The organism is Streptomyces spongiae, from assembly GCF_009377185.1.
Taxonomy (GTDB): Bacteria; Actinomycetota; Actinomycetes; order Streptomycetales; family Streptomycetaceae; genus Streptomyces; species Streptomyces spongiae.
On the sequence record NZ_VJZC01000023.1, the window covers coordinates 1 to 46,398 of the forward strand.

The 46,398-nt window shown below is 69.3% G+C and carries 37 protein-coding genes and 6 pseudogenes; 21 read left to right on the forward strand and 22 right to left on the reverse strand.

Annotated elements, in window-relative coordinates:
- Nucleotides 1–156: 156 nt before the first annotated feature.
- A complete protein-coding gene (locus tag FNH08_RS05980) occupies nucleotides 157–621 on the forward strand; it encodes a hypothetical protein (RefSeq protein WP_322723812.1) in 465 nt (154 codons plus the stop codon).
- Nucleotides 622–1,313: 692 nt separating this feature from the next.
- Here the strand turns inward: FNH08_RS05980 and FNH08_RS05990 are convergent.
- Both FNH08_RS05990 and FNH08_RS05995 read right to left on the reverse strand, forming a co-directional pair.
- A pseudogene (locus tag FNH08_RS05990) lies at nucleotides 1,314–1,742 on the reverse strand (RNHCP domain-containing protein); the annotation flags it as partial.
- A gap of 21 nt (nucleotides 1,743–1,763) precedes the next feature.
- Nucleotides 1,764–2,144, reverse strand: coding sequence for an RNHCP domain-containing protein (locus tag FNH08_RS05995; RefSeq protein ID WP_322723814.1), 381 nt, complete (start codon nucleotides 2,142–2,144; stop codon nucleotides 1,764–1,766).
- A 29-nt stretch (nucleotides 2,145–2,173) separates the two neighbouring features.
- Here FNH08_RS05995 and FNH08_RS06000 point away from each other — a divergent pair, with 29 nt between their 5' ends.
- On the forward strand, nucleotides 2,174–2,503 hold the full coding sequence (locus tag FNH08_RS06000) for a hypothetical protein (RefSeq protein WP_194238389.1): 330 nt from the start codon (nucleotides 2,174–2,176) through the stop codon (nucleotides 2,501–2,503).
- A gap of 138 nt (nucleotides 2,504–2,641) precedes the next feature.
- Here FNH08_RS06000 and FNH08_RS06005 read toward each other — a convergent pair whose 3' ends face one another.
- The 6 genes and pseudogenes from FNH08_RS06005 to FNH08_RS06030 form a co-directional block, all read right to left on the reverse strand.
- The gene (locus FNH08_RS06005) at nucleotides 2,642–3,853 is read right to left on the reverse strand and encodes an FAD-dependent monooxygenase (protein ID WP_152770200.1); all 1,212 of its coding nucleotides are present in this window, start codon (nucleotides 3,851–3,853) and stop codon (nucleotides 2,642–2,644) included.
- Between the two features lie 98 nt (nucleotides 3,854–3,951).
- Nucleotides 3,952–5,489: pseudogene (locus FNH08_RS06010) on the reverse strand (MFS transporter).
- A gap of 5 nt (nucleotides 5,490–5,494) precedes the next feature.
- A complete protein-coding gene (locus tag FNH08_RS06015; protein WP_152770201.1) occupies nucleotides 5,495–6,100 on the reverse strand; it encodes a TetR/AcrR family transcriptional regulator in 606 nt (201 codons plus the stop codon).
- Between the two features lie 117 nt (nucleotides 6,101–6,217).
- Nucleotides 6,218–6,538, reverse strand: coding sequence for a hypothetical protein (locus tag FNH08_RS06020; protein WP_152770202.1), 321 nt, complete (start codon nucleotides 6,536–6,538; stop codon nucleotides 6,218–6,220).
- A gap of 39 nt (nucleotides 6,539–6,577) precedes the next feature.
- Nucleotides 6,578–7,456: an alpha/beta fold hydrolase gene (locus tag FNH08_RS06025; RefSeq protein WP_152770203.1), complete on the reverse strand. Its 879-nt coding sequence runs from the start codon at nucleotides 7,454–7,456 to the stop codon at nucleotides 6,578–6,580.
- A 130-nt stretch (nucleotides 7,457–7,586) separates the two neighbouring features.
- The gene (locus tag FNH08_RS06030) at nucleotides 7,587–7,820 is read right to left on the reverse strand and encodes a hypothetical protein (protein WP_152770204.1); all 234 of its coding nucleotides are present in this window, start codon (nucleotides 7,818–7,820) and stop codon (nucleotides 7,587–7,589) included.
- A 352-nt stretch (nucleotides 7,821–8,172) separates the two neighbouring features.
- On the opposite strand from FNH08_RS06030, the gene FNH08_RS06035 reads away from it, so the two are divergent.
- From FNH08_RS06035 to FNH08_RS06050, 4 genes are all read left to right on the forward strand, one after another.
- Nucleotides 8,173–9,672, forward strand: a complete 1,500-nt coding sequence (locus FNH08_RS06035) for an MFS transporter (RefSeq protein WP_322723817.1) — start codon at nucleotides 8,173–8,175, stop codon at nucleotides 9,670–9,672.
- 305 nt (nucleotides 9,673–9,977) lie between these two features.
- On the forward strand, nucleotides 9,978–10,547 hold the full coding sequence (locus FNH08_RS06040) for a TetR/AcrR family transcriptional regulator (protein ID WP_152770206.1): 570 nt from the start codon (nucleotides 9,978–9,980) through the stop codon (nucleotides 10,545–10,547).
- A gap of 632 nt (nucleotides 10,548–11,179) precedes the next feature.
- Nucleotides 11,180–11,983: a 4Fe-4S binding protein gene (locus FNH08_RS51610; protein WP_322723819.1), complete on the forward strand. Its 804-nt coding sequence runs from the start codon at nucleotides 11,180–11,182 to the stop codon at nucleotides 11,981–11,983.
- Nucleotides 11,984–12,258: 275 nt separating this feature from the next.
- Entirely contained in the window at nucleotides 12,259–12,828 is a 570-nt protein-coding gene (locus FNH08_RS06050; RefSeq protein ID WP_152770207.1) for a TetR/AcrR family transcriptional regulator, read from the forward strand.
- On the opposite strand, the gene FNH08_RS06055 is transcribed toward FNH08_RS06050, so the two are convergent.
- On the reverse strand, nucleotides 12,756–13,346 hold the full coding sequence (locus tag FNH08_RS06055) for a hypothetical protein (RefSeq protein WP_322723821.1): 591 nt from the start codon (nucleotides 13,344–13,346) through the stop codon (nucleotides 12,756–12,758). The genes FNH08_RS06050 and FNH08_RS06055 overlap by 73 nt on opposite strands.
- A gap of 121 nt (nucleotides 13,347–13,467) precedes the next feature.
- Between FNH08_RS06055 and FNH08_RS06060 the strand changes: the two are divergent.
- Nucleotides 13,468–14,282: pseudogene (locus FNH08_RS06060) on the forward strand (oxidoreductase).
- A gap of 149 nt (nucleotides 14,283–14,431) precedes the next feature.
- Here the strand turns inward: FNH08_RS06060 and FNH08_RS06065 are convergent.
- Both FNH08_RS06065 and FNH08_RS06070 read right to left on the reverse strand, forming a co-directional pair.
- Complete coding sequence (locus tag FNH08_RS06065) at nucleotides 14,432–14,803, reverse strand: DUF1330 domain-containing protein (RefSeq protein WP_152770208.1); 372 nt, start codon at nucleotides 14,801–14,803, stop codon at nucleotides 14,432–14,434.
- Nucleotides 14,804–14,862: 59 nt separating this feature from the next.
- Nucleotides 14,863–15,564: an SDR family oxidoreductase gene (locus FNH08_RS06070; RefSeq protein WP_152770209.1), complete on the reverse strand. Its 702-nt coding sequence runs from the start codon at nucleotides 15,562–15,564 to the stop codon at nucleotides 14,863–14,865.
- A gap of 114 nt (nucleotides 15,565–15,678) precedes the next feature.
- Between FNH08_RS06070 and FNH08_RS06075 the strand changes: the two are divergent.
- Nucleotides 15,679–15,809: pseudogene (locus FNH08_RS06075) on the forward strand (IS5/IS1182 family transposase); the annotation flags it as partial.
- Between the two features lie 345 nt (nucleotides 15,810–16,154).
- Here FNH08_RS06075 and FNH08_RS06080 read toward each other — a convergent pair.
- Complete coding sequence (locus FNH08_RS06080; protein WP_322723822.1) at nucleotides 16,155–18,536, reverse strand: ABC transporter permease; 2,382 nt, start codon at nucleotides 18,534–18,536, stop codon at nucleotides 16,155–16,157.
- Entirely contained in the window at nucleotides 18,533–19,294 is a 762-nt protein-coding gene (locus tag FNH08_RS06085) for an ABC transporter ATP-binding protein (RefSeq protein WP_152770210.1), read from the reverse strand. Before FNH08_RS06085 ends, FNH08_RS06080 begins: the two co-directional genes overlap by 4 nt.
- 110 nt (nucleotides 19,295–19,404) lie before the next feature.
- On the opposite strand from FNH08_RS06085, the gene FNH08_RS06090 reads away from it, so the two are divergent.
- From FNH08_RS06090 to FNH08_RS51615, 4 genes and pseudogenes are all read left to right on the forward strand, one after another.
- Entirely contained in the window at nucleotides 19,405–20,682 is a 1,278-nt protein-coding gene (locus tag FNH08_RS06090; protein WP_322723824.1) for a sensor histidine kinase, read from the forward strand.
- Complete coding sequence (locus FNH08_RS06095) at nucleotides 20,661–21,320, forward strand: response regulator transcription factor (RefSeq protein ID WP_322723825.1); 660 nt, start codon at nucleotides 20,661–20,663, stop codon at nucleotides 21,318–21,320. Before FNH08_RS06090 ends, FNH08_RS06095 begins: the two co-directional genes overlap by 22 nt.
- A gap of 321 nt (nucleotides 21,321–21,641) precedes the next feature.
- Nucleotides 21,642–22,325, forward strand: a pseudogene (locus FNH08_RS06100) (hypothetical protein); the annotation flags it as partial.
- Nucleotides 22,326–22,356: 31 nt separating this feature from the next.
- A complete protein-coding gene (locus FNH08_RS51615; protein ID WP_228033927.1) occupies nucleotides 22,357–22,707 on the forward strand; it encodes a DUF6087 family protein in 351 nt (116 codons plus the stop codon).
- A gap of 239 nt (nucleotides 22,708–22,946) precedes the next feature.
- Here the strand turns inward: FNH08_RS51615 and FNH08_RS06115 are convergent, their stop codons facing one another.
- The gene (locus FNH08_RS06115) at nucleotides 22,947–26,309 is read right to left on the reverse strand and encodes an alpha-L-rhamnosidase-related protein (protein WP_228033928.1); all 3,363 of its coding nucleotides are present in this window, start codon (nucleotides 26,307–26,309) and stop codon (nucleotides 22,947–22,949) included.
- Nucleotides 26,310–26,947: 638 nt separating this feature from the next.
- Between FNH08_RS06115 and FNH08_RS06120 the strand changes: the two genes are divergently transcribed.
- Together FNH08_RS06120 and FNH08_RS06125 are read left to right on the forward strand one after the other, a co-directional pair.
- Nucleotides 26,948–28,378, forward strand: a complete 1,431-nt coding sequence (locus tag FNH08_RS06120; protein ID WP_152770211.1) for a glycoside hydrolase family 43 protein — start codon at nucleotides 26,948–26,950, stop codon at nucleotides 28,376–28,378.
- A 141-nt stretch (nucleotides 28,379–28,519) separates the two neighbouring features.
- A pseudogene (locus FNH08_RS06125) lies at nucleotides 28,520–29,146 on the forward strand (LamG-like jellyroll fold domain-containing protein); the annotation flags it as partial.
- Nucleotides 29,147–29,423: 277 nt separating this feature from the next.
- Here FNH08_RS06125 and FNH08_RS06130 read toward each other — a convergent pair.
- Both FNH08_RS06130 and FNH08_RS06135 read right to left on the reverse strand, forming a co-directional pair.
- Entirely contained in the window at nucleotides 29,424–32,717 is a 3,294-nt protein-coding gene (locus FNH08_RS06130; protein WP_152770213.1) for a S8 family peptidase, read from the reverse strand.
- Nucleotides 32,718–33,432: 715 nt separating this feature from the next.
- Nucleotides 33,433–34,443 (reverse strand): hypothetical protein, encoded by a 1,011-nt coding sequence (locus FNH08_RS06135; RefSeq protein WP_194238392.1) that lies wholly within the window; start codon nucleotides 34,441–34,443, stop codon nucleotides 33,433–33,435.
- A gap of 115 nt (nucleotides 34,444–34,558) precedes the next feature.
- On the opposite strand from FNH08_RS06135, the gene FNH08_RS06140 reads away from it, so the two are divergent.
- Nucleotides 34,559–35,215, forward strand: a complete 657-nt coding sequence (locus tag FNH08_RS06140) for a TetR/AcrR family transcriptional regulator (protein ID WP_322723826.1) — start codon at nucleotides 34,559–34,561, stop codon at nucleotides 35,213–35,215.
- A 324-nt stretch (nucleotides 35,216–35,539) separates the two neighbouring features.
- Here the strand turns inward: FNH08_RS06140 and FNH08_RS06145 are convergent, their stop codons facing one another.
- The 3 genes from FNH08_RS06145 to FNH08_RS06160 form a co-directional block, all read right to left on the reverse strand.
- Nucleotides 35,540–35,983, reverse strand: a complete 444-nt coding sequence (locus tag FNH08_RS06145; RefSeq protein ID WP_322723827.1) for a PIN domain-containing protein — start codon at nucleotides 35,981–35,983, stop codon at nucleotides 35,540–35,542.
- Complete coding sequence (locus FNH08_RS06150) at nucleotides 35,980–36,246, reverse strand: ribbon-helix-helix domain-containing protein (protein WP_152770215.1); 267 nt, start codon at nucleotides 36,244–36,246, stop codon at nucleotides 35,980–35,982. The genes FNH08_RS06145 and FNH08_RS06150 overlap by 4 nt, the downstream gene beginning before the upstream one ends.
- A 681-nt stretch (nucleotides 36,247–36,927) precedes the next feature.
- A complete protein-coding gene (locus FNH08_RS06160) occupies nucleotides 36,928–37,338 on the reverse strand; it encodes a VOC family protein (RefSeq protein ID WP_152770216.1) in 411 nt (136 codons plus the stop codon).
- Nucleotides 37,339–37,776: 438 nt separating this feature from the next.
- On the opposite strand from FNH08_RS06160, the gene FNH08_RS06165 reads away from it, so the two are divergent.
- Nucleotides 37,777–38,610: a PIG-L family deacetylase gene (locus tag FNH08_RS06165; RefSeq protein ID WP_152770217.1), complete on the forward strand. Its 834-nt coding sequence runs from the start codon at nucleotides 37,777–37,779 to the stop codon at nucleotides 38,608–38,610.
- 378 nt (nucleotides 38,611–38,988) lie between these two features.
- Here FNH08_RS06165 and FNH08_RS06170 read toward each other — a convergent pair whose 3' ends face one another.
- Complete coding sequence (locus FNH08_RS06170; protein ID WP_194238390.1) at nucleotides 38,989–39,726, reverse strand: flavodoxin family protein; 738 nt, start codon at nucleotides 39,724–39,726, stop codon at nucleotides 38,989–38,991.
- Nucleotides 39,727–40,329: 603 nt separating this feature from the next.
- Between FNH08_RS06170 and FNH08_RS06175 the strand changes: the two genes are divergently transcribed.
- Nucleotides 40,330–41,949 (forward strand): MFS transporter, encoded by a 1,620-nt coding sequence (locus tag FNH08_RS06175; protein WP_322723833.1) that lies wholly within the window; start codon nucleotides 40,330–40,332, stop codon nucleotides 41,947–41,949.
- A 133-nt stretch (nucleotides 41,950–42,082) separates the two neighbouring features.
- On the opposite strand, the gene FNH08_RS06180 is transcribed toward FNH08_RS06175, so the two are convergent.
- Nucleotides 42,083–43,057 (reverse strand): SGNH/GDSL hydrolase family protein, encoded by a 975-nt coding sequence (locus FNH08_RS06180; protein ID WP_322723829.1) that lies wholly within the window; start codon nucleotides 43,055–43,057, stop codon nucleotides 42,083–42,085.
- Nucleotides 43,058–43,566: 509 nt separating this feature from the next.
- Between FNH08_RS06180 and FNH08_RS06185 the strand changes: the two genes are divergently transcribed.
- The 4 genes from FNH08_RS06185 (at nucleotide 43,567) to FNH08_RS06210 (ending at nucleotide 46,029) form a co-directional block, all read left to right on the forward strand.
- Nucleotides 43,567–43,881, forward strand: coding sequence for a winged helix-turn-helix transcriptional regulator (locus FNH08_RS06185; RefSeq protein ID WP_152770218.1), 315 nt, complete (start codon nucleotides 43,567–43,569; stop codon nucleotides 43,879–43,881).
- A gap of 1 nt (nucleotide 43,882) precedes the next feature.
- Nucleotides 43,883–44,317, forward strand: coding sequence for a PaaI family thioesterase (locus tag FNH08_RS06190; RefSeq protein WP_322723831.1), 435 nt, complete (start codon nucleotides 43,883–43,885; stop codon nucleotides 44,315–44,317).
- Between the two features lie 522 nt (nucleotides 44,318–44,839).
- Nucleotides 44,840–45,790 carry a MerR family transcriptional regulator gene (locus FNH08_RS06205; protein WP_152770219.1) on the forward strand — a complete coding sequence of 317 codons (951 nt, stop codon included), beginning with the start codon at nucleotides 44,840–44,842 and terminating at the stop codon, nucleotides 45,788–45,790.
- 17 nt (nucleotides 45,791–45,807) lie between these two features.
- A complete protein-coding gene (locus FNH08_RS06210; protein WP_322723832.1) occupies nucleotides 45,808–46,029 on the forward strand; it encodes a hypothetical protein in 222 nt (73 codons plus the stop codon).
- A gap of 24 nt (nucleotides 46,030–46,053) precedes the next feature.
- Here FNH08_RS06210 and FNH08_RS51635 read toward each other — a convergent pair.
- Nucleotides 46,054–46,398 (reverse strand): hypothetical protein (locus FNH08_RS51635; protein ID WP_228033929.1); only part of this gene is annotated, 345 nt, incomplete at its 5' end.

Consider the following 46,398-nt stretch of genomic DNA (forward strand, 5'->3'; position numbering starts at 1 on the left):
CCGAGGCCCGCCGCTACATGGGACTCGACCTGCTCGGCAAGGCCCGCCTCCACCCGATCGAGTCAGAAACCGACGAGACCGCCCTGCCCACCGAACTCACCGCATAGCCTCAAACCGAGATCACCGAGTGGCCGTCAATACACCACTCCAGCGGACGTGACCGAGCTGCGAACCGGAGCCGGTGTGGGGCCGTTGCAGTTCGGGATGTCTCCGGCCGAGGTCGCCGACGCACTGCTGGTCTCTGGACCGCGGGAACGGGTTGGCGGTCCGTATGAGCAGGAGGACTTCCCGGATGGGGTGAAGGCGTTCTACGACGCGGGCAGGCTCGCATGCGTCGCGCTGGATGCGGTCACCGGTCCGCAGGTCTTCCTGTCCGGTTTCCCGCTGGCAGGGAGCGATCCAGAGCAGGGCCACCAGTTCCTGCTGGACCACGCTGCGGAGCATGGGAACTGCGTGCTCTACACGCCTGACGAGTCGGTTTCCCTGACCGAGCTCGGGATTCTTCTGCGTTCGCGGCGGGTCGGGGAAGCGCACCTTACACGTCCGCTCTTCGTAAAGGAGGAGTGGCTGGATTCGCAGCACTTCCGAGACCACCTCCCGCTGGAGGACGCCTCAGGCTGAGCGCTCGATCTGGCGAACGGCGCCGACTGAAGCGCTCAAATCACAATGAGATGAGCCGCGGGTCTTGTGGTCGGCGATCTTGGTCAGCAGAGTGCCCAAAGTGCGTGCTGATCTTGTTCCTGACGACCTGTCGGAGCGGGTGGCCCCACTGCTGCCGTCTGCTCCCGAACGGCGCCGTCGCCACCCCGGGCGGCTGCGTGTTCCCGACCGAGCGGCACTCGCCGGCATCCTGGCTCCCACACCCTTGCCGAGTACCGGTATGCCCAGGCCCCGAGCCGAGCCGCTCGCGATCTCCGCCACAGCGGCCCGGCGCTGGGCCGAGGGGAGGACGGTGCGACCACGGCGATGCTGATCGACACCCTGCTCTTCCTCGCCACCGCCGCCGCTCACTGGCACGCCCAACGCCACCACGCCCAGCAGGCCGAGGCCGGGCCCTGTCGCGGTAGATCCGGTATTTACTGCGGCGGAGCATTGGCGGCCCGTCAGCGGCCGGAAGCCCGACAAACCGACCCGGAGGTGGCACGGCTTCTCCTGCCATCCGCGGCACCGCTGGCTCTCGCGAGGGGTCCGGCCCCAAGCATCACGCAGCGCTACGCGTCCGTTGGCCGTAGCTGTACGAGAGCAGGGCCGAGACCGGCGGCGCTCGTCCCGGTGCCCCGCGTCGCGATGTCGCGGACGTGCGGCTCAGGTCCTAGCTGGAGCAGCATGCGGTGGGCGATGCTGGTGTCTCTCAGCGGTTTCATTACGAGGCGCACCAGGGCCAGTGCGTTGTCGTCGCCGGCGATCCGGTTGGCGCTGATCTCGTCACAGGACTGGCACTGGTGGATGATCATCCACTCGCCGTCGGGCCGTACCGACATGCTGAGTGCTTCCATCCGTCCACGGCAGGCGGCGGCCCGGTCGCCGGGGATCCGGCGGTCGACGTGCAGGCTGGCCAGGCAGTTCGGGCAGTGGTTGCGGTGTGCGGTGCCGGGCGCGTCCAAGGACACGTCCAGTTTGCAGCTCACGCACTTGAAATCGTGTCGCCGGTGTCCTCCCTGGCGGTGGAGGACGTCCTTGTGCCGCTGTGGGCGCCGTGTTCTGTGCGTACGCCCGCTGGAGGTGCTCGCTCGTTTCGGCATAAGGGGTCTTCTCCTTCTCGTTCACAGGTCGCCGAATGCTTCGAGCGGGAAGGGTGGTTGTGCCAGCGGCCGTACGGCCATGCGCATCAGGATGAGCTGGTTGTCGTCGGTGCAGATCGGGTTGGAGGTCAGCTCGTTGCAGCGTATGCAACGGTGGATGACCATCCAGTCGCCGGTGCGCAGCACGGCGACGGCGATCGGCGCCATCCGGCTTTGGCATTGGCTGGGGCCGCCCTCGACGTGGTCGAGAACGTGCTGGGAGTGCAGGCACGACGGGCAGTGGTTTCGCCGTGTGCCGTCGCCGGCGACGGCGGACACCGTCAGGCCGCACCACGCGCAGGTGAAAGAACCGGCCAGGACGGTGCTTGGAGAGTCGGAGGGAGTTTTGTCGGTACTGGACACCCGGAGGGCTCCTTGCTGAGAAGTCGGTAATGACGTCACACCGGCCGAGCGGCCTCGACGAAGACGTGCCCTGCGTAGCCGCGCCCGGCCTGAACGCGGAAAGGGCCGATGCGACCGAGATCGCCCGCCGCGTCCGCGATCACCGGGGCATCGGAGACAAGATCGATCACGTGCGCGACACCACGGACGCCGAGGATGCCTTCCGCGTACGCTCCGGGACCGCTCCATGTGCCATGGCCTCCCTGCTTGACCTGGCCATGGGCGCCTTCCGGTTCGCCCGTCACCCGGACATCGCCGCCGCCGGTCTGCGCCGCCGCACCCGCGATGGCAACCGTCCGCTGATCACGCTCGGCATGTGATCGACCAGGCCACCTGGCCTGAACGACGCGGCCCTGCCAGGCAGCCCGTCAGGTTGGAAAAGGCACAGGAGCTTCCGCCCGTCCTCCTCGCGGGCACCAAGGCCCGCGGGGAGGACGGGGGCTGTCGTCGGGCCGTGGTCAGGGTGCGGCGATGTCGATGGACTTGTGCTTGAGCGCGTTGGTCATCACGATCCTCATCACGCGCGCGGTGACCGGGTTGCTGATCAGTTTCTGGTTGATGCTGCGCAGGGCTATGTCGCGTCGGGTCTGGGGGACGAACATCTGCAGACCGACGGTGAGCGCCGTCTTCTGCTCGGTGGTGATGAAGGGCCGCAGGCGCTGCTCCCATTCGCGCAGTGCGCGGGGGAGCTGGCCGGGGTTGCGTTGCAGGACGGTGCCGAGGAGATCGGCGCCGGCCATGCCGGTGGAGGCGCCCATGCCGGAGTAGAGGGTCATGGACCAGGCGGCGTCTCCGACCAGGACGACGCGGTCGGTGTGCCAGGTGGGCATGAGGACCTGGTGGGTGGAGTCGAAGAGGAAGTCATCGGCGTCCTCGAACTGCTGGAAAAGGTGAGCGAGGACGGGGCCGGTGGGCCGGGGGCCGAAGGCGCGGCGCAGGGACTCGACGGGCGGGCGGCGGAACTGGGCGTCCGCGTCGCGGGTGCGGTAATTGAACAGCAGCCCCGGTTGGTGGTTGGCGAAGGGGAAGACCCACGCGGAGCGGCCCGGCTCGGAGAAGGTGAGGCCGTCCTGCTGCCGCAGGCCGGGGACCTGCTCCTTCAGGACGGTGGCGGCGATGATGTGGTTCATCGGCTTCATGTACTGCGAGTCCGGTCCGAAGGCCAGGCGGCGGACGGTGGAGCGCAGCCCGTCGGCTCCCACCACGAGGTCGAAGCGTTCCGTGGTCTCGGTGGTGTCCCCTTCCACGGTGGTGCGCAGCGTGACGTCCACCCCGTCGGCGTGCTCTTCGAGGGCCACCGGGGTCGTGCCGTAGCGGATCTCGGTGCGGGGGGCGACCGTGTCGTGGAAGGCGGCCTCGACGTCGCCCCTGAGGATCACGCGAGGGCTGCCGGGCACGTCGACGAAGCCCGGATTCGGGCGGAGGCGGCCCTCGCGGTCGACGTCGTAGCTCACGGTGGTGGGGTCGTCCCGGCTGCCGATGGCGTCGAGGACGTCCATCCGCTGCGCGGTGGCAAGGCCGGTCCCGAACAGCGCGATGAAGTAGCCGGGGCCGCGGCGTTCGGCGGCACGCTCGACGATCACGGGCTCCCAGCCGATCTCGTGCAGGCGCATGGCTGTGGCCAGGCCGCTGATACCCATGCCTACGATCAGGGCACGTGACTTGGTCATGTGGGTGGTTTCCTTGCTTTCAGGGAGAGGAGGCGGGGCTGCCAACAGGAGATGAATGGAGCAGGCGTCCTCGCTCAGGACGGACAGCTGATGTCCGCTCAGTGATGTTGCTGCTGAGTGATGTCCAGGTCTTTGGGCACCAGGACGAAGACGACAGCAGCGGCGGCCAGCATGGTCAGGCCACCGGCCAGGCCGATCGTGGCGATGGAGTCGGAGAAGGCGTCACGGGCCCGGGCGGCAAGATCGGGTGCACCGGTGCGGGAGGCGATGTCCAGGGCGCTGCTCAGGGATTCCTGCGCGGTGGTGAGCTGGGAGGCGTCCACCTCCTGGCCGCGCTCGACAGCCGAGTCCAGGTGGGGCGGTAGACCACAGCGGCGGCGCTGCCCAGGACGGCCACGCCCAGTACGTTGCCCAGGTCGTAGGAGGTCTCCTCTATCGCGGCGGCGTTGCCCGCCTTGGCCTGCGGTGTGCCGGACATGATGAGGGCCGAGGCGATCGCCAGGGAGCCGGTTCCCGCGCCCAGCAGCGTCAGGGACAGGGCGATCACCGGGTATCCCAGCGTGCCGGGGGTGACGTACAGGGCCAGGAACCCCACCGCGGTCACGGCCAGGCCGCCGGCCAGCACGACGCGCGCCCCGATACGCGGGGCCAGAGCGGGGGCCAGGAACGAGGCGGCTCCCGCTCCTGCGGCGATCGGCAGCAGGTGCACGCCGGCCTGCAGCGGGGAATGGCCCTCGACGAGCTGGAGCCACTGGGCCACCAGCAGCAGCAGCGCGCCCATGGCGAACATCACGGCCAGCGCGGCCACGGTGCCGGCGGAGAACGGCCTGCGCTGGAACAGGCGCACGTCCAGCAGAGGGTCGGGACGGCGCAGGCAGCGCCGGACGAACCAGCTCAGCAGCACGGCGGCGACCAGCAACGCGGCCCAGGCGGCCGGGGCGGCCAGGCCCTCCTTGGCGAAGCGCTTGATCGACCAGACCAGGGCCACCATGCCGGCCACCGACAGCACGGTGGCCGGGACATCCCAGGAGCCGGGGGCCGGATCGCGCGACTCGGGCAGCAACAGCAGTCCGGCGACCAGGGCCGCGGCCATCAGGGGCACGTTGACCAGGAAGGCGGCGCGCCAGGAGAAGTGCTCCAGCAGCAGGCCGCCGACGATGGGCCCCGCGGCCGCGCCGAGGGAGGAGGTCGCCGCCCATACCCCCAGGGCGGTGGCGCGTTCGGCCGGGTCGGGGAAGACCGTGCGGAGCATCGACAGGGTGGTGGGCATGATCATCGCTCCGCCCACGCCCAGCGCGGCCCGCACCGCGATGACCAGGGCCGGGCTGTCGGCGGCCAGGATCAGCAGCGAGGCGCCACCGAAGACGGCGAAGCCGCTCAGCAGCAGCAGCTTGCGGCCCCACCGGTCGGCCAGCGCGCTCATCGCCACCAACAGGCCGGCCAGGACGAGCGAGTAGACATCCACGATCCACAGCTGCTGGATCGCCGAAGGCGCCAGGTCCGCCGTCAGTTCCGGCAGAGCGACGTTGAGGATGGTCATATCCATGACGACCACGAGCAGACTGGCCGACAACACGGCCAAGGCGCCCCACCGCCGCCGGGCGGACACGTTCAGCGGCGCCTGCGCGCCGTCCAGAACGCTCACTGCGGGTCTTCCTTAGTGCTCGTGCTCGGATAGGGCTGCATCAGCGCGGTGACCGCACGATGCAGCGCGGGGAGATCCAGCGGTTCGTCGCGCAGCGCCGCGTGGTGGGACGCTCCGTCACAGAAGACAGCCACCGCACGCGCGGTATGCGCATCCGTATGCGCCGACAAGATCCCCGCCAGCCCGTCGAACCAGTGCAATGCCAGAGGGCGCAGCGCGGGACGCCGCACCGCGGCGATGAACAGCGCCGCATCGGCCTGAACCTGATCGCGCTCGTTGAGATAGGTGTGCAGCGTCTCGGCGAAGGCGGCGGCGAAGTCGGCGGCGGCGTCCAGAGACGCGGCGATCACACGCAACACCTCGTCCATCCACTCGGTCAGCAGGAGCAGCGCAGCCTCGCGCAGCTCTTCCAGGTTGGAGAAGTAGTAAGTGGTAGCCCCCAACGGCACACCGGCCCGGGCAGCCACCCGCCGGTGTGACAGTTCTTCACCGTCGACTTCCAGCAGAAGATCTGCTGCCGCCTTCACCAGTGCTTTGCGACGCCCCTCTGGGTCACGGCGTGCTTGGGACGCAGGGGTGCCACGCTCGATCTTGGCGGCCATGCCGCCACCTCCCGTTCCTGTACGTCAGTACTAGTTCAAGCGTACCAGTACATCTGTACAAGTTAAAAGGTAGGTCAAACACCGACCGGGGCGTCCCGACAGCGTCGCCGATCCGCGTCAGAGATCGAGGTCGGCCAGCCACTGGCCAGCGGTCCGGGGGGGCACACCGAGGAGCTTCCGGGCGGAGCGCTCGGCTGTGATCGAGTGGTCCGGCTGCGTACTGAGGGCTCGGTACCTGTCTGCGATGGCGGCAATGGCTTGCTCGCCCATCGCGGGAGCGAGCGGCGCGAAGAAGGCGTGGGGGTCGGTCGCCTCGTAGGTCACGGTCCGCCCGAGCCGGGTGCTGAACGCCTCGGCCAGGTCCTCTCCGCTGATGGCCGGGTACTGTCCGACGGAGACCACACCGGTGACGTCCGCGACCCGGTCCCGGTCACGCACTACACCCGAACGGGGGTGGCCACGGCGCTCTCGGGACGGTCAGGCCACCGCGTTCAGCAGGTCGGCCAGCACATCAGGCCGTTCCAGGGCGATGAAGTGGCCGGCCTTCGGCACCTGCGTGAACTCGGCGGCGGGCAGCAGCTTCTTGTTGGCCTCCCGGTCCGAGGGCCGGGACCAGTCCTTCTCCCCGTAGACGAGGTGGACGGGCGCCTTGACCTCGGGGTAGCGCGAGCGGGCCGCGATGAGGCTGGGCAGGGCCTGGTACACGGCCCGGGCGACGGTCGGGTAGCCGGGGCGGCTGCCCACCTGGAGGAGTTCGTCCATGTAGTCCTCGCGCAGCGCGCTCTTGTCGCCGAGGCCGCTCTGAAGGATCGTGCGGAGGGCGGGCTTGGGCTCGACCCCGGCGATCACGGGGCCCACGCCGGGCGCGAGGACACCACTGACCACTACACGGGCGAGGAGACTTGAGCGGGCGATTCCGCCGCGGAAGTCGTACGTGTTGACCGCGGCGACGCGTCGTACCCGCTCCGGGAGATCGGCCGCGGCGGTCAGGGCGAGCACCGCGCCCATGGACTCCCCGACCAACGTCACGTCATTCAGGTCGAGTTCGGTCAGCAGCCGCTCAACGCCCGCACGCATCGCGGGCTCGTCGTACGACGCCCCGGGCACGATCTCGGAGTAGCCCATCCCCGGCAGGTCGAGGGCGTACACGGTGTACCGGTCCGCGATCAGCGGGATGAGGTGGCGGAAGTGCTCGGCCTGGGTGCGCACGGTGTGCAGCAGGACCAGGGGGGCGCCGGTGCCCGCCTTGAGGTAGCGCAGCGTTCCCTCGCGGCCGACAGATCCCGCGCGCGGGGCGATGGTGTGGCTGGTGGTCCCCGGAATGCGAATCGTGGGACGTGACTCCTGGCTGGGCATCTCGCCGACTCCTTGTGTGTGAGGGGATTACCAAAACGGTCATGACTCTCACCGGAGAATGAGAAACCGATCGGTCTCCACTAAGGTAAACCGATCGGTTTCCAGGCGCAAGCCCGGCAGGCCCCCGGCTTCACCGGGGCGTTCCGTACCCGTGGACGCCTGGGATGACGAGCTCTCCGCCCGCCTGTCCTGCCTGGTCGATGTCGGCGCCGTCCAAGCCCGGTTGGAGCTTGAGGTCGAGTTTCCCGACCGTGCCGTAGAGCCACTCCGGGACGGCGTCGGGCGCGAGGTGGAGGCGGAGGACTGGAGACAAGGGGACGTCTTCGAGGCCGGAGAGGGTGCCCGTCAGGCTCTCGACGTACATGGTGATGTGATCGCCTCGCAGGCCCCTGCGGCCGGGTCCACGGTCACCACCCCGCCGGAGACGAGGTCGCGCAGTCCGAGGCGGCCTCCCTTCATGGCCAAGAGGCCCGCAAGGCCGGTGGTCGCGGCGGTCGCGCTCGACCTTGAAGGTGCGACACAAGGCGTTGACGCCGAACAACCAGGGGTCGGTCGAGGCAGCGCCGTCGACCTACGCGGACTTCGCCCCTGTCGGGTCACTCCCAGGCCGGATGCGACACGTTCACTTGCAGCGAGGAAACCGATCTGTTTTCCTAAGTGGAAACCGATCGGTTTCCTGCCGACGGTAGGCCCATGCCCAGCGACTGAGGAGAAAAGTGAGTACCACCTTCGACCGCGGAGCGCCCGCTTCCGGGAAAACAGACTCGGGCCGCCGCGGCTCACATGCCGTGCGCTGGTGGGTGCTCGTCGTACTGGGCGTGGCACAGCTCATGGTCACGCTCGATGCGACCGTCGTGAACATCGCGCTGCCCGAAGCGCAACATGACCTCGGTTTCAGTGACGGCAGCCGGCAGTGGGTCATCACGGGGTACGCCTTGGCGTTCGGCAGCCTGCTGCTGCTCGGGGGCCGACTCGGTGACCTGTTCGGTCGACGTACGACCTTCGTGACCGGCCTGATCGGTTTCGCGGCCGCATCCGTCGTCGGCGGCGCGGCCGGCAGCTTCGACATACTTGTGGCGGCACGTGTGGCCCAGGGGTTGTTCGCCGCACTGCTCGCGCCCGCGGCGCTCTCGCTGCTCAGCGTGACCTTCACCGACCCGGCCGAAAGGCCGAAAGCCTTCGGCATCTTCAGTGCGTTGTCCGGTGCGGGTGCCGCGGTCGGACTCCTGCTCGGCGGCATGCTCACCGAATGGGCGTCGTGGCGCTGGGTGATGTACGTGAACGTCATTTTCGCGGGCGTCGCACTGGTCGGCGCATTGCTGTTGCTGGCCAAGCCCGCGGTCACCGAGCGGCCCAAGATCGACATTCCTGGCACCGTCGTGGTGAGCGCCGCGCTGTTCGGCATCGTCTACGGGTTCGCGCACGTCGAATCCACCAGTTGGACCGACCCGGTCGCCCTCGGCTCCATGATCAGCGGCGTGGTGCTGCTCGCGGTATTCGCCTGGCTGGAGCTCAGGGTCGCGCATCCGCTGCTGCCGCTGCGCGTCGTGCTGGACCGGACCCGAGGTGGTTCGTTCCTGGCCGTGTTCGTCCTGGGCATGGGGATGTTCTCGATCTTCCTGTTCCTGACCTACTACCTGGAGGCCAGCATCGGCTACTCGCCGATCGAGGCCGGTCTGTCCTTCCTGCCGATGGTCGGGGGCATCGTCGCCTCGTCGACCACGGTGCCTTCGCTGCTGTTGCCCAAGGTCGGCCCGAAGGTCGTGGTCAGCGCCGGCTTCCTGGTCTCCGCGTCCGGCATGGCCCTGCTGACCCGGCTCACGCTGGACAGCGGCTACGTCGCCGACATCATGCCGGGCATGATCCTGTTGGGTCTCGGTATCGGTGCGGTGATGACCACCTCGTTCCAGGGTGCGACCGCAGGCGTGCACCACGAGGACGCGGGCGTCGCCTCGGCACTGATCAACACCAGCCAGCAGGTGGGCGGCTCGATCAGCACGGCGCTGCTGACCACCGTTGCCTCATCGGCCGCGACCGACTATCTGTCCTCGCACAAGCCGAGCGCACTGACGGCGGCACAGGCGGGGGTCGAGAGCTATACGGCCACCCTGGCGTGGGGCGCCGGGATCTTCGTGGTCGGTGCGGTGCTCACGGCGTCCCTGATGCCGAATTCAGCTCTGGCACCGTCGGAGGGCGAGCCTGTGATCGCCCACTGAGCCTGAATCCACCGTGGTGAGAGATGTCCTGCGCTGATTGGTGCCCTCCAGGCACACATCAGCGCAGGACAGGGGCATCTCCGAGACGGTCCCGTGCGTTCCGTCCTCAGCAAACCCGTCATCGCCGGTCGAGGGCACGCACGATGGGGGCCGAGCTTCCGAGGCCGGTGAGACACACCGACCATTCTGGAGACCACGGCGGCGGCGCCGGACTGACTCGGCCGTGGGCGGCGCCGTAGCGCACCCCGGCCGACATCGTAAACCGATCGGTTTCCCATGGGCCGGAATCGAGTTAACCTCGCAATATGACCACCGAAGCAATGCCAAGCTCCCGAGAGCGACTGCTGGAGGCGGCGGCCACGCTCACCTACCGAGACGGCGTCAACATCGGCGTCGACACGCTGTGCAAGGCGGCGGGGGTGTCCAAGCGCTCCATGTACAAGCTGTTCGAGAGCAAAGGCGAACTGCTGGCGGCGAGCCTGGAGGAACGCGCCTCCGCCTATGTGACGGCGCTCCTTCCCGCGACGGACGACAACCGTCCACCCCGCGAGCGGATCCTGCATGTCTTCGAACAGGCGGAGGCGCAGGCGGGTGCACCCGACTTCCAGGGCTGCCGGTACCTCGTCGTACAGATCGAGCTCAAGGACCCGAGCCACCCCGCGAGCCGGGTGGCCGCTCGGGTCAAGGAGAACCTGACAGGCTTCTTCCGCGCCGAGGCCGAACAGGGCGGGGCGAACGACCCGGACCTGCTGGCCCGTCAGCTGATCCTGGTCTTCGACGGCGCCAGCGCCCGTGCGGGAATCAAAGCCGACACGCCGGCCGGTCTCATCGCTCCCACCGTGACCGCACTGCTCGATGCGGCGGACATGCGCTGACGCATCGTGTGACGAGCAGTTGCGGCGAGCGATGCACTCGGCAAGCCGCAACCGCCCCCGGTGACCGAGCAACCCCCATGGGGCCCACGCCCCTTGCCAGCCGAGGGCCGGCACCCCGGTCCGACTCGCGGGCTGTGCCCTGATCGCCTGACGATTGATCGCCGACGCCCGCGAGGAACCTGATCGACAGTCCGCAGGAGAGGCTCGCCGCTTGGGCTTGCACGCGAAAACCGATCGGTTTACGGTGGTGAAACTGATCGGTTTCTCGCCCGTGGCGGCGAGCCTTGTACCCGCACCCCCAGGAGCATGGATGACTGCCGCGCGTGGCACCGAGGGGCAACCCACCCGTCCCCCGCTTCCGGCGAAGCTGGCGGCCCACCCGTCGGTACGGGCCGTACTCGCCCGGCGCAGGGCCGGTGACGTGGGCCGCCCGCCCGCGGTGATCGACGCGGCCTGGCTGCGCGAGCTGTGCCTGGCGGCCGGGGCGGACGACGTCGCCGCGGTCAGCCTGGACCACCCGGACCTGGCCGGCGAGCGCGAGCACGCGCTGTCCGCGTTGCCCGGCACCCGCACCCTGATCGCGATGGCGGTCCGGATGAACCGCGACAACTGCCGCCCCCCCCGCCCGCAGCGTGGCCAACCAGGAGTTCCACCAGACCGACGAACAGGCCAACCACGCCGCGCGCAGCGTCACCCAGTCCCTACAGGACGCCGGCTACCGCGCGCTCAATCCCTCCGTCGGCTTTCCCCAGGAGATGGACCGCTTCCCCAGCGAACGAATCTGGGTGGTGGCGCACAAGACGGTCGCCGTGGCCGCCGGGCTCGGCGTGATGGGCCTGCACCGCAACGTCATCCACCCGAAGTTCGGCAGCTTCGTCCTCCTGGTCACCGTCCTGGTGGACGCGGAGGTGAGCGAGTACGGGCAGGCGCTGAACTACAACCCCTGCATCGACTGCAAGTTGTGCGTCGCCGCCTGCCCGGTCGGCGCCATCGCCAAGGACGGCTCCTTCGACGCGCTGGCCTGCACCACCCACAACTACCGAGAGTTCATGAGCGGGTTCACCGACTGGGCGCAGACGGTGGCCGACAGCGAGGACGCGGCCGACTACCGCTCCCGGGTCAGCGATTCCGAGAGCGCCTCCATGTGGCAGAGCCTGAGCTCTCCGCCCGGCTACAAGTCCGGCTACTGCCTCGCTGTCTGCCCCGCCGGCGAGGACGTCCTCGGCCCGTACCTGGACGACCGCAAGAGCTTCATGGACACCGTCCTGCGACCGCTCCAGGACAAGAAGGAAACCCTGTACGTCCTGCCGGACTCCCACGCACAGGAGTACGCCCGGCGCCGCTTCCCCCACAAGCCCGTCAAGGAAGTCACCGGTGGCTGGCATCCCCCGGCGAGGCGTTCCGCGTCCACCGACCGAGAGACCCGTACGTCATGAGCGGCAGTCACCCCTTTTACGACCGCCAGGGCCTGCACCGCATCCCGGCGGAGACGATGCTGGAGAAGACCGCCGTACGGGCATGACGGCAGGTCACCCAAGACGAGCCGTTACTCGGAGTGGCCCCGGCGTGCGTCGTCCTGACGGGGACGGCAGGCGCGCACACCATCATGGCTCGGCGACAGCCCTTCCCCCAGGCCGTCGCCGAGCCCTCGCCGGAGACCTCCGGAAACCGATCGGTTTTCATTTCGTCCACTCCGGGTTAACCTCACGGCATGAGCACCGAAGTGAAACTGAGCCCCAGGGAGCGCCTGCTGGAGGCGGCGGCCACGCTCACCTACCGAGACGGCGTCAGCATCGGCGTCGAGGCGCTGTGCAAGGCGGCGGGGGTGTCGAAGCGCTCCATGTATCAGCTGTTCGAGAGCAAGGACGAACTCCTGGCAGTGAGCCTGAAGGAGCGCGCCTCCGCCTACGTGGCGACTCTCCTGCCCGCGATGGACGACGGCCGGTCACCCCGCGAGCGGATCCTGCACGTTTTCGAGCAGGTGGAATCGCAGGCAGGAGCGCCCGACTTCCAAGGCTGTCGGTATCTGGCCGTGCAGGTCGAACTCAAGGACCAGAGTCACCCGGCGAGCCGCGTGGCCCACCAAGTCAAGGCGAATCTGACGGCCTTCTTCCGCACCGAGGCCGAGCAGGGCGGGGCGGGCGATCCCGATCTGCTGGCCCGACAGCTCAGCCTGGTCTTCGACGGCGCGAGCGCCCGCGCGGGGATTCAGGCCGACAGCCTGACCGGGCTCGTCGCGCCCACCGTGACGACCCTGCTCGACGCGGCAGGCGTGCACTGACGCATCGCCGCCCAGAAGACTCCCTCACCTCCCGGCACCCACTGGAAGCCCGGTGGCCGTGAGCGTGTTGCCGAGCATGCCGCAGGCGAAGAAGCCTGCGGTCTTGTCATCAGCGCCCCCAGCGACAGGTGCACGGTTTCCCAGATACTCATCCAGCCGGCCCGGACGACCTCACCGATCAGGCCATCGCCCTGCACTTCGGAGGCCGCCACGGCGACATATCCCTGCCTCTGCACCAGGAGCGTTTCGGGGCGCGTCGAGATCAGCTGCGCACAGGCGTCCGCCATCATCTGCCGGGCTTGCTCGCCTCCCTCCACCCCGTCGGCCGCCTCCTCGCAAGCCAAGCGAGTGCCTTCCGCGCTCCGCACCAGAGCGGCGACGAAGATCGCCTTCTTGTCCGGGAAAAGCCGGAAGAGATACGGCTGCTTGACACCGACCCTCGGCGATCGCAGCGGTGGTGGTGCCGCGGTAGCCGACGATCGCGAACTCGGCGATCGCCGCGCGAATGACGTTCTCACGCCGCTCCTGCTCACTGATCCGGCCCATGGCGGCATTCTCCCTGCTTGAACTCGCATGCGAAAACCGATCGGTTTACCCTAGCGGAAACTGATCGGCTTCGAGTGGGTGCGGGAGTCCAGGATGACGACAGATCGGCCGGTGGCACTCGTGACGGGTGCGTCATCCGGCATCGGGAAGGAAACCGCGCTCGCCCTCGTCGTGGCCGGATTCAACGTGGTCGGCACAAGCCGTGGCACCTCACGCGTCACCCCGCTCGACGGCATGACGTTCCTCGGACTCGACGTCGCCAGTGACGCCTCGGTCGCCGCAACGGTCCAGGAAGTGAGCGAGCGGTTCGGGCGGATCGACGTCCTGATCAACAACGCCGGCGTCGGCTCGATGTGGGCGGCGGAGGAAACCTCCGTCGAGCAGGCCCGGCCCCTCTTCGACACCAACGTCTTCGGGGTCATGCGCATGGTGAACGAGGTCCTGCCGCACATGCGTGCCCAGCGACGCGGGCGCATCATCAACATCTCGTCCGTGCTCGGGTTCCTGCCCCAGCCCTACATGGCCGCCTACGCCGCCTCCAAGCACGCGATCGAGGGCTACACCGAGTCCCTGGACCACGAGATCCGTGACCACGGCGTCCGGGCGCTCATCATCGAACCCGCCTACACCAGGACCGGATTCGAGGCCAACAGCGCGAAGCCCGACACCCCCTGCACGCGTACGCGCAGCAGCGGCAGACCGTCGACCGCGTGATGGCGGAGGCCGTCAGAGGCGGCGACGCCCCCGCCGTCGTCGCCCAGGCGATCGTCGCGGCAGCGACCGACACGAAGCCGAAGCCCCGCTACACCGCCGGTCCCTTGGCCGGACGCGCACGCCTACTGCGCCGCCTCGCTCCCGCCGCGGTCTTCGACAAGCAGATCCGCAAGATGAACCAGCTGGCCGGCTGACGCACAGGCGCTGCCCGGGCTTTCCGAACAGCCGCGCCGCCACCGGCCGACGCAGGATTCTCCACCGGGCCGCCGGTCTGCCCACCATCAGCTCCGGCAAGCGAAAGGGCCCACCGACTCCGTCGGCGGGCCCTCACGAAAGATCGAGGCTAAGGCTTGAGCACCGCCAGTACATCGTCGAGCGAAACGTCGGTGGGGTCACTCATATCGGAACCATCGAACGTCTGCCAGATATAGGACGCCGTCCCGCTCTCCCGCAGCGGATGCAGGTCGGCCAATTCCGGATCGTCCCGGAACCTGTTGAATGCCTCTTCGGACTCCCATTCAACGAGGAACAGAACCTGCCGTGGCGCGAGGTCACCAGCTACGTTGTCCCGGAAGCGACCAAACGCCACCATTCGACCACCGTACCGCGGAGCCGCTTCCGGCAAGCGGCTGAAATACGCAAGGTATTTCTCCAGGTCGACCACGTCAAACATATTCAGGGCGTAAAACATCTTCTTCTCTGAATTCGCACTCATTGCTAATACCCTCTCCGGTGAGTTGCGGTTGGTGGTGAGGGCCCCGCCGGGGACCCGGTCTACTTGGTGAGCTGGGGGTACAGCCCTGCCAGGTCGCCGGCCAGGCCCGCCTTGACCTGCCGGGAGATGTCGTCGGCGAGCACCTCGTACGCGCCGGTCTCGACGCCGTCGAGGGCGAGGGAGGCGACGTCACGGGGGTCGGACTTGGGCGCCTCGACGCCGGCCGCGAGGTCCGTATCGACGTAGCCGACGTGCAGTCCGGTGACAGCGATGCCGCGCGACTGAAGCTCCAGGCGCAGGGAGTTGGTCTGCGACCACAGGGCGGCCTTGGAGGCGCTGTAGGAGCCGCCGAGGGCCAGCCAGGAAAGCACGGAGTGCACGTTCAGGACGTGGCCGCCACCATTGCGCTCGATGACCGGCACGAAGGCCCGGGCGACCAGAAGCGGGCCGTAGAAGTTCGCCTCGAACTCCCGGCGTATGTCGTCGATCGGGGAGTCGAGGAAGGACGCGCCGACCGAGGCACCGGCGTTGTTGATCAGTACGGTGACGTCCTGCGCCTGCGCGGCAGCGGCCGCCACGGAAGCCGGGTCCGTGACCTCCAGCGCCACCGGGACCGCATCCGGGTGCGTCACGCCGCGCGGATCACGGGCCGTGGCGTAGACCTTGCCGGCACCGCGCACATACAGCTCTTCCACGAGCGCCTTGCCTATGCCGCGGCTGCCGCCGGTGACGAAGACGTTCGCGCCCTTCAAAACAGTCATGACTCTCCCCGGAGAACGTGAAACCGATCGGTTTCCAGAAGGGTAAACCGATCGGTTTCCCGACGCAAGCTCAAGCGTCGATCCGAACCCCGCCGCATCGGCGGGTGCGCTCGGGCGGCCGGAGCACGCGAGACGGCCGCGAGGGTGCCGGGAAAGGGCGCACGCTCCGGCAGCACCGCCCCGACGAGGGCCTCGGCCGCTCCCGGGGCGGCTTCACCAGCAAGCTCCACCTCTCGGGCGAGGGCGAGTGACGCCAAGGGTGACGCCAAGAAGGGGCCAGCTATCCATGTGCACACGCAACGGCTCCGCGCAGTCGGCCCTGGCACGGACGGCCCCATGCGAAAGGTGGGCCACTTCACGCGGCACCCACCCGTCGCCGAGCGCCGTGCCCATAGCGTGCCCATAAGACCGGTGAACCACGGTCAACTACGGTGCGATCATGCGCCCCGGGCGCCACACCAAGGCACGTATGCCCAGGTCAGAGGCTACCCGGCTCCCCAAGCGCCGTGGCTTCCCAAGCTGATCGTCTGGATCACCGATGTCTTCATCGAGCAGGGCCGCAGCTTCCTGCGGGCCCTGCGGGCGGTTGCTCACGCCCGCCTCATACGCCGCAGAGCGACGCAGGCCGGGAGGACGGCGGCCGCCGTGCCGAGCAGCAGGCAGGCTGTCACCACGCCCGTGAGCCAGGGCCAGGCCAGCGACAACTCCACTGGCTGGCCCAGTTCCTGGCGAAGGCCGTGGACCGTGCCGAGCAGGGCCGGGGCGGCCGCCGCCAGGCCCAGGACCGCGCCCAGGGTGACGACACAGCACGTTTCGGCTGTAAGGGCCAGCAGCACCTGGCGGGGCGTCGCACCGGACAGGCGCAGTACGCGGAAGTCGCGCACCCGGCCCGCGGTGGCCGTCAGCAAGGTGGAGGCGACGGCGATCGCCGTGTAGCCCGCCGATACGGCGACGAGCATCAGGGTGAAGATCCACACAAGCCGGTCCTCCTCGGCGTCGTCCGAGGCCGCGTACGCCTCCACGGAGACCTCATCGGCGCTGAGCCCGGCCAGGATGTGGGTGGGGGCGCGGGTTGTGCGGTAGGCGACGTCCGCCAGTGCTGACGGGTCGTGGTCGCGTACCAGGTCGCGCGGGAGGAGGACCTGGTAGGGCATCGAGTCGTCCACCACGGCCATCACACGCAACCTCCGCGTACGGCCGTCCTCGAGGGTGAGTGGGGCGACATGGCCCTTCCGCCAGCCGTGCGCGGCCGCCACGGCCGCCGTGACGACGACCGTGTCACCACGGGGCGCGGGCACGGCGTACACCCGCTCGAAACCGGACGACACCCCGGCCGCGGACAGGGCCGCTCCGCCGTCACCGCCGTACACCGTCGTCGACAGCAACGACGTGCCCTCGACCCGGGCCACCGCCGCGTCCGACAGGCCCGGCGTTCCTCTGGGCACCACCGCCGCCTCAGCCCGTACGGCCGCGGCCTGCCGGGCGGTTTCGGCGCTCTGGGTCGTCTGCACGGTGCTGGTGATCAGTACGGCGAAAGCGACGGTCGCCAGCACCGGGGCGACGGTGGCGGAGGTTCGGCGCACCGCGGTGATCATGTTCTCGCGTACGAGCACAGCCGTCGCACCGGGGCGCCGGGCGAGCGGCCGGGTCAGTACTCCGATGACGGGCCCGACGAGCACCGGTGCGAGGAGGGTCAGGCCGACTGTCAGGCTCATCGCCGTGCCGAGCGCCAGCAGCACGATGCCGTCGGCCCCCGCGAAGGCCGTACCCACCGAGCAGACCGCGCCCACGCCCGTCGCCGCCAGCCCGGCGACCCAGCGGCGCCGCGTCATCGGCCGGCTGTCCACCGCCGCCTCCCGCATCGCCTCCAGCGGCTTCACCCGGGACGCCCGGCGCGACGCGGCCCCCACGCCGACGAGGGCCACCACCACGCCCGAGGCGAAGGCCGCAACCGGTACCCACCACCGCAGGCGCACTTCGAAGCCCGCCGGCTGGAAGCCCGCGTCGATCAGCACCCCGGTCATCGTGGGCGCGAGCGCCACGCCGAGCAGTGCCCCCGCCGCCGCACCGACAGCGCCCACCGCCAGGGCCTCGCCGTACACCAGCCGCTTCAGCTGCCGCGGTGTGGCGCCGATCGTCCGCAGCAGGCCGAACTCGCGGCGCCGCTGCACGACGGCGAACGCGAACGTCGAGGAGACGACGAAGACCGTGACGAAGGCGGACAGCAGCGCCATGGCGGTGAGCACCTGGCCGCCGATCCAGCGGGTCGTCTCGTCCTGCTTCGGCGCCAGCGCGTCGCGGGAGGCACCGGTCAGGACCGTGCCGTCGCCGCCGACGGCGCGCCGCGCGGCGGCCGCGACGCGGGTGGCGTCGGTTCCCGGCTCCAGGAGCAGTCCGATGGTCCGTACTCCGCCGGCCAGTTCGGAGGCCCGCCGGTCGGTGACGTAGTAACCGGGGCCGTTCATCGTCCCGGACACCGAGAACCGCTGCGGCCCGCGTGCCGTCAGCACCGTGACGGGTTCGCCCGGCGTGAACCCGAGCGACCGGTCCACGACGATCTCGCGCGCGGTGGCGGGCGGCCTGCCCTCGCTCAGGCCGTACTCGGCGAGCGCCGCGGTCGACCAGGGGTGGCCCTGTCGCTCGCCCCTGCGCTGTTCGGTGTCCGCCGCCTGCGCGTAGAAGGACCGGTCCGTCACCGCATCGGCGACTCCCGGCAGCTCGGCCAGCTGCCGTCGCAGTTCCTCGGCGCGCTCCGGTGCCCACGGCGGGTTCTCCACGAACACCCCGCCGGTCTGCGTCCCCGCCGGGCTCTGCACCAACACCGGTGCTCCCGCGAGCCGTTCAGGCACCCTCGTGCCGTCCGACAGCAGCACCAGCGCGCTCATCGCCACCACCGCGACGCCCAGCGCCACGGCCACGAAGCACCCCAGGAAGGAGCTCCAGCGTTCCCTTGCCGTGGCCAGGCTGATCACGGTCCCACCTCCAGGGCCGCCATCCGCGCCGCGATCGCCTCGGCACCGGCGGCACCCGGCAGTTCGTCCACGAGCCGTCCGTCCGCCAGCAGCAGCACGCGATCCGCGTACGCCGCGGCGGCAGGGTCGTGGGTCACCATCACGACCGTCTGGCCCTGGCTGTCCACCAGGTCCCTCAACAGCCGCAGCACCATCCGCGACGCCCGGGTGTCCAGCGCGCCGGTCGGCTCGTCGGCGAAGAGGACGGCGGGCCGCGCGATCATCGCCCGCGCGATCGCGACCCGCTGCTGCTGGCCTCCCGACAGTTCGCTCGGCCGGTGTCCGAGGCGGTCCGCGAGCCCGACAGCGGCGAGCGCTGCCCGCACCTCGTCTGCCGCGGGGCGACGCCCGGCCAGTCTCAACGGCAGTTCGACGTTCTGCGCGGCGGTCAGTGCCGATACGAGGTTGAACTCCTGGAAGACGAAGCCGACTCGCTTCCTGCGCAGGACGGTCAGCGCGTTCTCGTCCAGCCCGCCCAGGTCCGTACCGCCGATCAGCACCTCCCCGGCGGTCGGCCGGTCGAGGCCCGCCGCGCAGTGCAGCAAGGTGGACTTGCCGGAACCGGAGGGGCCCATGACGGCGGTCATCGTGCCCGCCGCGAAGTGCGTGGACACGTCGTCGAGAGCCGTGACGGCCTGATCCCCGGTGCCGTGGCGCTTCGTCACCGAGCACAGCTCGACGGGCCGCACGGCCGCCGAAGTGGTGTGTGTCGTGGTCATGTTGCAAGGCAACGGCAGGAGAACCACCCGGCGCATTCCCGCCCGGGCGAGAAGTGATACTCCATCTGGCGCTACTGCCTTCGGGGACCGGCGCCGCTACGTTCGACCGCGTGACCCCTCGAACCGTCCTGGAGGCCCTCGCCCGAAGCCCGTTGGGATATCTCCGCACCGTGTGGCCGTTGCGCGCGCTGGGATTCCTGCTGTCCGGCGGGGTGTTCGCGACGGCCGCATACCTCGGTGTCGGTGGGCTGTTCACCGCACCCATCGGCACGTGGGCCACGGTGCTCTGTGCGGTGGCCGTCGTGGTCTTCGCCGCCGCCCTCGCGGGTCCGCTTGAGCGACGCCGCCTCGCGCTCGTCGACCGGAGCGACCGCAGCGACCGCAGCGACCGCAGCGACCGGAGCGGCCGCGGTGACCGCAGCGACCGCGGTGACCGGAGCGGCCGCGGTGACCGGAGCGACCGGAGCGACCGGAGCGACCGGCCCGAACCGCGGAACGGCCTGCTGGTCGCCGGCTACGGCGCCGCGTCCGTCCTGGCGGTGGGCTGGATGGACCTGGCCGTCGTCCTGGTCTCGCTCGGCATCCCGGGCTTCCTCCTCCTCGCGCCCCTCCAGCCCACCGCCTCCCCCTGGCAGACCGTGGCCGGCCCCGTCGCGGGTGCCCTGCTCCTGCCCGTGTCCGCGTACCCCATCGGTGCGTGGGCCGGCGTACGCGCCACGGTGACCCGTGCCGTCCTCTTCCCGAAGGACCACGAACTGCGCGAGGTCGTGCGCTCCCGAGCCCGCCTCGTCGACGCCTTCGAGACCGAACGCCGCCGCATCGAACGTGACCTCCACGACGGTGCCCAACAGCGCCTCGTCGCCCTCACCATGAAGCTGGGCCTCGCCGCCCTCGACCTGCCGCCCGGCAGCGCCGCGGCGGGGGAGGTCGCAGAGGCCCACGCCCTGGCCAAGGAAGCGCTCACCGAGTTGCGGGAACTGATCCGGGGCATCCATCCTCAGATCCTGACCGAACGCGGGGTGCCCGCCGCCGTGCGGGACATCGCTGGGCGTTGCCCGGTCCCCGCGCACTTGGACATCGATCTCTCCGGCCGGCTTCCGGCCGCCGTCGAGCAGACCGCGTACTTCGTGACCGCCGAGGCGCTCACCAACATCGCCAAACACAGCGGTGCCGACCACTGCCGCATCACCGCCCGCTGGCATGACGGACTGCTCCGCCTCGACATCGAGGACAACGGTTCCGGCAACGCCGACCCTGCTCGCGGTACGGGCCTCATCGGTCTCGCCGACAGGATCGCCGCCGCCGACGGCAGAATGCTCCTGTCCAGCCCGCCCGGCGGGCCCACCCTGCTCAGAGCGGAGATCCCGTGCGGTCGTCCCTCCGCATAGTGATCGCGGAGGACGCCGTCCTCCTGCGCGAAGGTCTCGTCCACCTCCTCCAGCGCTTCGGCCACCAGGTCCTCGCCGCGGTGGGCGACGGCCCTTCCCTGCTCGCCGCGGCCCGGGAACACCGGCCGGACCTGGTCATCACCGACGTCCGTATGCCACCCGGCCAGACGGACGAGGGGCTGCGGGCCGCCCGCCGCCTGAAGTCCGAGCAGCCCGGACTCGCGGTCCTCGTCCTCAGCCAGTACGTCGAGCAGACCTTCGCCGAGGAACTGCTGGACGACCGCCGCGGCAGCGTCGGAACGGGCTACCTGCTCAAGGAACGCATCGGCGACGTCGAGGAGTTCGCCGACGCCGTCACCCGCGTCGCCGCCGGATCCACGGTCGTCGACCCCGAAGTCGTACGCCAGCTGCTCGCCCGCCGCCGCGATCCCCTGGACCGGCTCACACCCCGCGAGCGCGAGGTCCTGGCTCTCATGGCCGAGGGCCGCTCCAACGCGGCGATCGCCCGCCGCCTCGTCGTCACCGAGGCCGCCGTCGCCAAGCACATCGCGAGCATCCTCCTGAAGCTCGAACTCCCGCCGACGGCTCCCGACGACCACCGTCGTGTCCTGGCGGTACTGGCCTATCTGCGTGGCTGAGCCCACCTGCCGGGCACGGGCCTGCAGCGCCCGCACCCTGGCGCCCTGCGACAGCTGGTTCTCAACCCGGAGGCACCGGGGCGTAGTACCGACGCCGTCGATCGCGGCGGGGCCCGGTCACCGGCCTACGGAACGAGCCTCGCCCCGGCCGGTGACCGCACTACCTGAATGCGCAGGCAACATCGACTGTGTGCGCCCCGCTGAGGCGGCGTCCGAGCCACCTCTCCACCGGAGAGACGGCGCTGTCGACCGGCCTGGGCCGAGGCCGTGCCCAATCCGTGCCCGTAAGGATGAATCCGTGCAGGTCAGCAGCCATGCAGCAGCTGGCGGGGAAGCCTGCAGACCCCGAGCCGATGTGCCGAGCTGGGCTCGGTGCGGTCCATGTACTACCGGCGTCCCTCCGGGTTCGCGTTCCTCCACCTCGACAGGCAGGACGAGCGGTTCGCCGTCGCGCAGGCCCGCTACGGGCTGGGCGTCATCCTCACCACGCCGCGCGGCTGGATGCGTTCCCTCGGCCTGGTCAAGCTCATCGTCACCCGAGACAGCGCGAGCGGCTGGTTCAGCGAGGGCGACCCGAGCTTCATGATCGCCCGCCAGCAGGACGCACCGGAGAGCCTCGGAACGATCCCGGGACCCGACGACGGAACAGAGAGGAAAGCAACCCACGGGCCAGACATCCTCACCAGCTCGGGGCCGGCGTTCATGACGCAGCTCGCGATGCCGGAGGCCCGCTTCTTCGCCATGCCGGTCGACGGCGGCCCGGACAGCACGTTCGTGCTGGACAGCGGCACCGATTCCCTCGCCGTCCTCGCTCCCAAAGACAGCGGCTGGCACGTTCGCCAGGGCGGACCCCGCCGCCTCCGGGACGCGGCCGAGTCCGCTGTGGCCACCTGGGAAGAGTACGGGTCGCCGAGCACCGCCGCGTTCGGCCTGACGATCTCCCACGATGCGCAGGTCGTCTGGCTCGGGAGCCCGAACGGCCCTCAGCGGCCGCTACCCTCCTGAGACACTGATCGCTGACGCGAGGAACGCAAGGATGGACGACGGACCGCTGAAGGACTGGGCGGAACGCCGTGACGCGAAGATCGGCGGTCTGCGCGCCGTGCCCATGGTCTCCGGCGATGGCCCGCGGGCATCGCATCTGCAGCCGGATGCACCCCGCGCCATCGAGCGAGGGAACGGACACGCGTGGGAGCCGCACGGCTTCGCCGCCAACCCGGCCGAGGCCAAGGCCGTCCTGTACCCGGAGGCCAGGGAGCCTCGAATCCGCCTTATGGCCCGGTGCCGAAGCCACTCGGCTCCGGCACCGGCAAGCACCGTAAGCCTCCGGCGCCCAGGTCGGACAGTGGTGGTCGGGGGCGGTCGTGATCAGCGCCACCGAGCCTGAGGATCTTGTGGAGGCGAGGCGGCGGGGCGCTCTGCGGTAGGGCGGGCGTTGGCTGCCCGCGCTCGCGGGCCCGAGGCATAGCGCTCGCCGAGCTGGCGGATGCGCCAGGTCAGGGCTCGGGCGGGGCTGCGGGCGCCGGCCGAGGGGTGCTCCGTACAGAGGTTTGCTGTTCGCGAGGGCTGCCCGCTCCGGCGCGTGGGTGTGTGCCGGAGCGGGCGGGCCACTGTGGCTGTGGCGTGTTACTTGATACCGATCTCGGCCAGTTGCAGGCGGTACTTGGTGCTCTCGTCGGAAGCCGGGGTGCCGAGTTTGGTCGCCGTCAGGCGCAGATAGCGGCCGGTGGTGGAGGTGAGGGTGTAGGTCTGGGCGGCTCCGCTCGGGTTGGACTGGCCGGTGACGGTACGGGCGGTGGTGTGAGTGCTGGATCCGTCGGCGCGGGTCTGCAGCGTGAAGTCGACGGGGAAGTTCGCCGAGCCGCCGCCGGCTCCACCGGCGTCGGTGCGCGGGTGCAGGGTGACGGAGCCGATGGACCGGTCGGCGCCGAGGTCGACCTCGATCCACACGGGTGTGTCGCTGACGTCGGCGGAGGCGAAGTCGATGCTGGTGAAGCCCTTGGCACCGGTCACGCTGGTGGTGGTGCCCTCCAGGACCCGGGTCTTGCCCCAGTCGCTGTTCTCCAGCGTGCAGTTGGCCTTCACGGTCGTCGCGGCGGTCGGAACGGTGAGTTCGGCGAGCTGCAGACGGAACTTGGCGGACTCGTCGGACGCGGGGGCGCCGAGCTTGGTGGCCTGCAGGCGCACGTAGCGGGCGGTGATGGTCTTGAATCCGTACGTCTGCACCAGCCCCTGGGGGTTCGCCTGGCCGGTGACGGTGCGGACGGTGGTGTAAGTGCTGGATCCGTCGGGGCGGGTCTGGATCGTGAAGTCGACGGGGAAGCCCGCGGTTCCGCCCCCGGCCGCCAGGGTGTCGGTGCGGGGGAAGAGGCGTACGGCGTCGAGGTCGGTGTCGGCTCCGAGGTCGATCTCCACCCAGACGGGGTTCGCGCTGACGTCGGCGGAGGTGAACTCGTTGCTGGTGTAGCCCCTGGCGCCGCTCACGCTGGTGAGCTTGCCGTCGGTGAGCCGGTTCCTGCCCCAGCTGCTGTTCTCCAGGCCGTTGTTGCTGGTGACCGGCCGGCCCAGGGCGAGGTTGTCGAGGCGTCCGGTGCCTGTGGCCGTGAACGTCCAGGTGCCCGGCTGGACCTTGAAGTAGACGTACGAGGAGTCCTTGCCGTCATAGCTGAGACCGCTGACGCTGCCCGTGGAGGAGCCGCCGGTGAAGACCGTCGTGCCGTTCGCCTTGATGACCGGCTGGGAGCCGCCGTAGGTGGGCACACCGACGCGTGCTGTCGTCCCGCTCGGCGAGGTGAGCGTCAGGGTCGCCTGGGTTCCGTCGCGGGTGATGCCGAAGCGGATGTCGCCCTGGACGGTGGGCGTCACGGTGTTGATCTTCGTGAGGGTGCCGGTCTGCGGGATCACCTCGTACGTCTCCCAGCCCGCCGTGGTGGGGCGCACACCCGCGGCGTAGGCGGACAGGGCGTACAGCGGGCCGCCGTTCCAGGCGTGGTTGTCGGTGCCTTGCGACTTGATCCACACCTCCCACAGGGTGTGGCAGGCGGGGTCGGTGACCTGCGCGGCGAAGCGGTTGCGCATCCGCTCCTCGGCGACCGTGGCCGCGCCCATGAGGTACAGCGCCTCCAGGACGTAGAACTCCATGTAGGGGCTGGCGTTGAGGTGGGTGCGCAGCACGTTGGTGATCGCCGGGTAGTGGCTGGGGGCGGCCAGGCCCGCGACGACGGCGAGGGCGTTGCCCCGGTCGTCGGCGTCGCCGTTGTAGCCGGGGGAGCGGTACTCGTTCTTCGTGGAGTTCCACAGCAGGGTGTCGAAGTTGGCCTTGATGCTGGCGCGCTGGGCCTGCCAGCCGGCGACGTCGCCGGTGTTGCCGCTGAGGGTCGCCAGCTTGGCGGCGGTGTCCAGGGCCAGGTAGTACCAGCAGTTGTTCAGGACACGGGTGTCGATGTTGCTGCCCCAGTCCTGCCAGTCCCAGTCACCGGCACGGTGGGCCACCAGACCGTCGCTGCCCAGGCCCCACAGGTCCAGGTACTTCTTCACCGCCGGGTAGGCGCCGGTGACCGTGCTCGTGTCGCCGGTGTAGAGGTGGAACGTCCAGAACGACCACACCGAGGCGAGCATCTGGTTGGGCAGCTCGGCGGTCCAGATGGTCGAGGGCATCGGGGAGTAGAGCGCCCCGGTGTCCTTCTGCCAGGAAGCCAGCTGCGCGATGGCCTTCTTGCCGAGGGCGTGGGAGTTGGTGTCGAAGGTGTAGAAACCTTCCTTCAGCTGGTTGACCACGTCGCCCCACCACTGGGCACGTTCGCGGGTCGGGCAGTCCATGTAGTTGTCCCGCATGTTGACGTACATGGTGCGGGCGGCCTTGGTCCACACGGTGTCGAGGAAGGCGTCGCTGCTGGTGAACGACCCGTCGAAGTCGGTGTCGTAACCGGACTCCCGGTACTTGAGGTCCAGGATCGTCACGCCCGCCGGGATGGTGTACCGCACGGCCGTGCCGCTCATCCAGCCCAGCGCCTCGAACTCCTGGACCCCGCCGGCGCAGACGTAGGTGGCGCGGACGTTGTAGATGGTGGCCTGGTCGATGCCCACCAGACCCTTGCCGTCGTCGTAGTGGTCGGTCTGGATGCCGATCACCGCGCCGGCCGGAGCGTCGACCTTCAGGTACGGCGTGACCTGGATGTTGGACGGCAGGGTGGCCGAGATCGCGGTGGAGCCCTGGCCGGTGGCTGGGAGCGAGGCGTCGTTGGTGTAGGACTTCAGGCCGGAGTAGCGGAACTGCGGGATCGGCCGCTCGACGAGGCCGTTCCAGGGAGCGGCGCCGGCGGCGCCGAAGTCGGTGGGGGCGCTCCAGGCGCTGTCGTCGAAGCCGGACGACTGCCAGTCGGCCATGGCGGCGGCGTTGCGGGCGTCGTAGTAGACGTTCGATTCCGGCAGCCGGAAGTTGACCTGGGTGCCACTGGTGTTGTTCGAGTAGCCGGGGTGGACCTTGTGCTTCCATCCGGTGTCGCTGACCAGCCGGGTGGTGGTGGAACCGGTCTCGATGTCGGACTGGAACAGCAGACCGCCCTTGCCGCTGCTGCTGTGCGAGAAGCCCTGCTTGCCGAAGTACCGCACCAGCAGCGCCACCGTGTTGGTGCCGCTGGTCAGGTAGGGGGCGAGGTCGATCTCGTCGTAGTAGGTGTCCGTACGGTTCGGGCCGCGCTTGAGGCCGCCCTCGAAGATGACGAGGGTGCCGTTGATCCACAGCCAGTACTTGGAGTCGGCCGCGATCTGCGTCACGGCCTTCGAGGGCGCGGAGCTCAGGGTGAACGATCTGCGGAAGGCCACCCACTGGTTCGTCGAACTGGACGGCGCCCAGATCCACTTCGCGGTCCACGAGACCGCCGCGGACGCCGCGGGCGCGAGCCCGGGCAGCATCACGGAACCCAGAGTGGGGGCCAGGGCCACGGCTATGGCCGAGCGCAGAATGTTGCGGCGCGTCACATCGTGCATCGCGGGCTCCTAGGAGATGTGCGGAGAGGGCGGCAAACGCGTCGGCAGCCCGGGGTCGTGAAGGGGCGGAATTGTTGCTTCCGAGATTCTGAAACGTTTCATTCGTGTGTTTGCAGGCGCGATCCTGACCTCGGCGCAGGCGTCGTGTCAATGGCCGTGCAACCGGATTCTCCGCGAGCGGCCCGAGTGATGCCGGAAGGCCTGCGCAGCTCAAGGGAGTGGAGCGCGGAGGGTTCCACCGCGGTGAGCGGTCAGGTGCGGGGGCTCGGGGATCGAACCGGCCAGTTCCATTGACGTACTCTCGGCCGACATTTATCTTCTGCACGAACTTGCGAACAGTGTTCGGTTTTTCGAACCATGGCTGTCAGAAGGGGCAGCCCGTGTTGCGCGCCCGTCACCGTCGCACTCCTGTGACAGCTCTGTCGGCCCTCTCCGCTGTCTCGTCACCCGGCCCGCCATCGCGGGGTTCCGGTCGCTGCAGCGCCCACGCGAAAACCGCGACGCCTCGGCCGCTGACCACGCAGCACGCGACGTTCCACCCGCACGGAGCCGGTACCTCCCAAACGGCACGGACGCCGGGCCTCACCCTCCACCTCACCTGCACCTGATCACGGCACTGCACTAGAACAGGAACGCATATGCCCGCGGTTCTCTCCCGGCTGGCAGCGATATTCGTCGCCGCCTGCCTGCTCTTCACCGCCCAAGTCGTGACCACACCCCAGCGGGCCGCCGCCGCCGACCCGGGGTACCTGATGACGCACTTCATCGGGGAGGGATCGACCGGTCAGCAGATGTACTTCTCGTACAGCGCGGACGGTCTGAACTGGACCGATCTCAACGGCGGCGGGATGACCCTGCGGTCCACGGTGGGTACGCGCGGGGTGCGCGACCCCGCCCTGGTCCGCTCGCCCGACGGCAGCAAGTACTGGATCATCGCGACCGACCTGTGCATCGGCTGCGGCCAGTCGTGGGGGGACTCCACCTCCAACGGCAGCCGCAACCTCGTGGTGTGGGAGTCGCGTGACCTGGTCACCTGGTCTCAGCCGTGGCTGCTCAACGTCGCCGGCGCCATCCCCGACGGGCGCAACGCCTGGGCCCCTGAGGCGATCTGGGACCCGGCCACCAACGACTACGTCATGTACTGGGCGACCAACGCCACCCTCAACGGCGTGCTGAAGCACCGCATCTACTACGCCCGCACCTCCGACTTCCACTCCATCACGACCCCGCAGCTCTACATCGACCGCCCCGGCACGCAGGGCATCATCGACACCCAGATCGTCGAGGTCCCCTCCGGCGTCGGCAACTACCGCTACGTACGGGCCTCGGGCGACGGACAGATCACGCTCGAGGGCAGCAACTCGATCCTCGGCACCTGGACAAACATCGGCAACCTCTCCGGCATCGGTCTGACCGGCTCCCAGGTCGAGGGCCCGATGTGGATGAAGTTCCGCGACCGCAACGAGTGGACCCTCTACCTCGACCAGTACGCGGCCGGAAAGGGATACATGCCGGTCGCGGCGACCAACCCGTCCGCCATCGGCACCTACCACCTCCCGACGTCGGGCACCTACTCCATGGGCGGCACCAAGAAGCGCCACGGCTCGATCCTGAACCTGACGGCCGCCGAGGACGCCCGGATCCAGGCGCGCTGGGCCAACGTCCCGGCCAAGCGGCTGCAGTCCTTCAACTTCCAGGACCGCTACGTGCGGCACAGCAACTTCGACGTCCGCATCGACCAGAACGTCACCAACGACGACGCCAGGTTCCGGCCGCGCCCCGGCCTGGCCGGCTCCGGCACCGTCTCCTTCGAGTCGGTCAACTTCCCCGGCTACTACCTGCGCAGCGACGGATCCGACTTCCAGCTCGTGCACAACGACGGCACCACCCAGTTCGCCGAGGACGCCACCTTCCGGCAGGTCGCCGGACTCGCCGACTCGACCTGGTCGTCGTTCCAGTCGTACAACCACCCCGACCGGTACATCCGCCACTATGCGTTCCAGCTGAAGCTCGAAACGATCACCACCGCGACGGGACGCAGCGACGCCACCTTCCGTCTGACGAGCTGACCCGACCGGGATGCCGGCGCCCTCGGGCGCCCCCCCTGCCGCCCGCCCTCGAGAGGGAAAGGCGCCGGCATCCCACCCGCGAGCGCAACACGACACCAGATGCGTCCCCCTCCTCAGGCATGTCTTCAGGGGATGTGAACCATGCACAGCGTGAGACCTCAGGGCCTCCGGAGATTTTGGCCGGGCGCTCCGGCCTGGGCGGGGGCCGCCGTGGCCGTCGCCTCACTCCTCATGGGCCTTGCCGGCCCGGCGGCCCCCGCGCAGGCGGCGGAGATCACCGATGGCCTGGCTCTCTGGTACAAACTCGACGCCACCTCGGGCACCGTGGCGGTGGACTCCTCGGGCCACGGCAGGAACGGCACCGTCAACGGCACCGCGGGCTGGTCGGGCAACGGACAGGGGCTGACGTTCAACGGGTCCGACACCTACGTCAAGGTGCCGGACAACATCATGAGCGGCATGAACGCGATCACCGTCTCGATGGACGTGCAGATCGACGCCGCCCAGGCCACGCCGTACTTCCTCTACGGTTTCGGCAACACCGCGAGCAGCGGCGCCGGCAACGGGTACCTGTTCACCACCGGCAACTCGTTCAGGACCGCGATCGCCTCCGGGAACTCGTCCACCGAGCAGAACACCCGGACCTCCGCCGCGCTGCAGCGCTCGGTCTGGAAGCACGTCACCTACACCCAGACCGGCACCACGGGCGCCCTCTACGAGGACGGCGTGGAGAAGGCCCGTAACACGTCGGTCACCCTCACCCCCGGTTTCCCCGGCGTCGATCGCGTCGTACCAGGCCGACTGCAGTTTCGGATCGCGGAGCAGCCGGACCAGGCCGGAGGTGTCGAGCAGGTAGATCACCCGCTGTTCTTCTCTGCCCGGTGCAGGCGCTCGGCGTCCTCGACAGCACCCCACTCACGCGCACGCTCGAAGTGGCGGCTGATACGCGCGGCACGCTCCTGCTGCCATCTGTACAGGTCAGAGCCGTAGAGCGGCGTGGCGATGAGCCCCCGGGCCCAAGGCCTGGGGGCTCATCGCGTGGAGGTCAGCCGACAGTGTAGGTGTACGGGATTCCGGTGATTTCGGAGCCGTTCGAGATGCCCATCGCGGTCTCGGTGTCCACGTAGAGGATTCCGTGGACGACCGTGCCGACGGGGGCCGTCGGGGCGAGGGTGAAGGTCATCGTGCCTGTCTTGCCGGCGGCGACGGAGAGCGGCGCGTAGTCCGCGCTGAGGTCCCAGAACTGACCGGTCGAGGCCTGGGCCGCGGGGTCGACGGGCTGGGTGGTGGCGGTCACGGTCACCTTGGCGGTGCCCTTGGGCGCGGTGGAGTCCTTGAACGGACCGGGCGCCGAGACGCCCACGGACCATGTCCCCGCGGCCAGTTGGTCGGCTTCGGCCGTGGCCACCACCGATCCGTCGGGGCCCGGTGCGCCCAGGAACTCGGGTGCGCCGGTCCAGGGATAGATCGACGCGTCCACGGGGATGTCCGCGGTGACCGCGGCCCTCAGGGCCGTGGTGTGTGTGGGAACCCACCAGGAGGGGCTGTCGCCGTTCACGGGGACCGTGGTCTTGCCGTCGACCTCCGGGAGGACGACGTCGGCCGAGCCGGCCAGTCGCGGGTCGAGGAAGTAGGACCGGGCCGCCGGTCCCGGGTTGGGCACCCGCACCGCGACCGCGAGCTTGCTCCCCTGCTTGATGACGTGTGCCGGGCTGTTCGGGAGGCCTGGCGCTGTGGCGGTCACGGCGTCGAGGCGGACCCTGCCGGTGACCTGTTCGCCGATCTGCTGTCCGCTGACGGCGCCGGGTACGACGACGATCAGCGTCCAGCGTCCCGCGGCGGGCCGGTCGACGGTCAGGCTCGCGTACTTGGTGGGGGTCGTCCCCTTGGCGCCGGTCCGGTTGGCGTCGCGCGCGAGGATCTGCTGCTGGGGGCTGACCAGGTAGTAGTTCAGCTCGGTGCCGGCGACCTGCGCGGTCAGGTCGACCGTCAGGTTGCGCCGGCCCGCCGGTACGTCGAGGTAGTAGCCGTTGGTCTGGCCGGCACCGCGGCCGACGCCGCCGGTGATGTGGGTGGTGAACGAGGTGCTGTGTCCCTGCGCGGGGTCGATCGGGACCAGCGTCCGCCGGGCCACCGGCAGCGACAGGTGCGTCCCGGTGTCCGAGGCGAACTGCAGCGAGAACGGCGTGTCACCCGCCGTACGGGGAAGCGGCACGGTCACGGGAAAGTCGGCCGTGCCGCCCGCCGGGACGGTCCTGGTCTGTGCGGGCACGCCCGCCGAGGTCCAGCGGTGTCCGGTGACCTGGATGTGCAGGGGGCCGCGGTAGCTGCCGGGCTTCATGTTCTCCCACTGCAGACCGTCCATGCCGAAGCTCCAGATCACCTTGACGGTCCAGGTGCCGGGAGCCGGGTCGCGCACGTCGACGTACTGGTGGTTGCTGTGCCCGCCGCCGCCGTAGTCGTAGCCGACCTGTACCAGCCGGCCCTTCGGGTCGAACACGGCCGGGATGAGGTAGCCGGACTTGTCCTTGCCGGGCCAGGCCATGGTCACGTCCATGAAGGGGGTGCCCTTCGGGACGCTGACCGTGAACGGCTTGACGGCGAGCCGGCCCTGGGGGGTGTCGCCCAGCGGATTGCCGACGGTGGCGGTGTGCGCGGAGCGGAAGGTCGTCGAGCCGGCGGTGCGGGAGGTCATGGTGACCTTCTGGGGCCGGTCGGCGGTGTTGGTCAGCGTCACGGTGGTGTGCTGGGCGGCGCCGGGGCGTCCGGAGATGTCCAGCTGGGCGGCCGAGGGGACGAGGGACGTGCTGTCCGCGGCCCCGCCGGTCGTGTCGAGGGCCCGGGCCGCCCGGACGGCGACGTCGGTGTTCAGCAGTCCGGCGCCCTGCTCGTCGGCGGGGGTGCCCAGGTCGGTAGCCGTGCCGGTGAGGAGCCGCTTGACCAGGCCGGGCGTGGGGCGTACCCCGTCGTGGGTGCTCTCGTACGCCTGGATGACGTCGGCCGCCGCGCCCGCCACGAAGGGGGCCGACTGGCTGGTGCCGCCGAAGATCTGGGTCGGCAGTGAGCAGCCCGTCCAGCGCGGGCCGGGGGTGCAGGCGGCCATGTCGTAGGCGCCCGGGGCCACCAGGTCGACCAGCTTGTTGCCGGGCGTGGTGCCGCCGGAGGAGAGTGCGGCGATGTTGTCGCTGGTCCAGCCGGGGTATCCGTACCCCCGGGCCATCAGCCGGGTGGCGGTGGAGGCGCCGACGCCGATCACCTGCGGGTCGCTGGCCGGGGAGCCGACGGTGCCGGAGACACCGGAGTCCCCCGAGGAGACCACGACGGTGGTCCCGGCGGCGACGGCCGCCCGGTCGGCCAGCCGGATCGGGTCGGTGTCCGGGTCCGGGTAGTAGTTGGCCCCGAAGGACTGGCTGAGCACGTCGGCGTGGTGCTCGACGGCGTACTCGATGGCCTGGACGAACCCGGAGGTGTAAGCGGCGCTCTTCCCGCCGAAGACCTGAAGGCTCATCAGCTCCGCGTCCGGCGCGAAGCCCCGGACGCGGAAGGTGCAGCCCCCCGGCACTTTGGTGGCGTAGGGCAGTTGCTTGGCCATGTCGTACGTGCGGCTGCCCTGTGCGGCGAGGGCACTGGCGTCACCGAAGGCCTCTTCACCGTCGGTGTTCCCGTTCGTGCCCTCGCCGGTGAAGTCCTGGAAGTCGGTGATCACATGACTGCCGTCGGGGCGGACGAACTCCGGGTTGTCGACGTCGACTCCGTCGGCCATGAAGGCGACCTTCACGCCCTTGCCGGTGGCCAGCTTCTGGGCGGCGTCGGTCTTCGTCAGCGAGAGCCCCTCCGGTTCGACAACCGGGTGCTTCGGGTCCTTGGGGCAGGCGGTGGTGGTCGTGCCGGTGGACGAGCGTGCCGCGCCGGTGCCCGCGGCGGTCCGGAGCCGGGGCGGCCGTATCGGCAGGTCGGGCACGACGGCGGCCACCTGCCGGTCGTCGCGTATGCGGGATATCGCCGAGGGCTTCACCGTCGCGGCGACGGCGTTGAGCAGACCCATCCGGGCGATGTGTGTGGCGCCGTTGTCCTTGAGCAGTGACAGGATCGGTCCCTGGTCACCGGCCACCGCCTTGTCGCGCCGCGCGGTGTTCGTCCTGGGTGACAACTCCGGGTGCTGGTCGCGCATCAGGACAATGACACGCTGTGCGCCGCCGGAGGCGGGGCTCGCGTCGGCCACCGGCCCGGTGGCGGGGGCGGCCGCGGTGGGGGCGGCGCCCAGGGCCAGAACGCTCAGCAGGAGCGACCCGGTGAGAGCAACTCGCCCGCCGGGCAATCCTCTTCTTCTGTTGTGCATGCAAGTCTCCGCTGGGAGTGGGGGGTTGGGCCGTCCATGAACAGCCGCCCGTCGATCTTGGCGCTCACAGCGGAGGCATATCCTTTTGTGTGGCTAAACAGTTGTCGATCTTCTGGAAAATCAGGGGACCGCGCCACCTCGATCGCCGTCATCGGTGCGACGTAGGAGCCGGGGGGAGCGGGCCCGACACGGCTCGCACACCGGCAGGCGAGCCACGAGGCCGACCGGCATCGGCTGTTCTGAGCACACGCGATGGTGCCCTCGGCTGGACGCCTGGTCGAACCCGGCCGATCGGGCAGGATGGGGGCGGGTTGGCTGGTCTTGTCGTTGGCCGCGGGCATGGCGAGCAGGGCGAGGGCCGCCATGGGTCGCCATGGGTCGCCATCCGCGTCGGAACGGCGAACCAGTCGGCCTGCACGTACAGGTCCCGGTCGATGAGGGCGTGGCCTCGCTCGGTCGCGTAGGCGCGTTCGAGCAGGAAATGCAGGCGATACGGCCGGCCCAGGCCGACTGCCTCCGCGATCGACCAGGTTGCCCGCAACGCCCGGCATCAGTGTCCCGCGCAGGTACAACACGCCGTTGGCCCGCAGGTCGCGGCGGCGGTGGACCGGCGCGAGGTCTGCGGCGAGCTCGGCGAATACCGCTTCCATCTGCTGGGGATCTGGACTGCGCCGCAGTGCAGCTGCCGAGCCGTGGTCACCGTGCGCGGGGCCTGTCACCTCCGATACCGCTGGGCCACTGCCGCGAAGGCGGCCTTGGGTTCCCATTCCATGTCGGGGTAGGTCTGCCCCCGGCGCCCTTCGAGGAGTTTGACGATGCCCAGGCCGGCCCGGTCCAAGTCGTCCCTGGGGTCGCCGTCCGGGCGGTGCGGGTAGCCGGGCAAGGCGAACAAGAACACGAACGCGCTGTCCACCCCCTCGGTCTCGAAGATCTCCAGCAGTTCGCTCAGATACGCGGCCTGGCCGGCCTCGTCGCGCTCGTATATGCCGTTCAGCCGTACAGGGACCTTGGTCTGTGGGTCGTGCTCGACCACTTCCAGCACCCGCCCACCACGGTCTCCCGCGCCGCGGTAGGCCGAAGTGCCGAACCCGGTGATGGCGAGCGGCTTCGGGCCTTGGGCCAGGGTGTGCACCGCGTCCCGGAACCGGTCGGCGACCTCGGCGGAGCGGATCAGCTCGAACGTCACAATGTCGAAGGGAGTCCAGTCGACCTGCTCGAACTGGATGGATGCGTAGGTGAGTTCGCCCTGGAAGCGCTCGCGGACCGTGGCCGCGGCGTCGCGGAGGAATGTGTTCATGCGCGCGCCGAGTTCGCGCATCGCTTCGGCCCGCCGCTCGGGCCGGCTCATCAGCTGCTCGACCCGTTCCTCGGGGCTTTCTCCGGGCAGGAACCCGCGGTTCATCACGCTCAGCTCGACCCCTGCGACGAACACGACTGTGGCCCCCTGCTGCCGGAGCCGTTCCGCTCGCGCGGCGCAGTCGCGGAAGAGCGTGAGGATCTGCTCCGGATCCAACTCCAGCGGATAGGGCGAGAACCAGACCTCCAGGCCGAGCTCGGCGGCGGCACCGGCGGCCAGCTCCAGCCGGTCCGGGTTGCCGCCGATGATCTGGACCGCGTTGCAGTGGAGGTCGTCGCGGATGATGGCGAGCTCGCGCCGGACCACCGCGGGGGCGAAGTGCTCGCGGGATATCCGGCCGTGCGCGACGAATCCCGTGTCGTAGGTCATTCCTCTTGCTCGCATGGTGACGTCCCCTCTGTCGGCCTCGGGCGGGTCGAGACTACAGACAAAATGCGTGCACGCAAGTTTGCGCGCACGCAGTCCTGCGTGGGACGCTGACGCCGTGACGACACCACCACCAGGACTGCGGGAGCGGAAGAAGCAGGCCACACGCGAGGCGCTACGCGAGGCGGCCCTGCGCCTGGCCGTTGAGCACGGACCGGACCAGGTGCGGGTCGAGGACATCGCCGAGGCGGCCGGGGTCTCGCCACGCACCTACAACAACTACTTCGCCAGCCGCGAGCAGGCGATTGTCTCCGCTGTTTCCGCGGACCGGGAGGCGCGGATCGCGGCGGCGGTCGCGGCCCGGCCCGCAGGAGTGCGCCTGGCTGACGCCATCGCTGAAGCAGTGGTCGAGCAGTACACGAACACCGGGGAGCACGAACACGAGGCCCTGCTGCTGATCACCACCCGGACCGCGCTTCGCGACGCATTCCTCGATACCACCGCAGGCATCGAGGCCCCTCTCACGGCGGTGATTGCCGAACGCATAGGTGACGTCGGAGCGCACGCAGCCCGCGTTCTCGCGGCAAGCGTCGCCGCGGCGGTTCGCATCGCACTGGAAGGCTGGCTCCAGCCGACCGGAAACGCAGAGGCCGCCGGGGGTTTCGGTACCGGAGGACTGGTCGTGCCCTCCGGCTCACTGCCCGATCGGCTCCGCGCAGCACTGGCCCCGCTCACGCCCGCGTTCGACGCCGCCGAGCAACGCACGCAGCCGTGAAGACGACCCAACCGATCCGGAACATGCCGATGCACTCGGCCCTCGCCATCCGGTCAGCCGGTCAGCCGGTCAGCCGGTCAGCCGGTACAACGTAGGTGACGGCGTGTCAGGTCGCGACGTACGACTGGAGCAATAGGCGTCGGCCGGCTTCCGGTGGGCCTGTGCTGGTGGTGCTTCGTAGTGCGCTCACAGCCTTCCCACATGAGAGACCCTCATCAGCCTGCTGTTCCCTCGGCGAGGCTGATCGGCGTCTCCGTGCGCCACTGAGACGACGGCCGCTGAAGTGCTTTCCGCCAGCCAGGACTTCGACATCGGAAGCCCGTGTCAGAGCGGCAGGTCGTCGGGCAGGACCCGAAATGCCTTATGGCGGCCCAATGGACGTACGGCCCGGAAATCGCGGCGGTCGAGGGTGAGGATCGCGTCGGTGTCGTAGTCGGCCGCAAGCGCCACATTCACCGCATCGGCAAGGTCCAGGTCCAACGCGCGATAGCGAACGCGGACAGACTGGGCGGCTCCCAGGTGGTCCTCCGTGATCTCCGGCATGATGACGCGGCCTCGGCCCATCCAGCGCCGGACGTCGTCGACCGCGCTGAGGGCGGCCTCCCGCCCAAGCTCACGCGTAGCGACATGGTCGAGTTCGGCCAGCAGGAGCGGAGACATGACCAGGAGACCTGCGGACATGATCCCTTCGTTCGCTGCCCCGTGCTCCGGGTGCGTCGAGTCAAGGGCGGCCAGGAGACCGGACGTGTCGGCAATGACGATTATCACGCGGCGGTTCCGCCACCCGGGTCGGCCTCACGTCGGACCGCGTCTGCGACCGTGTCACGGACCTCGGCCTTGGACGGCGTACGCCCCGGCCCCTCGAAGGTGCGGGAGAACAGTGGCTCGTCCCAGACGCGGTTCGCCATGGCCGCGAGATGGATCCCCTGTCGGATGATCTCAGCCTCGCTTATCCCTCGACGTTTGGCGGCCTCCTTGATGATCGCCAGGTCCTCGGGGTCGGCGTAGACGTTGGTGCGCTTCATGGACATGTACCAACAGTAGTCCATGTACCGGATTGGTGTATTCGCCGCCATGCGAAGCGGTCGGCTGACAGCCTTACCGCCCCAGCACCACTTGAGCACCACTTGTGAGTCCGATGCGCTGTTTCCTGCTTGGCCCACCGTCTCGGGGACTACGGTCCTCTGCGCGCCCCTCTATCGAGAGGAATTGCGCCAGTCCCGACGTCACCCGCCATTCTCCGACCTTCCACCCATCTCACCCGAGGCACCCGAGGGTATGACCGCACCAGAGATCGACTACGAGCGCAACAAGGCCGCATGGCTCAAAGACCAGCCACCGGTGAAGCTCGACCCCCAGGCTGCACGGCTCACTACGCGAAGACCTGCGCCACCTCCTCATCAGCAGCCGTCCAGAGCAGTACGACGCGCCCTTGTGGCGCATCGCCGCCACCGGCACCTCCACCCAGGGAGAACCCAAGGCATGAGCGCATTCAGCAGCGACGTCAGTCTGGACACCGTGCGCGACGTGACCGGCAACGGCGCGGAAGTCGATGCGGCCACCAACCTGTTGACCGGTGACGTCAGACTGTCGATCCTCTGGACGCAAGAAATCCTGCTGTCTCGCGGCCCGATCAAGAACATGCCTCCGGCGGAGGATCGGCCGGCACCGGGATGGAGGGGAGAGTGGTGGGTGAGGATGTGGGCGGCCAATCAGTCGCGCTTGGGCCAGATCGGGCCCTGGTCGGTCCAGATGACGCCCTTGTTGCGGCACAGGCAGAAGGGGTGGCCGGTCGGGTCGGTGTAGACCTGCCAGCCGTAGCCGTTGGGGCCGATGAAGTCCTGCCTCAGCGTCGCGCCGAGGTCGAGGACGCGGCGCTGCTCGGACTCGATCTCGTCCACTTCGAAGTCGAGGTGGAACTGCTTGGGGTGCTCGCTGTCGGGCCACTGCGGAGCGCGGTAGTCGTCCACCCGGATGAATGCCAGCTCGATCTCGCCGAACTGGATGCCGGCCCAGTCCTCGGAGCTGCCTTCCTTGATCGGACGGCCCGTCACCTCGGAGTAGAATGCCGCCAGCTTCATCGTGTCCGGGCAGTCGATAATGAAATCGGTGAGTCGCAGCATCCCGCGATCTTGTCACGATCTCACACCCGACTTCGAGGTGGAGCTTCTTCGCGCGAGCTCTGCGAGCTGCGACCGTCTACGAGTAGCCCGTGGCGCGCGCCGGACACAAAGACCGGACGACCGCGCCATTGTCTGGTCCAATTTGGGGCAGCGTGCCGTCTGTGTGCCCTGAGCCAGCCGGATCCGGCGTGGCGCTGGGACATGCAGGTCGCGCCTGTGCCTCGTCGCGTTGAAACGCCGACGTCTGGAAGGCCAGGTGACCGCGCCGGGAACAGCCGGTCCGGCCGGCGCGGTTGCATCGACCGAGGGGCCGGCGCCGCACGGGCGGGGAACACGGAGACCACAAGGTCGTCAGCCCCACCAGGATCCGGGCCCCAGGATCGCGGTACGCCCGCCGCGCACTCGGACCAGGATGTATTTCTGCAGGAGGACTGTTTCATGACTGACCGGCCCTTGACGCTCATGGCGGTACACGCCCACCCCGACGACGAGGCCACCGGAACCGGAGGGGTCCTCGCGCGGTACGCGGCGGAAGGCATCCGCACGGTTCTCGTGACGTGTACCGACGGCGGTTGCGGTGACGGACCGGGGGGTGTCAAGCCGGGCGATCCCGGGCACGATCCGGCGGCGGTCGCCCTGATGCGCCGTCAAGAACTCGAGGCGAGCCGTGACGTCCTGAAGATCAGCGATCTGGAGATGCTGGACTATGCCGACTCCGGGATGATGGGCTGGCCGAGCAACGACGCCCCCGGATCCTTCTGGCAGACCCCCGTGGAGGAAGGCGCGGCCCGACTCGCGGAACTCATGCGGCACTACCGACCTGATGTGGTCGTCACCTACGACGAGAACGGCTTCTACGGCCACCCCGACCACATCCAGGCCCACCGCATCACGATGGCGGCGCTGGAGATGACCGCGCTGACACCGAAGGTGTACTGGACCACGATGCCCCGCTCGATGATGCAGCGGTTCGGGGAGATCATGCGCGAGTTTCATCCGGACATGCCGGAGCCGGATCCTGCCGAGGCCGCCGCGATGGCCGAGATCGGCCTCCCCGACGATGAGATCACCACGTGGGTGGACACCACCGCGTTCAGCGGCCAGAAGTTCGACGCGCTGGCCGCACACGCCAGTCAGGGCGAGAACATCTTCTTCCTCAAGATGGGCCAGGAGAGGTTCGGCGAGTTGATGGGCATGGAGACCTTCGTACGCGTCCAGGACGCCACCGGCGCGGCCATACCCGAGAACGATCTCTTCGCCGGACTGCGCTGATCCACCCGCCCGACCGGCCTGCCGGGAAGGCGCATCGATCGCACGGCGCCTTGTCCGGCCTTGTGGCGGAGATCACCGGATGAGGTGCCGATGATCCGCGGGGCCCGCTCGTCGTTCGCACGGTGGGCGGGCTCTGGCCTGCTCAGAAGGGTTCGCCCCGCCGCGGGCGGTCTTCAACGGACCGAGCGCGCTGGGCACCAGGTCGGCCATCGACCGCAGTTCGGTCGCGGCGTCATCGATGACCACCTGGTCGGCAAGGTGCGAAGCAACCGGCCGACGGGCAGGTTGTCGTGACCAGTGAGGGCCGGCTACCAGCGAAGGTCCGCACAGCCTGCGCGGAAGAGATGACGGAAGTCCTACGCCTCTGGCGCGAGGGCCTCAGCGGTGTTCGGGGTTGGCCGCGTCGGCACGGCAGCCGGCGTCCCACGCGGAGCGCTGGTTGCCGTGGGCGGGGACGCCGCCCGAGCGCTTGAGCAGGGCAGCCAGGTGCATGAGGTTCCAGGTCATGAAGGCGGTGTTGCGGTTGGTGAAGTCGTTGTCCGGGCCGCCCGAGTCCGGGTCGAGGTACGACGGTCCGGGGCCGGCCGCGCCGATCCAGCCGGCGTCGGCCTGCGGCGGGATCGTGTAGCCGAGGTGCTGGAGGCTGTAGAGGACGTTCATCGCGCAGTGCTTGACGCCGTCCTCGTTTCCGGTGATCAGACAGCCTCCGACGCGGCCGTAGTAGGCGTACTGGCCCTGGGAGTTGAGCAGTGAGGAGCCGGCGTAGAGCCGTTCGATGACCTTCTTGGTGACGGAGCTGTTGTCGCCCAGCCAGATCGGGCCGGCCAGGACCAGGATGTCCGCCGCCATCACCTGCTCGTACAACGCGGGCCACTCGTCGGCCGCGAAGCCGTGCTCGGTCATGTCCGGATACACACCGGGGGCGATGTCGTGGTCGACGGCCCGGATCTGGGATGTGGTGACCCCGCGCTCCATCATGACCGCCGCGCTCATGTCGATCAGTCCCTGGGTGTGGCTGAGCTGCGGGGACGGCTTGAGCGTGCAGTTGATGAACAGGGCGGTGAGGTCGTCGAAGCGGTAGGAGTCGTTCGCGGACGGGGATGGCGACGTTGCCATGACGGTCTCCCTGAGCGGCGATGAGGGGCGCGTACGGCAGCGTCTCGCGGAGGTGCCGTTCTGTCCCCTTCCGACGCGCCTTCGACGTCCTACGGAGTGATGACATGCCGGGCGGGTCACGGGGCGCGGCACCGCCACGGACCCAGCGTGGCCGTATGCGTGTACTGATCACCGGCGGTGCCGGGTTCAGCGGCGGGCGAAGACGCGGCGGGCTCGGCGTACGGTCGGCGGTCGGCATATGGCACGGCGGGAGGTGGGGAACGGATCGTCGTGTCGGCCATCCCGGCGGGTTCCTGTCGGGGGACCACCGATGACAGCGGCCGCACGAGGTGCTGCTTGCCGAGCTCAACACGGCGGCACAGCCGGACCGGTCTCGCTGCGTGGTCGGCTGCGTGATCGGCTGCGTGGTCGACTCCTCCCGCGTCGGGGCACCGAGCCCCACCGGCACGAACGCCGTCCGGCACCGTCCCTTCCCCCGTGGCGGGTGAGGCGCGGGGCGAGTACTTCGGATGCGATGGGGGTGGCGGCAGGGCACGCGCCGACCGCTGCCCGGCCGACTCCACCAACGTCCCGGGCCAGGACCGACTCGGCGAGGTGGACACCGTGAAGCACTGGCGGGCTCTGATCGTCCTGGGTACCGCGCAGTTCCTGATGGTCCTGGACACCTCCGTCATGAACGTCTCCATCAGCCAACTGGTCGAGGACTTCGACACGGAGGTCACCGCCATCCAGGCCGTCATCACGCTGTACGCGCTGGTCATGGCCGCCTTCATGATCGTCGGCGGGAGGCTCGGGGACATCCTGGGACGTCGCCGTATGTTTCTCGTCGGGCTCGTCGTCTACGCGACGGGATCGGCCCTGACCGCCGTGGCCCCCACCTTGTGGGTCCTCGCGCTGGGCTGGTCCGTCATCGAAGGACTCGGAGCTGCCATGGTGCTGCCGGCCATGGCAGCTCTCGTCGCGGAGTCGTACCGGGGGAGGGACCGGGCCGTCGCCTACGGCGTCATCGGCGGGCTCGCCGGCGCCGGGATCGCGGTCGGCCCGCTGCTGGGCGGCTGGGTGACGACGTACCTCACATGGCGGCTGGTGTTCGCGGGTGAGGTCGTGGTCGTCGTGGCCGTCCTGTGCTGCCACCGGGTGATCGCGCGGTCCCCCCGGACCGGTCCACGCCCCCACCTGGACGGCGTCGGTGCCGTGCTCTCGGCGGCCGGGCTGGGCCTCGGCGTGCTCGGGGTGCTGCAGAGCAGCACCTGGGGGTGGGTGCAGCCCCGCAACCCTCCCTTCACCGTCCTCGGCTTCGCCCCCACACTGTTCGTCGTCGGCGCCGGGGTGGCCCTCCTGGCCGTCTTCCGGTACTGGGAGCGGCGGCGGGACCGCCAGGGCGCCGACCCCCTCGTACATCTGTCGCTGCTGGGCAGGCCCGTGCTGCGATCCGGCCTGATGACGCTGCTGAGCCAGAACCTGATCCTGCTCGGGCTGTTCTTCACCATCCCGCTGTACCTGCAGGTGGTGCAGGGTTTCGACGCCTTCGAGACAGGGCTGCGCCTGCTCCCGGTGTCCGTCACGATGCTCGTGACCTCCCTGGGCGCGTCTTCGCTGGGCAGGGTGGTGGGGCCGCGCCGGGTGGTCCGGCTGGCCCTGGTGACCCTGACGGCGGCCATCGTGTGGCTGCTGGCCACCATCGACCCCGTCCTCGACGACGCGCAGTTCGCCGGCGCCATGGCGCTGCTGGGCGTGGGCGTCGGCCTGCTCGCCTCGCAGCTCGGCAACGTCGTCCAGTCCAGCGCCGCCGAGAAGGAACGCAGCGAGGTCGGGGGGCTCCAGTTCACGGCACAGAACCTGGGCTCCGCGCTGGGGACCGCGCTCATCGGGTCGATCCTCATCGGTGCGCTGGCCCACGCCTTCACCACGCAGGTGGCGGACGATCCGCGCCTGTCCGAGGAGACCCGTACGCAGGTCGGTGTCGCTCTCGAATCCGGGGTCACCTTCGTGGCCACCGAGCAGGTGCGCGCGGCGGCCGAGCGGGCCGGGCTGCCACCGTCCGAGGTCGACGCCGTCACGGACTCGTACGCCTCGGCGCAGCTCGACGGCCTCAAGGCGGCGATCCTCGCCACCGGCGGCGTCACTCTCGCCAGTTTCCTGGTCACACCGCACCTGCCGACCGGCCGGGAGAGCCGCTCACGGCAGCCGGACTCCGATGCTCCGTCCGAAGCGGTCGGATAGACCACATCTGGACCACAGCGAGTCGAAGCGCCGGCTATGGATCGATGGCACGGGCTCAAGGACGGAATTGCCTCCGTGCCGGGGGGGCGGAGGCAACTCGGTGGTGGATCGAGGGTGGGGTGCCGTGTGCGGGTCAGTCCTTCGGGGCGATGGCGTTCAGGATCGCCGAGGTGACGTGGTCGGCGGCGTTGCGGTGGCCCTTGGCGTTGGGGTGTACGAAGGCCAGCCGGTCGTCGCCGTCGAAGATGCCCTCGACCCACTTGCCGGCATCACAGACGCTGTGCTTCTCGGAGGAGTCGTAGAGGTTGACGAAGGTGGCGGTGTCCTGGGTGCCGACGGACTTCTCGATGGCCTTGTTGAGGGGTTCCAGGACGTCCTGACGCAGCCAGTCGAGGTCCCCCTGGGTGATCGAGAGGAACTGGTGGATGTCGTTGTACCGGCACTTGGAGGTGTCCCTGGGGATGACCGTGGGGTAGCCGACGGCCAGGATCTTGGCGTGCGGGCCCTTCTCGTGGAGCTTGGCGAGCATCTGGTCGTAGTCGCGGCTCACCGTCTTCAGCTTGCCGGGGATGGAGGCGGCCAGTTCGTCCTTGCACGGGGTGCCCACGCCGCCGCTGCCCGAGCCCAGTTCCAGGCACTTGACGAGGATGTCGGCGAACCCGAGGGTGTTGCCGCCCACGCCTACGGTGATCACGTCGGTGCCGGACTTCACCTCATCGGACTGGGGAGGCACCGGGGGGAAGGGGTAGTCCGGGTCCTCGGAGAAGGGCGGCAGGTGACGGCCGATCGGCTCCTGGGCTCTGAAGGTGACGTTCTCGATCGTGGCGGCGCCGCAGCTGACGTTGGTCAGCTCGATCAGCGAGCCGAGGTCCCGGTCGATGACCTGCGGGTAGGACTGGTCGGTGCGCTCGCAGCCGTCGCGGGGGACTTCGAAGGTGTCGCCGGCGGCCTGGATGACCCCGGCGGTGTAGGAGTCGCCCAGGGCGACCCACTCGTAGGACGCCGCGGCGGCGGGCTGCGCCCCGGCGAGTTGTGCGGGAGCGAGGGCGCCGGCGGTGAGAGCCGCGGCCGAGCCGAGCAGGGCCAGATGAGTGCGGAACCTTGCCACGAATCCTCCAGGGATACGGTTTTGGCGTCACTTTGACCCTAGGAGGCTCGTTACTAAATGCACTAGATCGAATACGGACGGTCACATTCGGTGGAGTCCGAGGGTGCAGTCGCTCGCGGCAGGCGCGTTCTGGAATGGTTGATTCCGCATCCGGATCATCCACTTCCGAGGTTTGACCAGCCCTGCACGATATGCGTGCTTCATGTAGCGGCCTCGACCGTCTTGGCCCGCGTTGCGGCCGTCACCGCATGTCTCATTCGTGATCACCGACAGCCTGGGCCGGACGGCCGTCGCCCGCGCCCGATCCCGTTGCCTGCCCTCTGAACTCGCCCGAGGGCGTGGATCTGTCCGGTGCGCCGCCCCATCGAATGGCGTCGTCTCTCACCACCCCGTCAGGCCGCGCCGGCAGTTCCCGCAATCGCCACAGTTGATCTGCGAGGGAACAACAACGACATGTCCCACCCAGACCAGGGCTCCCGGTCCGCGGCTCCACCAGCGGCCGCCCGATCATGGCGGCGCTGGACCTGTTCGGGCGGCGCTGGAACCTGCGCATCATCTGGGAGCCGCATCAGGGCCCCACAGGCTTTCGCCCCCTGCAGCAGCGCTGCGACGGCATGTCCTCCAGCGTCCCGCGCCAGCGCCTCGTCGAACTCACCCAGGCGGGCCTCGTCGCGCAACAGGACAACAGCAGCTACACCCTCACCGCCCTCGGCGAGAACGCCTACCGCGCCCTCAGCCCCCTCAACCGCTGGGCCGAGAACTGGGCCGAGGCCCTCGCAGAGCAGAGCACCAGCCCCCAGGCGACCACGGAAAACGAGGTGTGATGTGACCGACGCTCCGAATCTGGCCCTCGCGCAAAAGGTACTGGCGGCCCAGCCCTTCAGTAACCTGCTCGGCGCCCGCCTGGTGGCCTTCACGGAGGGCGAGGCGACGCTGGAGCTGGACATCCGCGACGACCTGCGCCAGCAGAACGGCTTCCTGCACGGCGGCGTACTCGCCTACGCGGCGGACAACACGCTGACCTTCGCCGCCGGCACTGTCATCGACGCGAAGCTGCTCACCGCCGGGTTCACCATCGACTACCTGCGCCCCGCCGACGGCGCCCTGCTGCGGGCCCACGCACAGGTCGTACGGGCGGGCCGTTCCCGTGTCGTGTGCTGCCGCTGCGACCTCTCCGTCGTGGACAGCGCGGGGGTAGAGACCCTGTGCACGGTGGCACAGGGAACCATCGCCGTCCCCGAACCCTCACAGGGAACCTGATCCGACGCTCGGTCGCAGCGGGCGGTACGCCTTGGCCACAACCGCTTTGGCGCTCGTCGTTCGCGGACGCGAGGAGCGGTGATCTCGTCCAGGTCGAGCGTGCCGAAGGCTGGGAAGGGAGAGCGCCAGTCACCGCGGCTGAGGTATGGCTCCACCTGGGCGAGCCATACCTCAGCGTCCTTCTTGGTCTCGTAGGTCTCGGGCGCGCGAACTCGCTCACCATCCCGGAGTCGATCGATCTCCTGGACGTAGGCCCAAGGACATCGATCCGATCAGCTCGGCCTGGAGTGGCACCCCTCCTAGTCAACCGGGTTGCTCACGGCCACAGCCCGAGGCGTACGCGGCACCTGCGAGATGCGAGACGAAACCCTGAGCCGCAACCAGCTGGCCCGCGCCATCACGGCGACCACCACTCTGGACCAGCCGGAACCGCGGAGTCACCACCGTCATGCTCCCGCAAGAGGAGCCCAGGGCACGGGCATCGGTTGAGTCTCCCGTGGGGGGAGACCTCAAGCTGGGTGCATGGACAGCGACACCCTCTATTCCATCGGAGAACTATCCCGCCGGACCGGTCTGTCGGTGAAGACCATCCGGTTCTACTCCGACAAGGGCATCGTCCCGCCAACCGACCGGAGCTCGGCGGGCTACCGGCTCTACGGCCCCGACGCGCTCGCACGCCTGGAACTGGCCCGCACGTTGCGCGATCTCGGGCTCGACCTGACGACCGTGCGCAAGGTGCTGGACCGGGAGGCGTCCATACCGGAAGTCACCGAAGCACACGCCGACGCCCTGGACGTACAGATCCAGACCCTTCGCCTGCGCCGGGCAGTACTACGAGCTGTCGCCAGACGCGGCCCGTCCACCATGGAGATGGACCTCATGCACCGACTCGCCATGCTCTCGCAAGTCGAACGTCGCCGACTGGTGGCTGACTTCATCGACGAAACCTTCCAAGACCTGCATGCGAACCCCGAGTTCGTGACCCTGATGCGCTCCGCCATACCTGAGCTCCCCGACGATCCCACCCCCGAACAGGTCGAAGCCTGGGTAGAACTCGCCGAGCTCTGCCAGAACGCGGACTTCCGTGCCGCGTTACGCCGCATAGCCCAGGACCAGGCAAAAGAGCCTTCCCAGCAGGACGTCAGCGGTCTGCACGACGGTCTCAACCAGGCGATGCGTGAACGTATCGACGAAGCAGTATCCGCCGGCCTCTTCCCGGCCTCCGCGAAAACCGCACCCCTTGCCTCCTCACTGGGCAGCCTGTACGGCCATGCATTCGAGCGCGCTGACGACGGGGGTCTGCGTCGCTGGATCGTCGCCCGCCTGCAGGCAACCGCCGACCCACACGCCGAGCGCTACTGGCAGCTCCTGGCGACAATCAATGGGTGGCCCGCATCACCAGCTCTCGCCCCCGTTTACACCTGGTTCACCACCGTTCTCGGGGACGCTTCTGCCGTGGCAGCGACGTCTTGAGCCCCGGAGGACATCACGTGAAGTACGACGTCTTACAGGTCCTCGGTATGGCTCTCCTCGTTCTTGGGGGGCAGGGAGCGATCCGCCAACTCGTCCACCACGACGACACCGGACTACTTGGCCGGCTGCCAGGCGGATTCGCAGCCGGCATCACCGTCTACGTTGTCGCCGTCGCCGTCGGCGCGGTTGTTGCGGGCTGGGCCCGCAACAAAGCGAAGGCTGTCAGGCTCAGGAGCTGACGGGTCTGCTGATGAGGGCACGCCTCAGACACGCCGGGACCGGACAGCCCTGTGCACGTTTACGACCCTGGAAGAACCGGTCACCGCGAAGGGCATGTCGCGCGGAACCAGAAGCTTCAGGGCACTGATGAGGCAGAGCGCGAACAGGCTCTGCACGACGAGCACGATCCCCAGCGAGACCAAGACCTTCTTCACCGTGCGCACGCCCTTTGGCCCGGGTCGGCCAGGCGCCACCAGCCGCAGGGGGTCTGTACGGTGGATGGTGTAACTCCCAAGCTGGAAGCGACAGTTGATGACTGACGTGACGAGTGACACCGAGGCCGGGAAGGCCGCTGTGAGTGGGACGGGCGCCGTGGACGACGGGCTGGT

Coding starts and splice junctions, on each gene's coding strand:
- FNH08_RS06160 (WP_152770216.1), bottom strand. CDS start 37,338: ATGCTGCGACTCACCGATTTCATTATCGACTGCCCGGACACGATGAAG.
- FNH08_RS06120 (WP_152770211.1), top strand. CDS start 26,948: ATGCCCGCGGTTCTCTCCCGGCTGGCAGCGATATTCGTCGCCGCCTGC.
- FNH08_RS06135 (WP_194238392.1), bottom strand. CDS start 34,443: ATGACCTACGACACGGGATTCGTCGCGCACGGCCGGATATCCCGCGAG.
- FNH08_RS51615 (WP_228033927.1), top strand. CDS start 22,357: ATGGACGACGGACCGCTGAAGGACTGGGCGGAACGCCGTGACGCGAAG.
- FNH08_RS06085 (WP_152770210.1), bottom strand. CDS start 19,294: ATGACCACGACACACACCACTTCGGCGGCCGTGCGGCCCGTCGAGCTG.
- FNH08_RS06165 (WP_152770217.1), top strand. CDS start 37,777: ATGACTGACCGGCCCTTGACGCTCATGGCGGTACACGCCCACCCCGAC.
- FNH08_RS06070 (WP_152770209.1), bottom strand. CDS start 15,564: ATGACTGTTTTGAAGGGCGCGAACGTCTTCGTCACCGGCGGCAGCCGC.
- FNH08_RS06005 (WP_152770200.1), bottom strand. CDS start 3,853: ATGACCAAGTCACGTGCCCTGATCGTAGGCATGGGTATCAGCGGCCTG.
- FNH08_RS06015 (WP_152770201.1), bottom strand. CDS start 6,100: ATGGCCGCCAAGATCGAGCGTGGCACCCCTGCGTCCCAAGCACGCCGT.
- FNH08_RS06030 (WP_152770204.1), bottom strand. CDS start 7,820: ATGTACGTCGAGAGCCTGACGGGCACCCTCTCCGGCCTCGAAGACGTC.
- FNH08_RS06050 (WP_152770207.1), top strand. CDS start 12,259: ATGAGCACCGAAGTGAAACTGAGCCCCAGGGAGCGCCTGCTGGAGGCG.
- FNH08_RS06065 (WP_152770208.1), bottom strand. CDS start 14,803: ATGAGTGCGAATTCAGAGAAGAAGATGTTTTACGCCCTGAATATGTTT.
- FNH08_RS06185 (WP_152770218.1), top strand. CDS start 43,567: ATGGCGGCGCTGGACCTGTTCGGGCGGCGCTGGAACCTGCGCATCATC.
- FNH08_RS06040 (WP_152770206.1), top strand. CDS start 9,978: ATGACCACCGAAGCAATGCCAAGCTCCCGAGAGCGACTGCTGGAGGCG.
- FNH08_RS06000 (WP_194238389.1), top strand. CDS start 2,174: ATGACGTCACACCGGCCGAGCGGCCTCGACGAAGACGTGCCCTGCGTA.
- FNH08_RS06205 (WP_152770219.1), top strand. CDS start 44,840: ATGGACAGCGACACCCTCTATTCCATCGGAGAACTATCCCGCCGGACC.
- FNH08_RS06115 (WP_228033928.1), bottom strand. CDS start 26,309: ATGCACGATGTGACGCGCCGCAACATTCTGCGCTCGGCCATAGCCGTG.
- FNH08_RS06130 (WP_152770213.1), bottom strand. CDS start 32,717: ATGCACAACAGAAGAAGAGGATTGCCCGGCGGGCGAGTTGCTCTCACC.
- FNH08_RS06150 (WP_152770215.1), bottom strand. CDS start 36,246: ATGTCCATGAAGCGCACCAACGTCTACGCCGACCCCGAGGACCTGGCG.
- FNH08_RS06170 (WP_194238390.1), bottom strand. CDS start 39,726: ATGGCAACGTCGCCATCCCCGTCCGCGAACGACTCCTACCGCTTCGAC.
- FNH08_RS06025 (WP_152770203.1), bottom strand. CDS start 7,456: ATGCCCAGCCAGGAGTCACGTCCCACGATTCGCATTCCGGGGACCACC.